The organism is Variovorax sp. 10N412 (assembly GCF_056394985.1).
The window spans coordinates 723,433-776,972 of sequence record NZ_JBFTIO010000002.1; the positions used below are offsets into that span (position 1 = coordinate 723,433).

The 53,540-nt window shown below is 67.4% G+C and carries 59 protein-coding genes (2 of these 59 only partly in view); 30 read left to right on the forward strand and 29 right to left on the reverse strand.

Features of this window, described 5'->3' with window-relative positions; genetic code table 11:
- Positions 1–269 carry the 5' end (the start) of an OmpA family protein gene (locus tag AC1DJH_RS08975; RefSeq protein ID WP_478185436.1) on the reverse strand. It extends 721 nt beyond the left edge of the window, so 269 of the gene's 990 nt are visible here — the first part of the coding sequence; the start codon lies at positions 267–269; the stop codon falls past the left edge of the window.
- 425 nt (positions 270–694) lie between these two features.
- Here AC1DJH_RS08975 and AC1DJH_RS08980 point away from each other — a divergent pair, with 425 nt between their 5' ends.
- Both AC1DJH_RS08980 and AC1DJH_RS08985 read left to right on the forward strand, forming a co-directional pair.
- The gene (locus tag AC1DJH_RS08980; RefSeq protein WP_478185437.1) at positions 695–973 is read left to right on the forward strand and encodes a hypothetical protein; all 279 of its coding nucleotides are present in this window, start codon (positions 695–697) and stop codon (positions 971–973) included.
- 266 nt (positions 974–1,239) lie between these two features.
- Positions 1,240–1,629 carry a DUF5071 domain-containing protein gene (locus AC1DJH_RS08985; protein WP_478185438.1) on the forward strand — a complete coding sequence of 130 codons (390 nt, stop codon included), beginning with the start codon at positions 1,240–1,242 and terminating at the stop codon, positions 1,627–1,629.
- A gap of 213 nt (positions 1,630–1,842) precedes the next feature.
- Here the strand turns inward: AC1DJH_RS08985 and AC1DJH_RS08990 are convergent, their stop codons facing one another.
- Positions 1,843–2,736 carry a LysR family transcriptional regulator gene (locus tag AC1DJH_RS08990; RefSeq protein WP_478185439.1) on the reverse strand — a complete coding sequence of 298 codons (894 nt, stop codon included), beginning with the start codon at positions 2,734–2,736 and terminating at the stop codon, positions 1,843–1,845.
- An 89-nt stretch (positions 2,737–2,825) separates the two neighbouring features.
- Between AC1DJH_RS08990 and AC1DJH_RS08995 the strand changes: the two genes are divergently transcribed.
- Positions 2,826–3,614 carry an NAD(P)H-dependent oxidoreductase gene (locus tag AC1DJH_RS08995; protein WP_478185440.1) on the forward strand — a complete coding sequence of 263 codons (789 nt, stop codon included), beginning with the start codon at positions 2,826–2,828 and terminating at the stop codon, positions 3,612–3,614.
- Here the strand turns inward: AC1DJH_RS08995 and AC1DJH_RS09000 are convergent, their stop codons facing one another.
- From AC1DJH_RS09000 to AC1DJH_RS09015, 4 genes are all read right to left on the reverse strand, one after another.
- On the reverse strand, positions 3,615–5,708 hold the full coding sequence (locus AC1DJH_RS09000) for an alpha/beta hydrolase domain-containing protein (RefSeq protein WP_478185441.1): 2,094 nt from the start codon (positions 5,706–5,708) through the stop codon (positions 3,615–3,617).
- 62 nt (positions 5,709–5,770) lie between these two features.
- Complete coding sequence (locus AC1DJH_RS09005; RefSeq protein ID WP_478185442.1) at positions 5,771–6,736, reverse strand: Bug family tripartite tricarboxylate transporter substrate binding protein; 966 nt, start codon at positions 6,734–6,736, stop codon at positions 5,771–5,773.
- Between the two features lie 53 nt (positions 6,737–6,789).
- Positions 6,790–7,158 (reverse strand): AtuA-related protein, encoded by a 369-nt coding sequence (locus AC1DJH_RS09010; RefSeq protein ID WP_478185443.1) that lies wholly within the window; start codon positions 7,156–7,158, stop codon positions 6,790–6,792.
- Positions 7,155–8,546: an acyclic terpene utilization AtuA family protein gene (locus AC1DJH_RS09015; protein WP_478185444.1), complete on the reverse strand. Its 1,392-nt coding sequence runs from the start codon at positions 8,544–8,546 to the stop codon at positions 7,155–7,157. Before AC1DJH_RS09015 ends, AC1DJH_RS09010 begins: the two co-directional genes overlap by 4 nt.
- 88 nt (positions 8,547–8,634) lie before the next feature.
- Between AC1DJH_RS09015 and AC1DJH_RS09020 the strand changes: the two genes are divergently transcribed.
- A complete protein-coding gene (locus tag AC1DJH_RS09020; RefSeq protein ID WP_478185491.1) occupies positions 8,635–9,552 on the forward strand; it encodes a LysR family transcriptional regulator in 918 nt (305 codons plus the stop codon).
- Here AC1DJH_RS09020 and AC1DJH_RS09025 read toward each other — a convergent pair.
- From AC1DJH_RS09025 to AC1DJH_RS09035, 3 genes are all read right to left on the reverse strand, one after another.
- Positions 9,535–10,113 (reverse strand): GNAT family N-acetyltransferase, encoded by a 579-nt coding sequence (locus AC1DJH_RS09025; RefSeq protein ID WP_478185445.1) that lies wholly within the window; start codon positions 10,111–10,113, stop codon positions 9,535–9,537. The genes AC1DJH_RS09020 and AC1DJH_RS09025 overlap by 18 nt on opposite strands.
- Positions 10,114–10,296: 183 nt before the next feature.
- Positions 10,297–11,061, reverse strand: a complete 765-nt coding sequence (locus tag AC1DJH_RS09030) for an FABP family protein (protein WP_478185446.1) — start codon at positions 11,059–11,061, stop codon at positions 10,297–10,299.
- Between the two features lie 69 nt (positions 11,062–11,130).
- On the reverse strand, positions 11,131–12,099 hold the full coding sequence (locus AC1DJH_RS09035) for a Bug family tripartite tricarboxylate transporter substrate binding protein (RefSeq protein ID WP_478185492.1): 969 nt from the start codon (positions 12,097–12,099) through the stop codon (positions 11,131–11,133).
- A gap of 104 nt (positions 12,100–12,203) precedes the next feature.
- Between AC1DJH_RS09035 and AC1DJH_RS09040 the strand changes: the two genes are divergently transcribed.
- Positions 12,204–13,085 carry a class I SAM-dependent methyltransferase gene (locus AC1DJH_RS09040; RefSeq protein WP_478185447.1) on the forward strand — a complete coding sequence of 294 codons (882 nt, stop codon included), beginning with the start codon at positions 12,204–12,206 and terminating at the stop codon, positions 13,083–13,085.
- Between the two features lie 124 nt (positions 13,086–13,209).
- Entirely contained in the window at positions 13,210–13,599 is a 390-nt protein-coding gene (locus AC1DJH_RS09045) for a DUF427 domain-containing protein (RefSeq protein ID WP_478185448.1), read from the forward strand.
- Between the two features lie 133 nt (positions 13,600–13,732).
- Here AC1DJH_RS09045 and AC1DJH_RS09050 read toward each other — a convergent pair whose 3' ends face one another.
- Positions 13,733–14,113: a helicase SNF2 gene (locus tag AC1DJH_RS09050; protein ID WP_478185449.1), complete on the reverse strand. Its 381-nt coding sequence runs from the start codon at positions 14,111–14,113 to the stop codon at positions 13,733–13,735.
- 162 nt (positions 14,114–14,275) lie between these two features.
- Positions 14,276–14,929 carry a TetR family transcriptional regulator C-terminal domain-containing protein gene (locus AC1DJH_RS09055; RefSeq protein WP_478185450.1) on the reverse strand — a complete coding sequence of 218 codons (654 nt, stop codon included), beginning with the start codon at positions 14,927–14,929 and terminating at the stop codon, positions 14,276–14,278.
- Positions 14,930–15,083: 154 nt separating this feature from the next.
- Between AC1DJH_RS09055 and AC1DJH_RS09060 the strand changes: the two genes are divergently transcribed.
- From AC1DJH_RS09060 to AC1DJH_RS09100, 9 genes are all read left to right on the forward strand, one after another.
- Positions 15,084–15,935, forward strand: a complete 852-nt coding sequence (locus tag AC1DJH_RS09060; RefSeq protein WP_478185451.1) for a uracil-DNA glycosylase family protein — start codon at positions 15,084–15,086, stop codon at positions 15,933–15,935.
- Positions 15,936–15,949: 14 nt separating this feature from the next.
- On the forward strand, positions 15,950–17,575 hold the full coding sequence (locus AC1DJH_RS09065; RefSeq protein WP_478185452.1) for a GMC family oxidoreductase: 1,626 nt from the start codon (positions 15,950–15,952) through the stop codon (positions 17,573–17,575).
- 25 nt (positions 17,576–17,600) lie between these two features.
- Positions 17,601–17,921: an NIPSNAP family protein gene (locus AC1DJH_RS09070; protein WP_093131953.1), complete on the forward strand. Its 321-nt coding sequence runs from the start codon at positions 17,601–17,603 to the stop codon at positions 17,919–17,921.
- Positions 17,922–17,978: 57 nt separating this feature from the next.
- Entirely contained in the window at positions 17,979–19,031 is a 1,053-nt protein-coding gene (locus AC1DJH_RS09075) for a BMP family ABC transporter substrate-binding protein (protein ID WP_435438530.1), read from the forward strand.
- Between the two features lie 25 nt (positions 19,032–19,056).
- Positions 19,057–20,619 carry an ABC transporter ATP-binding protein gene (locus AC1DJH_RS09080; protein ID WP_478185453.1) on the forward strand — a complete coding sequence of 521 codons (1,563 nt, stop codon included), beginning with the start codon at positions 19,057–19,059 and terminating at the stop codon, positions 20,617–20,619.
- Positions 20,616–21,665 (forward strand): ABC transporter permease, encoded by a 1,050-nt coding sequence (locus AC1DJH_RS09085; RefSeq protein WP_435438528.1) that lies wholly within the window; start codon positions 20,616–20,618, stop codon positions 21,663–21,665. Before AC1DJH_RS09080 ends, AC1DJH_RS09085 begins: the two co-directional genes overlap by 4 nt.
- Entirely contained in the window at positions 21,662–22,564 is a 903-nt protein-coding gene (locus AC1DJH_RS09090) for an ABC transporter permease (RefSeq protein ID WP_478185454.1), read from the forward strand. Before AC1DJH_RS09085 ends, AC1DJH_RS09090 begins: the two co-directional genes overlap by 4 nt.
- An 8-nt stretch (positions 22,565–22,572) precedes the next feature.
- Complete coding sequence (locus AC1DJH_RS09095; RefSeq protein WP_478185455.1) at positions 22,573–24,072, forward strand: amidohydrolase family protein; 1,500 nt, start codon at positions 22,573–22,575, stop codon at positions 24,070–24,072.
- A 129-nt stretch (positions 24,073–24,201) separates the two neighbouring features.
- Positions 24,202–24,594 (forward strand): VOC family protein, encoded by a 393-nt coding sequence (locus AC1DJH_RS09100; protein WP_478185493.1) that lies wholly within the window; start codon positions 24,202–24,204, stop codon positions 24,592–24,594.
- 74 nt (positions 24,595–24,668) lie between these two features.
- Here AC1DJH_RS09100 and AC1DJH_RS09105 read toward each other — a convergent pair whose 3' ends face one another.
- The 4 genes from AC1DJH_RS09105 to AC1DJH_RS09120 all read right to left on the reverse strand — a co-directional run bounded on the left by AC1DJH_RS09105 (position 24,669) and on the right by AC1DJH_RS09120 (position 27,190).
- Positions 24,669–25,037, reverse strand: coding sequence for a hypothetical protein (locus AC1DJH_RS09105; protein ID WP_472114488.1), 369 nt, complete (start codon positions 25,035–25,037; stop codon positions 24,669–24,671).
- Between the two features lie 15 nt (positions 25,038–25,052).
- The gene (locus AC1DJH_RS09110; RefSeq protein ID WP_478185456.1) at positions 25,053–25,469 is read right to left on the reverse strand and encodes a hypothetical protein; all 417 of its coding nucleotides are present in this window, start codon (positions 25,467–25,469) and stop codon (positions 25,053–25,055) included.
- Positions 25,470–25,613: 144 nt separating this feature from the next.
- Positions 25,614–25,997, reverse strand: a complete 384-nt coding sequence (locus tag AC1DJH_RS09115) for a hypothetical protein (RefSeq protein WP_478185457.1) — start codon at positions 25,995–25,997, stop codon at positions 25,614–25,616.
- A gap of 68 nt (positions 25,998–26,065) precedes the next feature.
- The gene (locus AC1DJH_RS09120) at positions 26,066–27,190 is read right to left on the reverse strand and encodes a 3-deoxy-7-phosphoheptulonate synthase (protein ID WP_435438521.1); all 1,125 of its coding nucleotides are present in this window, start codon (positions 27,188–27,190) and stop codon (positions 26,066–26,068) included.
- Between the two features lie 120 nt (positions 27,191–27,310).
- On the opposite strand from AC1DJH_RS09120, the gene AC1DJH_RS09125 reads away from it, so the two are divergent.
- Entirely contained in the window at positions 27,311–27,943 is a 633-nt protein-coding gene (locus tag AC1DJH_RS09125; protein WP_478185458.1) for a hypothetical protein, read from the forward strand.
- Here AC1DJH_RS09125 and AC1DJH_RS09130 read toward each other — a convergent pair.
- Together AC1DJH_RS09130 and AC1DJH_RS09135 are read right to left on the reverse strand one after the other, a co-directional pair.
- A complete protein-coding gene (locus tag AC1DJH_RS09130; protein ID WP_478185459.1) occupies positions 27,940–28,227 on the reverse strand; it encodes a hypothetical protein in 288 nt (95 codons plus the stop codon). The two genes, AC1DJH_RS09125 and AC1DJH_RS09130, sit on opposite strands and share 4 nt — an antisense overlap.
- 67 nt (positions 28,228–28,294) lie before the next feature.
- Positions 28,295–28,579, reverse strand: coding sequence for a hypothetical protein (locus tag AC1DJH_RS09135; protein WP_472114471.1), 285 nt, complete (start codon positions 28,577–28,579; stop codon positions 28,295–28,297).
- A 648-nt stretch (positions 28,580–29,227) separates the two neighbouring features.
- Between AC1DJH_RS09135 and AC1DJH_RS09140 the strand changes: the two genes are divergently transcribed.
- The 3 genes from AC1DJH_RS09140 (at position 29,228) to AC1DJH_RS09150 (ending at position 30,812) form a co-directional block, all read left to right on the forward strand.
- A complete protein-coding gene (locus AC1DJH_RS09140) occupies positions 29,228–29,497 on the forward strand; it encodes a hypothetical protein (protein WP_435484114.1) in 270 nt (89 codons plus the stop codon).
- Positions 29,498–29,813: 316 nt separating this feature from the next.
- On the forward strand, positions 29,814–30,296 hold the full coding sequence (locus AC1DJH_RS09145) for a GreA/GreB family elongation factor (protein ID WP_478185494.1): 483 nt from the start codon (positions 29,814–29,816) through the stop codon (positions 30,294–30,296).
- A 195-nt stretch (positions 30,297–30,491) separates the two neighbouring features.
- The gene (locus tag AC1DJH_RS09150) at positions 30,492–30,812 is read left to right on the forward strand and encodes a hypothetical protein (protein WP_478185460.1); all 321 of its coding nucleotides are present in this window, start codon (positions 30,492–30,494) and stop codon (positions 30,810–30,812) included.
- 288 nt (positions 30,813–31,100) lie between these two features.
- Here AC1DJH_RS09150 and AC1DJH_RS09155 read toward each other — a convergent pair whose 3' ends face one another.
- Together AC1DJH_RS09155 and AC1DJH_RS09160 are read right to left on the reverse strand one after the other, a co-directional pair.
- On the reverse strand, positions 31,101–31,403 hold the full coding sequence (locus tag AC1DJH_RS09155) for a hypothetical protein (RefSeq protein ID WP_478185461.1): 303 nt from the start codon (positions 31,401–31,403) through the stop codon (positions 31,101–31,103).
- Between the two features lie 181 nt (positions 31,404–31,584).
- Entirely contained in the window at positions 31,585–32,055 is a 471-nt protein-coding gene (locus tag AC1DJH_RS09160; RefSeq protein WP_472114462.1) for a hypothetical protein, read from the reverse strand.
- Between the two features lie 315 nt (positions 32,056–32,370).
- Between AC1DJH_RS09160 and AC1DJH_RS09165 the strand changes: the two genes are divergently transcribed.
- The 4 genes from AC1DJH_RS09165 (at position 32,371) to AC1DJH_RS09180 (ending at position 35,388) form a co-directional block, all read left to right on the forward strand.
- Positions 32,371–32,925 carry a DUF427 domain-containing protein gene (locus AC1DJH_RS09165; RefSeq protein WP_478185495.1) on the forward strand — a complete coding sequence of 185 codons (555 nt, stop codon included), beginning with the start codon at positions 32,371–32,373 and terminating at the stop codon, positions 32,923–32,925.
- A 508-nt stretch (positions 32,926–33,433) separates the two neighbouring features.
- On the forward strand, positions 33,434–33,835 hold the full coding sequence (locus AC1DJH_RS09170) for a hypothetical protein (protein ID WP_478185462.1): 402 nt from the start codon (positions 33,434–33,436) through the stop codon (positions 33,833–33,835).
- A gap of 147 nt (positions 33,836–33,982) precedes the next feature.
- A complete protein-coding gene (locus tag AC1DJH_RS09175) occupies positions 33,983–34,339 on the forward strand; it encodes a DUF2845 domain-containing protein (protein WP_478185463.1) in 357 nt (118 codons plus the stop codon).
- Positions 34,340–34,503: 164 nt separating this feature from the next.
- Positions 34,504–35,388: a LysR family transcriptional regulator gene (locus AC1DJH_RS09180; protein ID WP_478185464.1), complete on the forward strand. Its 885-nt coding sequence runs from the start codon at positions 34,504–34,506 to the stop codon at positions 35,386–35,388.
- A gap of 7 nt (positions 35,389–35,395) precedes the next feature.
- On the opposite strand, the gene AC1DJH_RS09185 is transcribed toward AC1DJH_RS09180, so the two are convergent.
- Positions 35,396–35,698 (reverse strand): antibiotic biosynthesis monooxygenase, encoded by a 303-nt coding sequence (locus AC1DJH_RS09185; protein WP_435484123.1) that lies wholly within the window; start codon positions 35,696–35,698, stop codon positions 35,396–35,398.
- Between the two features lie 109 nt (positions 35,699–35,807).
- On the opposite strand from AC1DJH_RS09185, the gene AC1DJH_RS09190 reads away from it, so the two are divergent.
- On the forward strand, positions 35,808–36,770 hold the full coding sequence (locus AC1DJH_RS09190; RefSeq protein ID WP_478185465.1) for a GlxA family transcriptional regulator: 963 nt from the start codon (positions 35,808–35,810) through the stop codon (positions 36,768–36,770).
- Between the two features lie 129 nt (positions 36,771–36,899).
- A complete protein-coding gene (locus AC1DJH_RS09195; RefSeq protein WP_478185466.1) occupies positions 36,900–37,649 on the forward strand; it encodes an SDR family NAD(P)-dependent oxidoreductase in 750 nt (249 codons plus the stop codon).
- 244 nt (positions 37,650–37,893) lie between these two features.
- Here AC1DJH_RS09195 and AC1DJH_RS09200 read toward each other — a convergent pair whose 3' ends face one another.
- Positions 37,894–38,622 carry an NAD-dependent epimerase/dehydratase family protein gene (locus AC1DJH_RS09200; protein ID WP_478185467.1) on the reverse strand — a complete coding sequence of 243 codons (729 nt, stop codon included), beginning with the start codon at positions 38,620–38,622 and terminating at the stop codon, positions 37,894–37,896.
- A 108-nt stretch (positions 38,623–38,730) separates the two neighbouring features.
- Positions 38,731–39,822, reverse strand: a complete 1,092-nt coding sequence (locus AC1DJH_RS09205) for a hypothetical protein (protein ID WP_478185468.1) — start codon at positions 39,820–39,822, stop codon at positions 38,731–38,733.
- 353 nt (positions 39,823–40,175) lie between these two features.
- Here AC1DJH_RS09205 and AC1DJH_RS09210 point away from each other — a divergent pair, with 353 nt between their 5' ends.
- The 5 genes from AC1DJH_RS09210 to AC1DJH_RS09230 all read left to right on the forward strand — a co-directional run bounded on the left by AC1DJH_RS09210 (position 40,176) and on the right by AC1DJH_RS09230 (position 44,977).
- Positions 40,176–41,303, forward strand: coding sequence for a GNAT family N-acetyltransferase (locus tag AC1DJH_RS09210; RefSeq protein WP_478185469.1), 1,128 nt, complete (start codon positions 40,176–40,178; stop codon positions 41,301–41,303).
- Positions 41,300–42,151: a PA4780 family RIO1-like protein kinase gene (locus AC1DJH_RS09215; protein ID WP_435438510.1), complete on the forward strand. Its 852-nt coding sequence runs from the start codon at positions 41,300–41,302 to the stop codon at positions 42,149–42,151. The genes AC1DJH_RS09210 and AC1DJH_RS09215 overlap by 4 nt, the downstream gene beginning before the upstream one ends.
- A 37-nt stretch (positions 42,152–42,188) precedes the next feature.
- Entirely contained in the window at positions 42,189–43,133 is a 945-nt protein-coding gene (locus AC1DJH_RS09220) for an ABC transporter substrate-binding protein (protein ID WP_478185470.1), read from the forward strand.
- 133 nt (positions 43,134–43,266) lie between these two features.
- Complete coding sequence (locus AC1DJH_RS09225) at positions 43,267–44,460, forward strand: GAF domain-containing sensor histidine kinase (RefSeq protein ID WP_478185471.1); 1,194 nt, start codon at positions 43,267–43,269, stop codon at positions 44,458–44,460.
- A 28-nt stretch (positions 44,461–44,488) separates the two neighbouring features.
- The gene (locus AC1DJH_RS09230) at positions 44,489–44,977 is read left to right on the forward strand and encodes an SET domain-containing protein (protein ID WP_472114437.1); all 489 of its coding nucleotides are present in this window, start codon (positions 44,489–44,491) and stop codon (positions 44,975–44,977) included.
- A 52-nt stretch (positions 44,978–45,029) separates the two neighbouring features.
- Here the strand turns inward: AC1DJH_RS09230 and AC1DJH_RS09235 are convergent, their stop codons facing one another.
- The 7 genes from AC1DJH_RS09235 to AC1DJH_RS09265 all read right to left on the reverse strand — a co-directional run.
- Positions 45,030–45,362, reverse strand: coding sequence for a DUF1090 family protein (locus AC1DJH_RS09235; protein ID WP_478185472.1), 333 nt, complete (start codon positions 45,360–45,362; stop codon positions 45,030–45,032).
- A 42-nt stretch (positions 45,363–45,404) separates the two neighbouring features.
- Positions 45,405–45,902: a vWA domain-containing protein gene (locus AC1DJH_RS09240; protein ID WP_478185496.1), complete on the reverse strand. Its 498-nt coding sequence runs from the start codon at positions 45,900–45,902 to the stop codon at positions 45,405–45,407.
- 140 nt (positions 45,903–46,042) lie between these two features.
- Entirely contained in the window at positions 46,043–47,119 is a 1,077-nt protein-coding gene (locus AC1DJH_RS09245; protein WP_478185473.1) for a magnesium chelatase ATPase subunit I, read from the reverse strand.
- Positions 47,116–50,952 carry a cobaltochelatase subunit CobN gene (gene cobN / locus AC1DJH_RS09250; RefSeq protein WP_478185474.1) on the reverse strand — a complete coding sequence of 1,279 codons (3,837 nt, stop codon included), beginning with the start codon at positions 50,950–50,952 and terminating at the stop codon, positions 47,116–47,118. The genes AC1DJH_RS09245 and cobN overlap by 4 nt, the downstream gene beginning before the upstream one ends.
- 19 nt (positions 50,953–50,971) lie before the next feature.
- Positions 50,972–52,039, reverse strand: a complete 1,068-nt coding sequence (gene cobW, locus AC1DJH_RS09255) for a cobalamin biosynthesis protein CobW (protein ID WP_478185475.1) — start codon at positions 52,037–52,039, stop codon at positions 50,972–50,974.
- A gap of 124 nt (positions 52,040–52,163) precedes the next feature.
- Positions 52,164–52,841 carry an energy-coupling factor ABC transporter permease gene (locus AC1DJH_RS09260; protein WP_478185476.1) on the reverse strand — a complete coding sequence of 226 codons (678 nt, stop codon included), beginning with the start codon at positions 52,839–52,841 and terminating at the stop codon, positions 52,164–52,166.
- A gap of 47 nt (positions 52,842–52,888) precedes the next feature.
- Positions 52,889–53,540, reverse strand: the 3' portion of a protein-coding gene (locus AC1DJH_RS09265; protein ID WP_478185477.1) for a PepSY domain-containing protein. The gene runs 884 nt beyond the window's last position; only the last 652 of its 1,536 coding nucleotides appear in the window; the start codon falls outside the window, past its right edge; its stop codon occupies positions 52,889–52,891.

Here is a 53,540-nt window from a genome sequence, read left to right on the forward strand (position 1 = left end):
CGCTGCACCTCGAGCAGCGAGCGCTCCTTGGGCAGCTTGTAGAGGTAGAGCGTGACCTTGCCTTCGACCTGCAGCAGGTCGGGCTTGCCACCGGCCCAGTTCTGGAAAGGCTCCTTGATGAGGCCGACCTCGTCGTAGGCGGCGGCCTTGTAGCCGTCGAGCACCGCGCCCTCATACCGGCCGACCAGGGGGTGGTCCTTGGCAGGCTCGGCGGCGAGTGCGCCCCAGCAGAGCAAGGCTGTGGCGGCGAAGAAGGCGAGCTTTTTCATCGGAGACGTTGGGAAGAGCGGCAACGTGTCGGATGCTAGGGCGGCCATCGGCTGTTGGGCATTCGACGGATGGTCTATGCCGTGGCGGATGCCGGTGCCCTGAGCTGCGCGCGGGCGCGATGGCGACATTGGGAAACCATTGAATCGCGCGATCTGAGACTTACTAGCGCATTCAGTTGACCCGCCTGCGATTTGCCTCTTTAAAGTGGATGCCCCTGTCACTCAAAGCCCCACCTAGCGGGCAAGGAAGGCGTCACACACAAGACTTCGGATGAATGAGCCGCTGGCTTCGCGGCGGGCCTTCGGTGCTACACGCATCGGGGCGAATGCGAGGCAAACAAGAAAGAAGGCGACGGCCGGGGTGCTGAAACACCCCGACCGTCTGACCACCTGAAGTGCATCACCTTGGAAAGAACGCACAACAAATGGCTAAACGAATTATGGCCCGGCGTCGCACGCCGGCATCTCCCGCAGCAACCACCACCACCGCGGGCACCAGCGGCCCCAGCGCTGCGGACCTCCTCGAAAACAAACTGGAGCAGTTGAGATCGCTGCTGTGGTGCTGCCGCGGCGAGGGGATCGAATGGACTGCCGGCGACGGGCCGACGCATCTGGAGAACATGCTCTGGATCGCGACGGATCTTGTGCACGAGGCGAGGGAGTTGTTTCAGCAGTGCGCGGGCGAGTGGGAGCCGGAGGGCTGATGAGGGTTGGCTTAGGCTGACGGCGGCGTGAGCGGCGGGGTCGGTGCATGGGCCAAGTCGCCAAGAGCAGCGATGCGTGCGGTGCGGCATCGCTGACTCAAACGGCGCATCTGCCGCTCGGACACGTTGAGGTGAATGATGGCCTTGTGTTGGCTGTTCAACTCAGCGTTGATAGTCGGCTTTGCCAGCGGAAGTGGGCTGTCGTTGGCCGAGGCTAGACTTCCGGGTTCGGCCAGTAGTGGCCGTTGAACATGTGGGAGAACTCATTGCCTAAAACTGCTCAACTTTTGCCAGTCGACAAGCACGACTTGCCGAAGGCAGAAGCGATCGTCGCTCTAGGCTATCCGGCCGTCGACGCGCTTCTTCCTGAGTTGATCGCTTGGGTGCAAGACATCAACTGGCCTGTCGCAAAGGTATTGATCCCCTTTCTGGCTAGCGTCGGTGAACCACTGGCACCTCATCTGCGGGTGATCTTTGAGTCTGAAGATCACGTCTGGAAGTACTGGGTACTCGACAAACTTGTTGCTCCGTCACCCAGGCTCGCAGTTGCCGTCGAGCCGCACCTTTTGCGCATGGCCTTGGACCCGAGCCCAGGTGAAAGTGACGAAGAGGTCGATGAGATCGCTCGAAGGATCCTGGCTAAGAAAGCGGCCTGAGCAGGCCGTGACAACGTCTTTCGGGTGTCTGCTATCGAGGGTCGGGGACGTCTCTTTTGGGCCCGAATGAGACAGTCACCCGACGCGCCCTCAAGACTGCAACCAGTCTGAAGCCGACTCCAATTCCATGATCCTCACATCGCCTCCTTGCCCACGGTGGCGGCAAGCGCAGCGCTCAAGGACTTGTTCCACCTGAACACCCCTCCGCCGCCTTCACAGACTCCCCGCAATCCACTCCCGCAACCACCGATGCCCCGAGTCCCGATGCCGTCGCTCATGCCACAGCATCGCCATTTCGTACCCCGGCACCTCCAGGGGTGCCTCCACCACCCTGAGTCCCGGCGCGCCGCGCGCCAGCCGCTCCGGCAGCATCGCCACCATGTCTGTCTGCGCCAGCACCGACATCATGAAAAGAAAGTGCGGCACCGACAGCGCCACGCGCCGGCTCAGGCCTTGTTCGGCCAGCGCTTCATCGGTCGGCCCGGCAAAGCCGCCGCCGCCCGGCGACACCACCACATGCTCCAGCGCGCAGAACTGCGCGAGCGTCGGGCGCCGCTTCAGGCGCGGGTGCCCTGCCCGCCCTGCAAGCACATAGCGCTCGTGGAACAACACCCGCCGGTGCAGGCCGGGCGGTGCGCCCACGCTGGTGTGAAAGAACAGGTCGATCTCCCCTTGCTCCAGCTGCCGCGCCATGCGTGACGGCACGGCCTCCACCACGGCCAGCCGCGTGCGCGGCGCCGCGGCGCGCAACCCGGCCAGTGCCGGCAGCAGGATGGCCGACTCGGCATAGTCGGCGGCGGCCACGCGCCAGGTGGTGGTGGCTTCGGCGGGGTCGAAGGGCTTCGTGGGCGCCACCGCGCGGCCCAGCGATTCGAGCGCTTCGCGCAGCGGCTCCCGCAGCTCGTCAGCGCGCGCCGTGGGTCGCATGCCGCGTTGCGCGGGCACCAGCAGCGGGTCGTCGAACACCTCGCGCAGCCTGGCGAGCTGCACGCTCACCGAGGGTTGCGACAGGTTCAGGCGCTCGGCGGCGCGTGTCACGTTGCGCTCGGCCAGCAGGGTGTCGAGCGTGACGAGCAGGTTCAGGTCAAGGCGGCTGAAATTGTTCATGGCAATACCTGGAATTCAAACTATTCATTTCCAATATAGCGCCACGCTGCCTAACCTGAGGGCTCATTCATTCGAAAGCCTCAGACACCGTGAACATCCTGCTCGTTCTTGCCCACCCCGAAGCCGCCTCGCTCAACGGCTCGCTCCATCGCTTCACGGCCGAGCGCCTTGCCGCCGCGGGCCATTCCGTGCGCGTGTCCGACCTGTACGCCATGCGCTGGAAGCCCGCGCTCGACGCCGACGACTTTCCCGCGCGCGACAGCGCCGCGCGCTTCGACCCCTCGCTGGAGTCGCTGCGCGCCTTCGAAACCGGAACCCAGGCGGCCGACATCGCCGCCGAGCAGCAGAAGCTGCTGTGGGCCGACGCGGTGATCCTGCAGTTTCCGCTGTGGTGGTATTCGATGCCCGCCATCCTCAAGGGCTGGGTCGAGCGCATCTATGCCTATGGCTTCGCCTACGGCGTGGGCGAGCACTCCGACACGCACTGGGGCGACCGCTTCGGCGAAGGCACCCTGGCCGGCAAGCGCGCGATGCTGGTGGTGACGGCGGGCGGCTGGGAGTCGCACTACGCGCCGCGCGGCGTCAACGGGCCGATGGACGACCTGCTGTTTCCGATCCAGCACGGCATCCTCTACTACCCGGGCTTCGACGTGCTGCCGCCGTACCTGGTGTATCGCACGCACAAGATCGACGCGGCGGCCTACGCGCGCATCACCGAAGAACTGGGCCAGCGGCTCGACACGCTGTTCACGACCGAGCCGATTCCGTTCCGCCCGCAGAACGCCGGCGACTACGACATTCCCGCCCTCACCCTGCGGCCCGACATTGCGCCGGGCCAGGCAGGTTTCGCGGTGCACAGCGCACCGCGTGCGGACTAGTCAAGGCAGCACCGGGTTGGCGACTGCGTTCGCGATGGCCGCATCGGCATCGACGCGCAGCATGAAGCGCCTGGCCACCAGGTCATTGGCGGCGGCGGTGACGGCCGCAACGTAGCCCGCCTGGTCCACGTAGCGTTCCTGCAACGACAGGCGCGGATCGCCCGCACGCAGCGCCGGGGTCTTGGCGAACGCGAAGTATGAGCCGAACAACCCCGCCTGATCGATGCGCCCGGGCACGTTGGTGGTGTTCCACCCGGTGTTGGTGCCCAGCGGCACGGCCACGTCCACGCTTCGGATGCCTGCGACGTCGTTGCCGTCCGCGTCCACCTGCGGCACCAGGATCGCGTAGTCGCGCCCCAGCCTGGCCGGTGGCACCTGCGTGGCGATGCCGCTCTCGTCCTGCGGGCGGTAGTTGGGACCCCAGTCGAGCAGCGAGTAGGTGTTGACCAGCCCGGTGTAGCTCGCGCCCGGAATGGCCGGAAACCTGACCTGCTGCGGTCGCACCAGCGTCGCATCGGCCAGCCTGGGCACCTGGCTGTCGGGCGGCGTGGTGCCGTTGACGACCCAGTCGTCGAGGTTCTGGTACAGCGCACGCACCACCGGAATCACGCCCGTGTTCGCATTGGTGGCATACAGCGCACCGGCGCCCGCACCCGGCAGCGAGGCCAGGCCCAGCAGGTGATGCGAGCTCGCGTAGTAGTAGATGCGCGCGTTGCCGGGCTGCACCAGGTCGGCGCTGCCCCACGCATCGGTCAGCAGCGGCGAACCCTGCAGGGTCCAGAACTCGGTACCGCTGAAGCCAATGAAGAGCTTGGGGCAGGTGCCACTCGCCTCACAGCGCGACAGAATTCCGCCTCGGCGCTGCGCCACGTCGTCCACGTAGTCCTTCGACAGGCCGCGCGCACCGGCCTGGCCGAAGGCGGTGTGGTCGGCGCGCACGCCGCCGCCGCCGCCCGGCACCGAGAAGCGCATGTTGATGTTGGTCTGCCGCGCCGCAATCTGCGCGAACACGCCGTCGAACACCTTGCCGCCCGCGCTGTCCTCGTTGAAGCCGAGGTGCACGAAGGTCTTCATGAAGTTGCCGCACTGCGAAACGCCCGAGGCAATGGTGTTCCTGATGGCGGCGGCCACCGGGTTGGCGGTGCCCGCCGCGTCGCTCGCGCTGAGATGGAAGAAGCCGATCATGTCGCGCAGCGCGGCCAGGCCCAGGCCCATGACCTTCGGGTCCTTCGCGACGTAGACCAGCTCGTACAGGTACGCCGGATCCCACTTGTCCTTCAGGCACACGTTCGTCTCGTCTGGCGTGCCGGGGAACGGCGTGGCAGCACCGCACTTCGCGAACTTCCATTCGCTCGCGGGAATGAGCTGGCGCGCATCGCCTTCGTTGACGCGGCGCGTGAGCACGTAGCCGAGCTGCGTGTTGTCCAGGCTTGCCGTGGCATAGGCCTGCATGGCCGCGTTGAACGGGCCGCCGGGCAGCGGCAGCGAATCGTTGGTGGCCGTGGTCGGCAGCAGTTCGGCACGGTAGGTGCCGGTGATCGAACTGCCGTCGGCATTCTTCGCGACCGGCACCTTCAGCGTGAGCTTGCCCGGCGCGGCCGGCACGTCGCCCTGCCACGCGGCCGTGAGGAACACATGGCCGCGCGAGGCGAAGTACGGGTCGAGGTTGACGATGTTGCCGCGGTTCGGCGCGTCGTAGCGCAGCACGCCGCTGGCCTTGCGCATGTCCTTGGGCTTGAAGAGCACGAAGTCCGACGCGTACTCGACCTTGCCGTTGGCGTTGAGCGGCGCGAGTTGCAGGTCCTGGATGATGGCGTTGCGCGGGTCCTTCGGGTCGACCTCGCCGGTGAAGGTGCCGCTGATCTTCTCGTAGGCGCCCACGCTGCCGAAGGTGCCGGGCACGTCTTCGGTGGCGGTGATGGCGAGCTTGTACCTGGGGGCGGCCGCAGCCACGGGTGGCGTGGCCGCGGGCGATGTCGTGGTGGCGGCCGGGGGCGGCAACAAGCCGCCTCCTCCTCCACCGCTGCCGCCGCATGCACTCAGAAAAAGGGCGGCCGAAGCCACCGTGGCAGCCAAAGGGCTCCAGCGTTTCATGGTTTGTCTCCTGTTGTATGTCTTGTGTCGTCGCGGCGCCGATGCGCGTTGCGGCGTGCCTGCTACTCGGCTTCGATGCCCGCAGCCTTCACGATCCGGCCCCACTTCTGCGACTCGGCGGTCTGGAACTTGCCCAGCTCTTCCGGCGAGGTCGTGAACACCTCGGTGCCGGTCGGCTCGTAGAAGGCGGTCTTTGCGGCGTCGCTCTTCGCGGCCTTCACCAGCAGTTCGTTCAGGCGCTTGACCACGGCGGGCGGGGTCTTCGCGGGGGCGTAAGCCGCGAACCAATAGCCCATTTCATAGCCCTTCACGCCGGCCTCGGAAATGGTGGGCACGTCGGGTGCGAGCGGCGAGCGCGCGGCGCTGGAAATGCCCAGCGCGCGCAGCTTGCCCGCCTTCACCTGCGGCAGGCCGGTGGCCGTGTCGGTGATCATCATGTTGATCTGGCTGCCCAGCAGGTCGGTCACGGCCAGCGTGTTGCTCTTGTAGGGCACGTGCAGCAGCTTGATGCCCGCCATCTGCTGCAGCAACTCGCCCGCCATGCGGCTGGACGAACTGCCGCTGCCGAAGCTGTACTTGCCCGGGTCCTTCTTCGCGAGCGCGATGAACTCGGCCACGCTCTTCGCGGGGAACGCGGGGTTCACCACCATGATCTGCCCGCCCTTGCCCAGCGCGGCGACGGGAGAAAAGTCTTTCACCGGGTCGTAGGGCAGCTTCTTGAACAGGTGCTCGTTGGCCGCGTGCGTGGTGTTGGTGGTGATGAGCACGGTGTAGCCGTCGGCGGGCGCCTTGGCCACGGCCTGCGAGGCGATGAAGCCGCTGGCGCCGGCCTTGTTGTCGATGATGACGGCCTGCCTGGTCTCGGTGGCGATCTGGTTGCCGAGCGCGCGCGCGATCTGGTCGGTGGCGGTGCCGGCCGCAAAGGGCACGACGAAGGTGATGGCCTTTTCGGGGAAGTCCTGCGCATGGCCGAGCAAGGGCACGAGGGCAAGGGCGACGGTCAGTGCGGCAAGGGGAAATCGTTTCATTGTTTTGTCTCCGGATGGAATGGGTGAGTGAGGGAAAAAGGGAACGTGTGTCGCTACGACCCGGCCAGCAAAGGCACGAGCGCGCGCGGCACGCGAACGGGCATGTCGAGCAGCAGGAAGGACAGCGCCTTGCCGTGCGCATCGAGGTTCAGCGCATCGTTCACGCCGCCGTCGAGCACGGCGTCGAGCACGAAGTTCATCGCGTGCAGTTTCGGCAGCACGAAGCGCTGCACCTGCGAAGGCGCGCGGTGGCGAAACTGCGCGGCCACGCGCTCGGGCGTGAGCTGCGCAACCAGCAGGTCGAACAGGTCCGCGTGCCAGGCGATGACGCTGATGTTCGAGCGGTCGCCCTTGTCGCCCGTGCGGCCATGGGCGGCGCGGTACAGGGGCACTTCGACCGTGTCTTGCTCAGGGGTGTTCATGCGAGCGCCTCCGCGTCCAGCAGTTCGAAGCGAACCGGAATGGCGTCGCGCGGCAGCAGGCACGACAGCGTGTTGAGCCGCGGCGTGAGCGCGGTGCGCACGCCGCCGCCACCCGCGGGGCCGCAGGTGTAGAGCGCCATGACTTCGCGCGCCAGGCGCTCGGCCTGCGCGCGATCGGTGTGCGTGGCGGCCACGCGCAGGCGCACGTCGCGCAGGCCGGCGTCGGGCGTGTCGGCCAGCGCGCGGCCGGCGTCGTCGCCCAGGATGCTCAGCGCGCCGATCAGGTCCACGCGCAACGCGAGCCCTGGCAGGCGCTTCTTCAGCACGTCGGCCGCGAGCCGCGCACGCGCTTCGGCGCGCGGACCCGCATAAGAGATTTCTCCCTCGGCCAGCCAGCCGCCTTCGTGGCAGACGTTGACCTTGTAGCGGCCGGGCCGTTCATGGCCGCGCACGCCGGAAAGTTCGACGCGGTCGGCGCCCGGCAGCGCGCGCACTTCGGCATCGGCGATGTCGGCCACCACGTCGGGCGTCAGGTAGGCGGCGGGGTCGTGCACTTCGTAGAGCAGTTGCTCCTTCACGGTCGCTTCGCTCACGAGGCCGCCGGTGGCGTCGGCCTTGCCGATGGTGCAGCGGCCCTCGGCGTCGATCTCGGCGATGGGGAAGCCCACGTTTTCGAGCCTTGGCACGTCCTTGTAGCCGGGGTCGGCAAAGTAGCCGCCGCAAACCTGTGCGCCGCATTCGAGCAGGTGGCCGGCCATGGTGGCGCGGCCCAGGCGGTCCCAGTCGTCGGCGCGCCAGCCGAAGTGCGACATGGCCGGCCCGACGGTGAGCGAAGGGTCGGCCACGCGGCCGCACACCACGATCTGCGCGCCCGCGTCGAGCGCAGCGGCAATCGGCTCGGCGCCGATGTAGGCGTTGGCACTGACCACGCGCAGCCCCTGCATCTGCGCGCCGAGCGCTTCGTCCAGCAGCGCGCGGTGCTCGGGGCCCGACAGGTCGTCGCCCTCGACCACCGCGATGCGTGGCGCGCTCGCACCGAGCTCGCGCGCCATGCGGGCGATGTGCCGCGCAGCCGCGCGGGGGTTGGCGGCGCCGAAGTTGCTCACGATGCGGATGCCGTGCGCCAGGCAGCGCGCCAGCACGGGCCGCAGCATGTCGTCGAGCAGCGGCTCGTAGCCCGCGTCGGGGTTGGCGCGGCGGCGCAATTGGGCCAGCGCCAGCGTGCGCTCGGCCAGGGTTTCGAAGATCAGGAAGGCGCGTTGGCCTTCGGGCCCGCCGGCCAGCCGAGCGATCAGCGTATCGACCACGGGACCCGCGGCGTCGGTGCGGTCGCCCGAGAAGCCGGCGGCGCAGCCGATCAACAGCGTGGGCGTTTCTGTAGCGTTCATTGCCGTGCACTGTAGGCAGCACCCCGTCATCCGTAAAATCGAAACTTCGGATCAATTGATCTGCTTTTCAAATGACTGCTCCATGCCCCTGAGAAAGACGCCCGACCTCTCCACGCGGCAGCTGCGCGCCTTTCTCGCGCTGGCCGAGCACCGCAACTTCACACGCGCGGCGCAGACCAGCCACCTGTCGCAGCCGGCGTTCAGCGCGCTCATTCGCACGCTCGAAGACGCGGTGGGCACGCGCCTGTTCGACCGCGACACGCGCAGCGTGCAGCTCACGCCCGAAGGCCAGCTGTTCGAAGGCTCGGCGCGCCGGCTGCTCGACGACATGGGCAGCGCCATGAGCGACCTGGCCGACCATGTGGAGCGCCGCAAGGGCCGCGTGCGCGTGGCCGCCCTGCCCTCGCTCGCGGCGGGTTGGCTGCCGGCGGTGTTCGCGGAGTTCATGCAGGCGTGGCCCGGCATTCGCGTCGACCTGGACGATGCGCTGTCCGACGCCTGCATTGCGCTGGTGCGCAGCGGCCAGGCCGACTTTGCGCTCGCGGCCTCGGGCGCCGGTGGCACGGCCGGCAGCGACCTGCGCGCGCGCAAGCTGTGCAGCGACCGCTTTCACCTGGTGTGCCGCGCCGACCATCCGCTGGCGCGGGAGGCGCGCCTCACGGTGAAGAAGATCGCGCCCTACCCCTTCATCCAGATGGCGCGCAACAGCAGCGTGCGGCAGGCGCTCGACGTGGCGCTGCACCCGCAGCGGCTGAACGCGGTGTTCGAGGTGGAGCACCTGGCCACCGTCATGGGCCTGGTCGAGGCGGGGCTGGGTGTCAGCGTGGTGCCGGCCCTCACGCTGTTCCACTTCCAGCGCGAAACGCTGGTGACAAGGCCGCTGCCGGTGGCGGGCCTTACCCGCACGCTGTACCTGGTGCAGCGGCGCGAGGGCAGCCTGTCGGTGGCGGCGCAGACGCTGCACGACCTGATCGTGCAGCGCCTGGGGTCACTGAAGCTGGACTGAAGCGGGCAGCACCGGCGCCCTGCGTGCATCGAGCGAGTACACGTACTGGTCGTGAACGACGTCGCCGATCTTCTCGGCCTTGCTCAGCACCCCCTCGCGAACGAAGCCCAGGCGCTCGGCGAGCTTCTTGCTGCGTTCGTTGCCGGTGGCGCACTTGATGATGCAGTGGTGAACCAGGTCTGTATCGGAAAACGCACGAATCATCGCCGCCACCGCCGTACTTGCCACGCCCTTTCCTCGCGCGGCGCTGCCTAGCCAGTAGCCGATGTCGCCGCTCTGGCTGGCATGGTGAACGACGTTGAAAGACACCACCCCCTGCAGCGCCTCGCCGCGCCAGACGCCGTAAGTGGCGCTCTTGCGGTCCTGCCGCGCAACTTCGCTGGCCGCGCAGAACGCGTGCGTGTCCGCCTGCGTGCGCACAAAACGCGGCCAGTCGAGCGCGGCAAGCAGGCCCTCCCTGTCGAGCTCGATGAGCAGATGCAGCGTCGGCACGTCTTCCACGCCGATGTGCCGCAGCGCAAGGCCGCCAGGGGCGGCCACGTGCAATGGAAATTCGTTCATTGGTACTCCCTGTCTTTTTTGTGAAAGCCGGTTGCCCGGCCGCGCGATGCTAGCGCCGCACATTCGAGCGTGACCGCGGGCAGGCCGATTCAGGCGCTGCCGAAGACAAGGAAGTCACAGAGCTGCCGGCAACCAGAACGTGGTGTCGTTCTGGCTGGCTCAGGTCACTGAGCCCCTACCGGTTCAGGCCACGGCATCGGGCACGCCGGGCACGCCAGGCACGCCGGACGTGCTTGCCACGCCCGCGGCACTCGCCGCGACGGCCGAGACCACCTGTGCCGCCGCCGCGCCCGCGGATTGCGCGGCCGCCTCGGCCAGCGCAGCCTGGGCCGTCGGGTTGGGCGTGGCCTCGCCGATCTTGCGCAGCGTGTTGCGGTCGGTGTGCCTGAAGGGCTCGGCCTGGCCGCGCACGCTCAGCACCGTCTCCAGCACGTAAGACCAGCCGCCGTCGTCATGCACGGTCACCTCGATGCTGTAGCTCTGCGTCTTGAACGCATGCTCGAGGAACGGGTTGGCCAGGATGCCGTTGGTTTCGCCGCCGCGCACTGCCTCGAGGCGGAAGCTGCGCGCATCGGCCTGCGCGTGGCCGGTGGCCATGGCGGTCAGCCCGCGCGGAATCGACAGCGTCTGGATCAGCGCGCCGGTGGCGGGCTCCCAGAGCCAGTAGCCGACCTGGTCGTGAAAGCTCTCGACCTCGTTGGGCTTGACGATGCGCAGGTGGTAGCGCAACCCGTAGAAAATTTGCGGCCCGTTGGTCTGCGCGTCGATGGGCTGGAACTCCGCGTGCTCGATGTAGCCCTCGGCCTCGGGGCCGTCGGCCTTCGGGCTCACGTCGTGGCCGTGCCCGCCCACCCACAGCCCGGCCAGCGCCATCAGCGGGCCCAGGTTGGCGAGCGTGTGCGGATCGGGCTCGGGTTCGGTGTAGATGTCGTCGGGGTAGCTGGCCATGTTGTTCTTCCTCGTGGTTTTTTTGATGGATGTCTTGGCAGGTTCGTCGCTGTGCAGGCGGCCTGCCAGTCACTGGTCGAGCCGAATGCCCACCCTTGCAATGATCGCGCCCCACTTGCGCCCCTCGCTGTCGATGAAGGCCGCGAATTCCTCGGGCGAGCCACCGCCCGCCGCCAGCCCCTGGTTGGCCAGCAGCTCGCGCACGGCGGGCTCGCGCAGCACGGCGTTGACGTCGGCGTTGATGCGGCGCACCACCTCGGGTGGCGTGCCGCTGGCGGTGAAGAAACCGTTCCACGCAAGCGACTCGAAACCCGGGTAGCCAGACTCGGCCACCGTGGGCAGGTCCTTCATGAGTTCGGAGCGCCGCGCGCTTGTCACCGCGATGAGCTTCACGCGCTGCCCCTGGATCAGCGGCAGCAGCGCGGGCGCCACGGTGAACAGCGCCTGCGTATCGCCCGCGGCCAGCGACAGGCCCGCGGGCGGCGAACCCGCGTACGGCACATGCACGGCCTCGATGTGCGCCACGCTGCGAAACAGCTCCATCGTGAGGTGCGACGAACTGCCCGCGCCCACCGACGCATAGCTGAACCGGTTGCCCCGCTTCTTCGCCCACTCGACGAATTCCGCCAGCGTGTTCGCCGGGTTGTTCGCCTGCACCGCCAGCACGTTGGGCTGCGAGGTCGTGAGCACGATGGGCACCAGGTCGCGCGCCGGCGCATAGGGCATGCGCGCGTACATGTAGGGGCCGAAGGCGATCGGTCCGTTGAAGCCGATGCCCAGCGTGTAGCCGTCGTGCGGCGCCTTGGCCACCGTGTCCATGCCGATCAGGCCGCCCGCGCCGGCCTTGGTCTCGATGACCACGGGCTGCTTCCACATCACGCGCAGGCGGTCTGCCAGGGTGCGCGCAATGAGGTCGAGCGAACTGCCGGTGGGCGCGGGGACGACGATGCGCACGGGCTTGCCCGGCCAGTCCTGCGCCCAGGCACCGGCGGCCAGCAGGCCGGCAAGCAGGAAAGTGGCGAGCTTGTTTTTCTTCACTTCGGTCATTCGATGGCGGGGTGGGATCGCGCGAAGTTTTATCACCGAAAGTGCTTGCATCGCCCGTGCCAGCAGGCACAAGCCGATTCCCGCATGATCCGGCGATGACCTCTTCCAACGTGTTTTCCTCCCGGCGCCGCGGCCTCGTGGCCGCCGCCGCGCTGCTGCCGCTGGCGGGCGCCACCGGCCTCGTGAAAGCCCAGACGGGCAACGCCACCACCTTGCCGCCCAAAGCCGTCGAAGCCTTGCGGGCGGCGGTCGACGGCCCGCAGCGCAGCCCCGCGAACCGGGCCCGCGACGGCGCGCGGCACCCGCTCGACACGCTGGCCTTCTTCGGCATCCGCCCCGACGCGACGGTCATCGAGATTGCGCCCGGCGGCGGCTGGTACACGGAGATCCTCGCGCCCTACCTGCACGACCACGGACGCCTGTATGCAGCCCATGAACCGGCCGGCGGCACGCCCGGCCAGCAGCGCGCACGCGCCGCCTTTCGCGACAAGCTCGCGCGCGAGCCGAAGGTGTACGGCCGCGTCGTGCTCGGCACGCTGCCCACCGCGGCCTTCACGGACATCCGCCCGCCCGGCGGCGCCGACGCGGTGCTGACGTTCCGCAACATCCACAACTGGATCGAGGACGGGCACTTCGACGAGAGCCTGCGTGCCTTTTTCGACGTGCTCAAGCCCGGCGGCGTGCTGGGCGTGGAAGAGCACCGCGCGGCGCCGGGAACGAGCTTGGCGCGCGTGATCGCGAGCGGCTATGTGCCGCAGGACCTGGTGATCGAGCGCGCGAAGGCTGCGGGCTTCGAATTCGCGGGCAGCAGCGAGGTCAACGCCAACCCGCGCGACACCAGGGACCATGCGGACGGCGTGTGGTCGCTGCCGCCCACGCTGCGCGGCGGCGAGGTCGACCGGGCAAAGTACCTGGCGATCGGGGAGTCGGACCGAATGACGCTGAAATTCGTCAAGCCGCGCGCGTCCGGCAAATAGCCGGGAGCTTTGACCACGCTGGCATCAGGCCGATTTTCGGGGGGCTTCAAACCGGCGCGACATCGCGGCAAGATGCGCATCCGCCGATTCCTGCGTCACCCAGACCCGAGAGAAGGAGCAAGCCATGTTCGCCACGCCAGAGCGCACCGTCAAGACCCCCGGCCCCGACCACCCGATTGCCATTGCGAAGAACCCGCTTCGCGTGGTGGTGTCGGTCGATGGCCACGTCATTGCCGACACGCGCGACGCGCTGACGCTGCGCGAAGCGCACTTCGGCACCGTGCACTACATCCCGCGCAAGGACGTGCGCATGTCGCTGCTGGAGCGCACCTCGCACGCGACCTACTGCCCGTACAAGGGCGAAGCCGCTTACTACAGCATTCCGGCCGGCGGCGAGCGCTCGGTGAATGCGGTGTGGACCTACGAGGCACCGTACGAGCCCGTCGAACAGATCAAGGACCACGTGGCGTTCTACGCGGACCGCGTGGGGCCGATCGAAGAGCGCGTCGCGTAGGCGTCTCACAGGCGGCCGCAACCCCGCCTGCCCACCCCACCCCTCGAACGGCAAAAAGCCGGGCCCCGCTTTCGCAGGGTCCGGCTTTTGTGCGTGTGCCCTCGCCAGCGGCGGGGCAACGGCGTTCAATCGATTACAGCGGCAGTGCGTCGCCGCGTGCTGCTGCGCGGGCTGCGGCACGCACGGTGGAGCGGTCGATGCCGCTGGCCAGCACCGGTGCCACACGCGAGCTCACGCCTTCTGCATACGGGTTCTCGCTGTGCGCGGCGGCCACTGCTTCGGCGCGAACGGCGACGCGGCTGGTGGTCGAGGCGATCAGTTGCACGGGGCCTTGGTTGGCGCCGTCGGCATAGGGGTTGGCGCTGTGCGCGGCCACCACGGCCTGGCTGGCGACGTCGGCGCGGCTGACGGCCGAGGTCAGTTGATGCACGCCGTCATAGCTTTCGGCATGGGCGGCACCGGCGGCGGCCAGAAGAGCGATGGAGATGGCGGAGAGGAGCTTCGAGGCGGTCATTTGGATTTCCTTCAATTGGTTTCGGTTTTGGTTCCCTGGATCAGCTGAAGGGCTGGTCCATGGGAAGAATTGTGCGCCGATACCCTGGGGAAAACCCTGGTCAAAAAGAACCGCGGTGTTCATGTGATGGAAACAATCGCGGCGTGCCAGGGCCGCGATCAGTCAGTCGATCAGCACGCCGCCGAGCACCGTGCCCACGATGCTTTCCAGCGCCTGGTCGTAGTGCGCGGCGGTGAGCTTCTTCACCTGCAGCACGGCATTCACGATGGGCTCGTAGTCGGCATAGAACTGGGTCGCGGCCCACAGCATGAAGAGAAAGTGCCGCGGGTCGATCTGGCGGATCTTCTTGGCGGCCATCCAGGCCTCGAACACCTCGATGCTGGCGGCCGTGCTCTTGGCGATGTGCGCACGGTCGGCCGCCGACAGGAACGCACCGCCGCGCACCACCTCGTTGGCGAACAGGCGCGCCTCCAGCGGGTTCTTGCGGCCCAGCTTGAGCTTGGCCTGCACATAGGCACGCAGGGCCACGGCGGGCTCGGCGTCCGCCTGCAGGATCTGCAGCGCGCTGTCCCACTCTTCGAGCAGCGGCGCGAAGGTGGCGCTGTAGAGCTCTTCCTTGGTGGCGTAGTAGTAGTAGACGTTGGCCTTGGGCAGCCCCGCGACGGTGGCAATTTCTGCAATGCGCGCGCCGTCGAAGCCCTTGGCGGCAAACACCTCGCTGGCGGCCTTGAGGATCTTGCGTTTGTTGGACGCCCTGATCTCCCGATCCGCGGGGTTGTCCGGCAGGGGGGATCGGGAAGTTTTGGTGTCGCGCATGGGCAATGGTGTCGCTGGTGAGCGGGCTCAAATTCTAGAGGGCGCCCCGAAACGGAGCACGGGCAGGTACCAAAAAAATTCTGACCAACTCGTCAATTTATTCCTTAGAATTTCCTGACGAACTGGTCAGCTTTTTGAAGTTTGAATGTAGCCCATGCCCCAAGCCCTGCGCACCGCACTGCAAGAAACACTCGCGAACTGGCCCGACGACCTGCCCGATGCGTGGCGGGCCGCGCTGGGCGATGTGACACTCGATTTCGAGGGCGTCGACGCGGCGCTCGAACTGCAGGCCTGGGAGCCGATCTTTCCGGTGCGCAAGGGCCGGCAGCTGGCCGGCAGCCCCAAGGGCGCGCACATGCTCAAGGCCTTCGACAGCGTGCCGCCCACGCAGGTGCGCTGCGTGGTGCTGGGGCAAGACCCGTATCCGTCCATCGACATCGCCACGGGCCGCGCCTTCGAAGTGGGCAACGTGGCCGAGTGGCGCGAGCTCGACAAGATGTTCACCCGAAGCATCCGCGCCTGGGTGCAGATGCTGGCCGAGGCACGCACCGGTGACGCGGCCTACGGCGGCAGCTTTGCCAACTGGCCGCGCACGCTGCAGGCGATCGAATCGGGCGCGCTGCCCTTCGAGACGCCCGCCACGCTGAGCGACCGCTGGATCGACAGCGGCGTGCTGCTGCTCAACACCTCCTTCACGCTCAGCCGCTTCCAGGTGGGCATCGACCCGCACCAGTCGCGCGGCCACCTGGTGGTGTGGAAGCCGCTCATCCAGGCCGTGCTGTCGTACCTGCGCAAGCGCGGCGAGCCGGTGGTCTTCATGGCCTTCGGCGTCTCTGCCGTCGAGGCCTTCCAGGCGGCCGGCATCGCGCAGGACCGGCATGGCAACGTCGCCTGCATCCTGCGCGAACACCCCGCCTACGCAGAGGCGGTGCTGGGCCTGCCCAACCCCTTCGTCCTGTGCAACGCCCATCTCGCCGAGATGGCATGCGACCCCATTTCCTGGTGACGGCTGGTAACCCCATGAACGACAAGAACGACTACGACTACATCATCGTGGGCGCCGGCTCCGCGGGCTGCGCTCTCGCCGCCCGGCTCAGCGCCCGCCCCGCCACGCGCGTGCTGCTGCTGGAGGCCGGCGGGAAAGACTCGAACCCCCTCTTCCGCCTGCCGATGCTCATGGGCAAGCTGTTCCAGTCGGGCATCTACAACTGGCACTTCCACTCCGAACCCGAGGCCAACCTCAACGGCCGCAAGATCTACTGGCCGCGCGGCAAGGTGCTCGGCGGCACCTCGACCATCAACGGCATGATCTATGTGCGCGGCGGCAAGCAGGACTACGACGGCTGGGCCGCCATGGGCAACCTGGGCTGGTCCTACAAGGACGTGCTGCCCGCCTTCAAGCGCTCCGAAGGCCACATCCAGCGCGACGGCGTGTTCCACAACGCCAAGGGCGAACTCACCGTGTGCCGCGCGCGCGGCTGGAACGCATTGCTCGACGTGTTCTGCCTGGCGGGCCAGCAGGCCGGCTACCCGCTGAACGACGACTTCAACGGTGCCAGCCAGCTGGGCTTCGGGCGCTACGACTTCACCATCAGGAACGGCAAGCGCTGGTCCACGTCCTTCGCGTTCCTGCGCCCGGCATTGAAGCGCAGCAACCTCAAGGTCGTGACGCGCGCGCTCACGCACAAGGTGCTCGTCGAGAAAGGCCGTGCCGTGGGCGTGGCCTACGAAGTGCTCGGCCAGTTGCGCACCGTGCGCGCCCGCAAGGAAGTGATTCTTTGCGCGGGCGTGGTCGGCTCGCCGCACCTGCTGATGCTCTCGGGCATCGGCCCGCAGGAGGAACTGGCCAGGCACGACATTCCCGTGCTCAAGGCATTGCCCGGCGTGGGCGGCAACCTGCAAGACCACGTCGACTGCGTCATGTCGTATGAGTGCAAGCAGCCCGTCACGCTCTACAAGGACCTGCGCGCCGACAAGATCGCGTTCTCGGTGGTGCGCGGCATGCTGTTCGGCGAAGGCATCACCACCACCTTTCCGTACGAGGCCGGTGCCTTCATCAAGACCCGGCCCGAGCTCGAGCACCCCGACGTGCAACTGCACTTCATGCCCGCGCTGGAGAAAACGGCCAACCTGTATTTTCCCAACCCGTTCAAGAAATCGACGGTGGAGGCCAAGCACGGCTTCACCTTGCGCGTGGGCCCGGTCAACCCGAGCAGCAAGGGCCGCATCCGCCTGCGCTCGGGCCGCGCGACCGATGCGCCGCTGATCCAGCCCAACTACCTGGACACCGAGTTCGACCGCCAGACCATGGTCGACGCCATCCGCGCCACGCGCCAGGTCATCGACCAGCCCGCGTTCGACGCCTACCGCGGCAAGGAACTCGCGCCCGGCCCCGACAAGCAGAGCGACGAAGACCTCGTCGCCTGGCTGCGCGCCACCGCCATGACCACCTTCCACCCGGTGGGCACCTGCAAGATGGGCAACGACGCCATGGCCGTGGTGGACCACCGGCTCAAGGTGCATGGCATTGCCAACCTGCGCGTGGCCGACGCTTCCATCATGCCGGTCATCTCGAGCGGCAACACCAATGCCCCGGCCATCATGATCGGCGAGAAGTGCGCCGAATTCATCCTGGCCGGGCAGTGACACCCAGCACCCACAGGAGCACTTGATGATCGTCGAACACCGCCTCTACACCTTCCGCCCCGGCACCATCGACCAATGGCGCGAGAAGTACGAACGCGAAGGCCTGCCGGTGCAGCAGCGCCACCTGAACAGGTTCGTGGGCCTGTACATCTCCGAGATCGGCCGGCTGCACACCTCGGTGCTGATGTGGGCCTACGACAGCCTGGCCGACCGCGAGGCACGCCGCGCCGCGATGTACGCCGACCCCGAGTGGCAGTCGTTCATCAAGAGCGTGTGGGCGCTGGACGCCATCCAGAGCCAGGACGTGATGATCATGAACCCCGCGCCCAGCTCCCCCACGCCCTGAGTCCGCCTGCTCGCCCGTTCTTCCCTTCGCCCCTTCCTCAACCCCAGAGATATCCGCATGACACACCACGCATCCTCCAGCGCCAGGCCCGCTCGCCGGCAGATCCTCAAGGCCGTCGCCGGCATGGGCGGCGTCGCCATGGCCAGCGCCCTGTATCCGCTGATCGCCAATGCCAAGGGCGGCCTCATCGCGCTGGTGCACACGCAGGCCGCAGGCGACGCCAGCGCGGTCGACGCGATGATCGCGCGCCTCAAGCTGCTGGGCAAGGAAACGGGCATGCAGACCCGCGCCATCTACGCGAAGGACCCGTCGACCTACGAGACCATCTTTCGCACGCTGGCCGACGCGGGCGCGGCCATCATCGTGTCGACCTTCAACGAGGTGAGCGAGCCCTTCAAGGCGCTGGCGCCCAAGTACCCGAAGACGCAGTGGCTGCAGCTGTTCGGCGACGAGATGAAGCCCGCCATCGCCAACGTGACCACCGTGTCCTACGACTACTACCTGGGCACCTACCTGGCCGGCATCTTCGCGGGGCGCATGTCGACCACGGGCAAGATCGGCTTCATCGGCGGCATGTCGATTCCGCCGCTCAACGCCGACTACAACGCGTTCAAAGCCGGCGTGCTGTCGGTGCGCAAGAACGCGGCCGTCACGGTCGCCTTCGCGGGCTCGTTCCAGGACCCGGTCAAGGGCCGCGAGATTGCCACGCAGATGTTCAACGGCGGCATCGACTTCATCCAGACCGACGCGGCCGCCACCGACGCGGGCATCATCGCCGCGGCCAACGACAAGCCCGGGCGCCTGGTGAGCTGCCTCGACCCGGCGCAGTACCCGCAGGGCCCGAAGTCGCTCATTTCCATCGTCAGCCTGCACTTCGGCAAGTCGCTGTACGACGAGGCCTCGAAGATCCTGAAGACCGGCAAGGGCGGCGCGCACCTGAACACCGGGCTGGGCACCGGTGTGGTCGGCCTCGAACTCTCGCCCGTGTTCCAGAAGGAAGGCGACAAGGCCGTGGCCGCCAAGGCCGAGCAGGTGATGGCAGAGATTCGCACCACGCAGGCGGCCATCCTGAACGGCTCCGTCAAGGTCGCGTTCAACACCGTTCTCTGACCCTTCAGCCGTTCGCGACGTACCCATGAACCCCAGTTCCCCGAGCAGCGAGACCTCCCCGGCGCCCCCCGCGCTGGTGCTGGACGGTGTCACCGTGCAATACGACACCGTGAAGGCGCTGTCGGACGTGTCCATCGCCTTCGCGCAAGGGCAGATTCATGCGGTCGTCGGCCAGAACGGCGCGGGCAAGACCACGTTCGCCCGCGTGTGCTCCGGCCTGGTGAAGCCCACGCAGGGCCGCGTGCGCATCGGCGAGCACGACATTCGCACCGGCCACGTCAACGCCGCGCGCGCGGCCGGCGTGGAGCTGGTGCACCAGAGCTTTGCGCTGCCGGCGTCGTTCACCGTGGCGCAGGCGATGGAGTTCGGCTCCAACCGGCACCGCGGCGTTTTCACCTCGCGCCAGCTGGCGCAGCGCTGGCAGGCGCACCTCGACGGACTGGGGCTGTCGGTGAGCCCGCGCGAAGTCATTCGCAACCTGCCGATCGAGACGCAGCAAGGCATCGAGATTGCGCGCGCGCTGGTGACCGATGCCAAGGTGCTCATCCTCGACGAGCCCACCGCCGTGCTCGCGCCGGCCGGCGTGGAGACGCTGTTCGAACGCATCCGCATATTGAAGAAGCGCGGCGTGACCGTCGTGCTCATCCTGCACAAGATCCGCGAAATGATGGCCATCGCCGACACCGTGAGCGTGCTGCGCCGCGGCGAGCACGTGAACGGCCCCGTGCCGTGCAGCAGCATCGGCGCCGACGAGCTGAGCCAGTGGATCATGGGCGACGCCAAGGTGTCGCTGCAGGCCGAGGCCCAGGCCCAGGCAGCACCACCACCGCGGTGCGAGCTCACCGCGCCCGCCGTGCTGCGGCTGAAGAACCTGTCGACCAGGCCGGACGCCGAAGGCGCCGCGCTGGAAGACGTGAGCATGGAAATCCGCGCCGGAGAAATCATCGGCATCGCCGGCGTCGAGGGCAACGGCCAGCGCACGCTGGTGCGCGCCATTGCCGCACTCGCGCAGACCGCCAGCGGCAGCATCGAGCTGGCGGGCCGCGACGTGACGCACAGCGACCTGGCCACGCGGCGCGCGGCGGGCCTGCGCATCATCCCGTTCGAGCGCAACGTGGAAGGCCTTTCGCTGAACAGCAGCCTGTGGGAGAACTGGTCGATGGGCCAGCTGCTGCAGGGCGGCCTGCTCTCCTTCGTTCGCCCCCGCAAGCTGCAGGCCGAATGCGACGCCGCGCTCACCCGATGGGACGTGCGCTACGCCCACTGCGGCCAGCCGGCCGGCTCGCTCTCGGGCGGCAATGCGCAAAAGGTGATCTTCGCGCGCGAGGTGGACGCGAGCGCGCGGCTGATCATTGCGGCGCAGCCCACGCGCGGCCTGGACATCGGCGCCACCGCCTCCGTGTGGAAGGCGCTGCGCGAGGCGCGAGCCCGGGGCGCCGCGATCATCCTGATTTCTTCCGACCTCGACGAGCTCTTCGACATCAGCGACCGCGTGCTGGTCATGCTGCGCGGCAAGGTGGTGGGCGACTACGGCGGCCCCTTTGACCTGCGCGAAATCGGCCAGGCGATGGTGGGAGCGCACGCATGATGGCTCACCTGTTTTCCCCCGCACGCATGCTGCCGGTGCTGCGCGTCGTTCTGTTCGTGTGCTTTGCGCTGGTGTTGTGCGCGCTTGCGTTCTACAGCGCCGGGCTGGACGTGGGCGAACTCTTCACCGGCATCCTCGACGGCGCGTTCCTGCGCGACGGCGCCCTCCACCAGGGCCTGCGCTGGGCCATGCCGCTGTTCATCACCGCCACGGGCGTGGCCATCGCGTTTCGCGCGGGCTTCTTCAACATCGGCGCGCAGGGCCAGTTCTACGTCGGCTCCATCCTCGCCGCGTTCACCGCCGAATGGCTGGGCGGCGCGCCCGCGTGGGTGGTCGTGTCGGGCTGCCTGCTCGCGGGCATGGCGGGCGGCGCGCTGTGGGCCATGTGGCCCGGGCTGCTGCGGCTGCGCTCGGGCACCGACGAGGTCATCACCACGCTGATGGGCAACTTCCTTGCGGGCCTGCTGCTGGTGTACGTCACCTCCGGTCCGCTGAAAGACCCTTCGGGCTCGGGACAGCAGGCGTCGAGCCGGCCCATTGCGGACGCCTACCGCATCTCCGATTCGCTGGGCGTGTCGCCGCTCATCTGCGCGCTCACGCTGGCGGTGTTCGTGCTGTCGTGGCTGCTGGCCAACCGCACGGCGCTGGGCATCGTGGCCAACCTGGCGGGGCGCAACCCGACGATGGTGGCCTGGCAGGGCGCGCGGGTCGGGCGCATCGGGCTCTTCAGCTTTCTGGTGAGCGGCGCGCTCGCGGGGCTGGCCGGCAGCATCGAGCTGCTGGGGCCCAACGGCCGGCTGGCCAGCGGCTTCCTGCCGGCGCACGGTTTCACGGCCATCCTCATCGCGCTGGTGGCGCAGCTGTCCATCGTGGGCACGGCCGTGTCCGCCCTCTTCTTCGGCGCGCTGGCCTCGGCGGCGCTGTACCTGCCGGTGATGGTCGGCATGCCCGCGGCGGCCATCGAGGTCATCAACGCGACCATCGCGCTCTTCATCACGTCGCGCGCCAGGTGGCTCGACAAGCTCCTTACCCGAAAGCCCGCATGACCGACACGCTGGTATCCATCCTGATCTCGGGCACGCCGCTCGTCTACGTCACGCTGGCGGGGGTGCTCGCGCAGCGCGCGGGCATCTGGAACCTGGGCCTGGAGGGGCTGATGATCATCGGCAGCTGCGCGCTCATCGTGGGCATCGTGCAGACCGGCTCCTTCGTGCAGGCCCTGCTCATCGCCGCCGCGCTGTGCGTGGCGGCCTCGGCGCTGCTGTGGTACGTGGTCGAGAAGCTCAAGGCCAACCCGATCATCGCGGGCCTGGGCCTCACCGGGCTGGGCCTGGGCGGCACGTCGCTCGCCATCCAGGCGCTGTACGACAGCGAAGCCACGGTCACCGCGCCCTTCGGCGTTCCCAAGCTCAACAGCCTGTTCGATGCCGACCTGGGCCACCTGGGTGGCCTGTCGGTGTTCGTGCTGTTCATGCCCGTGGCCGTGTGGCTGGTGTGGCTGCTGCTGGAGCGCACGCGGCTGGGCCTGCGGATGTCGGCCTCCGGCGAGCACCCCTTCGCCGCGCGCAGCGTGGGCGTGAACCCCGCCCGCATGCGCCTGCTGGCGCTGGCGCTGGGCGGCGTGCTGTGCGCCATCGGCGGGGCGGAGCTGGCCGGCGGCAGCCTGCAGATCTTTTCGCAGAACATGACGGCGGGCCGCGGCTTCATGGCGTTCGCGGCCGTCATCTTCGGCGCCGGCAGCGCGCTGGGCGCCACGGCGGCGGCGCTGTTCTTCGCGGTGGTGTCGGCCCTGGGCATTCGCGCGCAGCTGGCGTACGGCGGCGCCATTTCCAACGACCTGCTGCAGGCCCTGCCCTACCTGGCGACCATCTTCGGCGTGTGGCTCAGCACCAAGCTGCGCGGCGGGCTGGGCTCGATCCGGGGCACGACGGAGATGCGGGATTGAAAGCGCACGTGAACGCCACCCTCATCCGCGGCGCCGAAGTACTGGCCGTCGGCGGCCCGCAGGGCGACCGGCCCGTGCAGGCCGACGTGCTGCTGCAGCACGGCAAGATCGCCGCCATCGGCACCGACCTGCCGCTGCCCGATGCGTTCGACGTCATCGACGGACGCGGCAAGCTGCTGATGCCCGGTCTCGTCAACGCGCACACCCATTCCAGCGAGACCTTCTTCAAGGGCCGCTACGAGCGCATGCCGCTCGAGCTGTGGCTGCTGTACGCGTACACCTACCTCTCGGGCAGCCCCATCGGCGACCGCCTGCTGTACCTGCGCACCCAAGTGCTCGCCATGCAGTCGCTGAAGAACGGCGTGACCACGCTGTGCGACGACTTCTTCGACCCCATGGCCCACAGCACCGAGCGGCTGGGCATCGTCTTCAAGGCCTACCGCGACGCGGGCATTCGCGTGAACGTGTCGAGCGCCGTGCTGAACACCCCCGTGCTCGACGCCATGCCCTTCGGACACGAGGTGTTTCCCGCGCACCTTCGCGCGCAGCTGAAATTCGGCGCGCCCACCACGGTGGCCGACTACACCGCCTATTGCCAGGAAGCCTTTCGCCAGTTCCACGGGCAGGCCGAAGGCCGCATGCGCTTCGCCATCACGCCGTCGGCGCCGCAGCGCTGCACCACCGACATGCTGCAGGCCTGCCACGCGCTGGCCGTGCAGCACGGCGTACCGCTGCACACCCACCTGCTCGAAACCAGGGTGCAGGCCGTGGCCGGCCAGATGTTCTACGGCAAGACGCTGCTCGCGCACATGCACGACATCGGCGTGCTCGACCGCCACGCCACACTGGCGCACGCCATCTGGATCACCGACGCCGACATCGCGCGCATGGGCGAGGCGACGTGCTCGGTGGTGCACAACCCGCTGAGCAACCTCAAGCTAGGCTCGGGCCTGGCGCCGGTGCGCAAGCTGCTGCGCGCGGGCGTGGCCATCGGCCTGGGCACCGACGGACTTTCGTCCAACGACAGCGCGCGCGTGTTCGACCTGATGCGCTTCGCGGCGCTGATGCACAACGTGAACGGCACGCCGCCCTCGCAATGGCTCACCGCCTTCGAGGTGCTGAAGATGGCCACGCTGGCCGGCGCGCGCACCGCGATGCTCGACGACACCACCGGCTCCATCGAAGTGGGCAAGGCCGCCGACCTGGTGCTGCTGGACCTGGCCAACGACAACTTCCGCCCGCGCAACGACGTCGTGAAACAGCTGGCCTACTGCGAGAACGGCAGCGCCATCGAGCTGGTGATGATCGGCGGGCATGTCGTGTGCCGCAACGGCCAGCTCACGACCGTGCGCGAGCAGGACGTGTGGGCCGAGCTCGGCGAACTGCTGCCCGCGTACCTGGAAGAACACGGCCGCTGGGAGGTGAAGAACCAGGTGTTCGAGCCGTACTTCGCCGAGGTCATTCGCCGGTGCAACGAGGTCGAAGTGGGCCTTCATCGCCACGCCTGAATCCGCCGGCGCGGGCGATGGGCTCTGCGTTCGCGGGGGCATCGTGCGGAACGGTCGCGCGGCTGGGTAGAGTGCGGTCCCCCGGGCATCGACCCGATGCCCTTCTTTCACCGCATCCCTCCATCGACCATGAAGTTCGGCTACACCATCGCCTACGTTCCCGACGTCGCACAGTCATTGCAATTCTTCGCGCAGGCCTTCGGCTTTGCCACCCGCTTCCTTCACGAGTCGGGCACCTACGGCGAGCTGGAAACGGGCGCAACCGCCCTCGCCTTTGCGTCGCACGAACTCGCCGCGTCGAACTTTGCGCAGGGTCATGTGGCTGCGTCCGAATCTGCCAAACCGCTGGGCATGGAGCTGGGCTTCGTGACCGACGACGTGGCGGCGGCGCATGCGCGGGCCGTGGCGGCCGGGGCAACGGAACTCTCTGCGCCTGTCACCAAGCCGTGGGGCCAAGTGGTGTCTTATGTGCGCTGCCCGGATGGACTGCTGGTCGAGTTGTGTTCGCCTGTGGGCGGTTGAGCGCGGGGCGGTACGCGTACCGTTTGTCAGTGCGCTTGGTTTTGGCTGCGCATACCTGAGGGCAGCAGCAGGGCTCAGTACGCGTACGGCGAGACCTGAACGAACGGGTCCACCTGCACCCTGAAGCCATAGGGTGCAGCCACAGTTTGATCGAAGCGGCCGGCAAACAGGCTTGCAGCCGCAAACTCGATGAACCTTCCGCGCTTGTCCTCGATCACTCTGGCGCCGGGACAGTCCAGCAGGTTCAAGTCGATCACTGGCTGGCGCTGCGTCGGACCATAGACGCGGACGGCAACGTCGCCGCTCATCGGCCACACCGTCAGCTCGAGGCGCAAGTCCTCGCGATGCACAACGTAGTGAAACGATGCGCCGTACTCCGCTTCGTCAGGCGCTACGCCCAGCAAGTCGAGAAAGTCGACGGGCTCCCAAACCAGTTCTGGCATACGTGATCTCGGGTTCTATGGCTTCGCCGCATTCGGCTGCCGGATGTCGGGCGTGGAGACTGTAGTGCCGGTGTCGTCTTCGATCCATCCACGCCACGTGCCACGACCCCACGAGGTCTTGACTTCGTACTGAATCACATACGTTCGACCGGCAAGCGCCACGAACCTAAGCCGCGTGTAGTCGGCCCGAATCTGCGGGATCGTCCTGAGGCCTACCACCACTGCGTGCTCACCGGGCGAGAGCTCCCAACGGTCTACCGGCCGCAGGACGTGCGGCACAGCTTCCCCGTCGATCGAGGCGAAATAGCTCGCTCCGCGCGGGCCTGACTTGACGATGGCAAGACTGGACAACGGCTGCGTCTCGGTGCCAGGAATGCGGTACGGCGCGGCAGAACAGCCGGCAAGGATCGCGGCGGTCAATGCAAAGGCCAAGCGGTAACTTCTCAGATTCATCCAAATTCCTCAGTTTTTTAACTCGCTTCGCGAGCGGTCGTTGGCCGATGCTTGTGCGGGAGTTGATGTCGCTTGGCGAGCGGGTAAGGCAAAGACTTTTCAGAAGATGCACCAAGGCCAAGGCTACGTGGTTAGCTCGGACAAGACTCGCAGAGCCAATGCGCCCTGGTCCACGCCGGTGCCGGCGTTGTGCTCGTTGAAGTTCTGCATGCTTGTGACATCGGTCCACCGGTGAACCTGCACAACGCCATCGGTATCGGTATCGATGTCGAATTCAATGAACCGAGCATCTTGACTGACCAGAACGCCGGACAGAGAACCTGGATAGTCGGTATCAAGGTCGATGACGATAGACATTTCCCACCGGATGCCTAGCTCTTTTGCGCATCGCAACAGTGTTTCGGGCACGCCATGCTCTCTCCAGTAGAGCGCCTCTGCGCGAAGCGATCGCTCGACACGCGCATTTTGCTGCTGCACGTTCAACTGGCGCGGTTCGCGTGGTCGCATGGATTTCTACAGATGAGCGAGATGACCAGGCAGCCAACGCGCTGCTCCGAAACAAGCAGCCCTGCCCCTCACCCCTTCAACACCCGCCGCCGCACCTTCACCGCCGAAGCCAGCCCCTCGAGCACCGGCACCGTCTGCGCAAAGCCGATGCACGCATCGGTGATCGACACGCCGTGCTTCAGCGCCACGCCGGGCTTCAGGTCCTGCCGGCCTTCTTCCAGATGGCTCTCGATCATCAGGCCCGTGATGCGCTGCTCGCCCGCCGCAATCTGCGCCGCCACGTCCGCGGCAACCACGATCTGCCGCTGATGCTGCTTGCTGCTGTTGCCGTGCGAGACGTCGACCATCACCTGGGGGCGCAGGCCGTTGGCCACCAATGCCTCGCAGCTGGCCGCCACGTCCGCGGCCGAATAGTTGGGCGCCTTGCCGCCGCGCAGGATCACGTGGCAGTCGTCGTTGCCGCGCGTCTCGAAAATCGCCGCCATGCCCATCTTGGTCATGCCCATGAAGGCATGCGGCGCACGGGCCGCGAGGATGGCGTCGGCGGCCACCTTCACGCTGCCGTCCGTGCCGTTCTTGAAACCCACCGGGCAGCTCAGGCCCGACGCCAGCTGCCGGTGGCTCTGGCTCTCGGTGGTGCGGGCGCCGATGGCGCCCCAGGCGATCAGGTCGGCAATGAACTGCGGGCTCAACAGGTCGAGAAACTCGGTGCCGGTCGGCAGGCCCAGGGTCGTCAGTTCGAGCAGCAGGCGCCGCGCGCGCTCCAGCCCCTCGTTGATGGCAAAGCTGCCGTCCAGGTGCGGGTCGTTGATGTAGCCCTTCCAGCCCACGGTGGTGCGCGGCTTCTCGAAGTAGGCGCGCATCACGATGAGCAGGTCGTCCTGCAGGGAATCGGCGACCGTCTTCAGGCGCTGTGCGTACTCGATGGCCTGGTCGTGGTCATGGATGGAGCACGGGCCGACCACCACGACCAGCCGGTCGTCGCGGCCGTGCAGCACGTCGGCAATGGCCGCGCGGCTGCTTTCGACGAGCGCCAGCGTGTTGTCGCGCACCGGCACGCGTTCCTGCAGCAGCGCAGGGGTCATGAGCGGGCGAACGGCGCCGATGCGCACGTCATCGATCCGCGTGGTGTCGAGCGTGCTGTCGCGGGAGCCGATTTCGGCGTCGTGGAGGGGGTCGTCTAGGCGGGGCATGGTCGTGGCTTTGATTCGGTGCTGAGCTGCGTCGATTGTCCTCGGAAGGCGCCCACGGCCCATCCCGCCCCTGAGATCCGCCCCTAAGATGCCCGGCTGGCCCACCACGGAGCGCAACCCATGTCACACCCCGTCTACCTGTCCAGCTCGGCCCTGCCCCGCATGCCCGACGGCAGCCGCAACGAATGGCAAGGCTTCTTCGGCGACGGTGCCGAGCTGGAGGCCAACGCCTTCTTCCCGCTGTTCTGGCTGGCCCTGTTCAGCGAGAGCGACATCCGGCATGCGCGCTTCATCGACCAATACGACATCGACGACAAAGACGCCGCGGTCGAGCGCGAGGAGTGCCTGGACGACTTCGGCGCAGACGCCACCTACCCCTACCTGGTCACGGACAACGCCACCGCCGTGGCACGCCTGGCCGCGAGGCGCGAAGGCATCGTCGGCGCCGTCGGCGAGCGCTACCGCCCGATCTATGAAGCCTTCGAGGCGCTGATCGCGCAGCGCTATCCGCAATACATCCTGTTGCGCACCAAGGGCCTGCCCGACGCGGCCGATGCAGAGCCGGGACTGCGCGGCGAGCTGGCCGAGACCGAGCGGCTGAAAGACGGCAAGGCGCTCGCGAGCCTGATGCGCGATCTTGAGCGGTACGACGCTGATGCGGTCTGGACATTGGCGGGGCTGGGCGCTTCGCCTGACGAGGCGTGGCCCACGGCTGCGCTGAGGGAGCGCTTTCCGGACCCGCGACGGCGCTAGCGCGTGGGTGCGCCCGTGCGCACTCCGGCGTCCTCTTTGGCGAACCACCGGAACACATGCGAGCGGTAGTCCTGCGTCGTGCGCATGTGAAGGAACCCTGCTTCGGCGAAACCCAGTTCATCGACCGGTATGCCAGCGGCGCGCATCGCAACGATCGCTTCGTCGGGGGCCGTGTCGCACGGGAGCTTCAGGGTGATGGTTGCGCTGTGCCATGTGGACCTGTTCATCGCATTCCCCTCAGGTTTTGACGCGCCAGTACAACGCAGCGCGTCGCGCTGCGCCATCCATCTTTTGTGGTATTCCAACGGGCGAAGAACGGCCACTCCCCCGGCGTTGTTCAGGTGGTCACAGCTAGGACGCCCAAATCCTGCCCGGCCACGCAGACGTGTCGGGCGTGGCGCTCCTGACCGGCAGCAGCGGAACATTCGCAGCCGATCGCACGACGTCATAGGTGATTTCGTGAGGATGAAACGGCACCCCCGCTTCCCTGCCCCGCAGCTTGACCCTGACGAAGTCACCGCTCATGCCGGTGATGATTCCCGGCTGGCCATCCACCTCGACCGCGACGCCGCGTCGCGCCGGTACACCGAATTTTTCGCGAATCGCGGTCAGGTTGTCTGGCTTCTTGATCTTCATGACAGGTTCCTTGCGCGTGGGATGGCCGGACCTCGTTGTCCGGCGCACCCACGCTTTTTTCTATATTTAGAACCAAAGGTATTCCTTTTTTACTCATGGAACGTCGGACGAGGCGCCATGACGACGTGCTTCAAGCTGCGGAGTTACCTCTCGCCCGCGTCTGGCAAGGCTGCGGGATAGCGCCTTCCGTGGGGGCCCTGAGGCTGGAAAGCCGCTCGCGCCCAGGCGACGCGCATTGACCGGCTCGAACCCGGGGCACCGGGCGCAGCGGATCGTCGGCTTGTGCGCCGAAAGATTGCGCGATTTGACGCTCGCCTATCGCTTGCTGCGCCTGCGTCCACGCCGAATGGCAGAAGTTGTATTTGTTGGCGTGAATCGAGATTTCGTGCTGCACGCCGCAGCCACATGCCCCGCGCTGTTCTCTACAGTGAATGCCCCTGTCACTCAACTCCCCACCAAGGGGACAAGGAAGGCGCAACACACAGCAAGCCGATTGAATGATGAATCGCTACGTCTCGCGGCGGGTTGTCGGTGCTGCCAAAGCAACGATGCAAATGCGAGGTATCAAAGGCGACGGCCGGGGTGTTCGAGCACCCCGGCCGTCTAACCAAAAGACGTGCAATTACTTTCGAAAAGGACGCACACCAAATGGCTACCAAGACTATAGCCCGGCCCCGCTCGCCGGTATCTCCCGACGGAACCGCCCAAGACCCGGCGGATCTGCTCGAAAACACCCTCACTCAACTCGAATCCCTGCTGTGGGTCTGCCACGGGGAAGACATCGACTGGCACACCGGTGAAGGGCCTCGGCATCTGGACAACGTGCTCTGGCTGGCGGCTGAACTGGCGCGCAAGGCGGGTGAGTTGTTTCAGATGAGTGAAAAGGCGCGCAGAGAAGCACCTGAGGCTGGTGGCTAGCGGTTGGCTTGACGGGCTGTGAATTTCACAGCCCGTCTATGCTTGCGGGCAGCTCGTCTTTGTCATGGACGGCCCATGCCTTAGTCCAGAGGTCTTCATCTGGAGGCATGAGACGAGTGAGCCACTCCGCGTCGCCGACGACTTCGGTGGCCTTCTAACCGTCGGCCTCATGACGGTCAAAAGCGGTCGTTCAGCGCTTGAAAACGGACGAGCCGATTCAGACTGTCTGCTGCCGTCGACACCAGGCGGCAAACCGCGCTGATGTACTCATAATCAAAACCCATCCCCCCGCTTGTTCGAGATGCCGACCTTCGTCATGGATAAATTGTTGCTGCAACAGCAGGTGCTGAAACGGCTCGCCGAAGACCTGCTGCAAGTCGAGCAGGCAGTGCGGGCGGCCCACGAAACGGCCACTCACGAAGAAAACATCGCCGAAAACAAATACGACACATTGGGACTCGAGGCCGCCTACCTGGCCACCGGCCAAGCTCGGCGCGCCGAAGCCATACGCCAGGCGATGGCCAATTGGCTCCGATTCCGCCCGCGTCCCTACGACCCCATCAAAGGCATACAGCTCGGCTCGCTGGTCTGCTTGGTCGATTCCAACGACAAGCAGCAACAGCTTTTTCTCGGCCCGGATGGGGGGAGCATGAAGTTGGGCAGCGGCGCTCAGCTTGTTCAGGTCATCAGCAGCGAAGCCCCTTTGGGTAGGGCAATGCTGGGTAAATGCGAGGGTGATGAGGTGTCGATACAGGTCGCTCCAATCCGACAGCAGTTTGAGGTGCTGCGGGTTCTTTAAGCCGTAGTTGACGCCGAATTGGCCGAGGTCAGCATTACTTAAAACCGGCAACCGGGTCGAGATAGCACTGGCGCGTGAATGACCGCTGCGTGGCCAAGACCGTGAACTCAGGAGGCCGACTTCACCGGAAGCAGCCGCTGCGAAGCGGCAATTCGCGCACCGCCGTCGAAGGACGGCACAGGGCCCTTTGCGCTGATGGCCCGTGCGGCTAAAGTCGGCCAGAGCCAGCCATTTGATATGACCCCTCGTTTCTCCGTCGACTTCAACGAACTCCTTGAGCGCGATCTCATCATGCTGTCCCAGACCGATCTTCGGAAGGACACCAACGGCTCGTCCGTGCTGCTCGTTGAAGGTCTACCAATTGAGGTCCAAGAAGACAACCTCTATGACGACGGAACGCGCGAAGTGCTATTTGCTCGGGGAGTAGTTGAGGCCAACTCAACGGGCACTTGGTCATACGTCAAGTGGTGCTGCCGATTTGACTCCGAGGGCGTCTACGACATCGCAGGTCAATGATGCTTACCAAAGGCCCTTGCGGCATGCCCTGCGTCGGCAGAATGCGGCCGCAACTGGCCCTTCAGAGCTCGACTTAAGGGCTCAGTCGCAGAGTTGCGGTACGCCGTGGTGTACCAACTGCGTGGGCTCCAGGACCGCCTCTAGGTGCAGGTGAACGTCTTGGTCATCCCCCAGAATTCCACTCTCGGGAGGCGACGTGTACGCGGTGATCCGGTAGAACCCATCGGTCAAGTGAATCACCTGCTCATCATCGCAGGCGGCGTCCCAGGACATCAGTTCATACAGGTCTCAAATCTGCAAGATGCCATCCCGCACTTCGACGCCCAGTCGAACCTTGAAGTCGGCCTGAACTAGCGCGGTTTCGTCAGGCGGATCCGCACGCAGATGCAAGCGCCATGTACCTGGAGAACCCGTGCAAAACGCGGCGATTCTCGATGAATTGACCAACTCGGCAACATCCGCCGGGTTGCTGAAACTGCTGCTGAGAAAGTCCTCGCCTTGCACGGTGTTCGACATCGCCCACGGAGAATGAAAAACGATACCCATGCCCGAGGTCTCGAGGCAGATGGTTTGGGGCAATGTCTTTGGCATGGCAGTTCGCTGATGCTGGCGGGCAAACGACTTTAGTCAAATGTCCGCTTTCGGATTTCGCGACCGGTTGAATCCGCCGCCCGAAGCTGCCATACAAGTTGCCTAAAAGCAGTCGTTCGATATGCGACTTCTACGTTTTTCCCGCACGGCCGCAATTTCGCCCAAGGAGAAGTCTTCGCGCCTACTCTTGCATGACGCTGATCCATTCCGCCGTCACGGCGCCATCGCCATACATCAGTACGTCTACAACATTGTCGAGACTCACAAACCGGAAGTGACGAACGACGTCTCTCGCCAAACCGATGGTCTGGCAGTCCGTGAAGGAAGCCAACCAATCAGAGTCCTTAACCTCCAGCAGAGGGAATGCGTAGCCGTCCCACCTCCCTTCAAGCCGAGGTAACTCGGCTTTCGACATGGCCTCCCACGGATGTGAGAACTCGGCATGAGACATGCAGGCCATGACGCTATCAAAGCGCACCAGTAGATCTTGCGCTGGAGCGCCGATAACGTTCGAGAAACTGAGTCGGACCGTGTAGTCGCCCGGCTCCGTGCAAAGCACCGCGTAAGCGCATGGAGCAACCACACCCGCAACTGGCGTGAAGGGAATGTACGTCTCTTGCATTGAGGGCTTGGGCTTGGTTTCGTGAATCATCTGACGCCGTTGCGCTTCGATTAGAGATCGATGCCGACCGTCTGCTGGTGGCCGACTGTAGCCTGTCGGCAATCAAACGCTTCACGCCCATTGCAGTCATATGGCTGGGAGAAGCACATGTCCGCTTTGCGGCGGCAGCGCCATTTCGCAGGTCTGAACACCAGACATCCGGCCCATCGCTGACAGCCGATGTTTTGGCTGCAGATGCACATCGTCGGCAATACAGTCCCTGCCAAAAGCTGGCCGTTCCGAACCGTGTTGGGTTCGCAGCATTCGACCGCCATTTCGGCCTCGTCATGTATCCTCCGCGCCATCATGAGCAGCGATTCCAGATGGCTTGAGAGTGCCCGCGCGCAATGGCTTTGGCGAGGCGACGCGCGGCCCCCGTTCGCCGATGTACCTGCGTCGGGGCAGGTATCTGTTTGGGATTTCCCGAGGCCTCCAGAGCTCGTGCGCGAAGCACGTGAGATCGTCGTGCTCTGGGGCCACCTGGAGGTAGCGCGCACATGCGCCGCCTGGGCAGTCCGGGAAACGGCCCACCCACCTACCTTCTACCTCCCGCTGGCCGACGTACACCCTGGACTGTTGCAGCCCGCTGGCGATGGCTCGTTCTGCGAGTGGAAGGGACCGGCGCGCTATTGGAATCTGGTAGACGGCGCACGCCGCTTGGACCACGTCGCCTGGAGCTACCCCCATCCCTTGTCCGGTGCCGAGCCACTCGCCGGCTGTGTGGCCTTCTATGCCCACGATCTTGACTGCCGCGTCGGCGGATCGAAGGCCCATCCACAGGCGGGCCCGTTCTATGGGGGCTGGATCACCCCCGACTTGGCTGGGCCCTTCAAAGGCGGGCCCGGCAGTGGAGGCTGGTAGCCCTCGGGTTGGGCGACCCGCTGCGCAAGCAGGGGCAAGACGCACAATCAAGTGCCATCGCGGGTGCGCGCCGCCGGCGTCGAGATCATGGCCAACCAGCTTCAGCTTCGAGAAGTGCCGCGGTCGCTCAACCAGCGTCGGGTCGGATGGTCGGTATCAGCCACCTCTATCAAGGAACCTCGTCGAACTCGATCTGAATGCCTGTCGCCTTCGATTCGCTTGTGAGGCGTTTGAGCTCGAAGTCTCTAGCGCACTGCGCGCACACGCTCCCAATGACATCGTTGTGAGCCCGCGAAGAAGGTCTGGCGGTGCCCGATTGTTGTCGAAGCCTGATCAGTGCGGCCGCGTTTCAGGAGCCTGATTCGCCCGCCCAATCTTGTCGCGCTCGCGCCGACAAGATTGGGAGGCGCTGGAGACGGTTTCCAGCCCCAGGGATTTTGTCGGTCGCGCCATTCGATCTGTACCATTCCGAGATGGCATCCGTCGGACGCGCCACCATTCACACACGGTGGACTTCGTTCACGTTCATCGTTCGGGTAGTTCGTATCCAGCCATCAGTGCGACAGTCGAAATCCAGGTCCACTTCGGCATTCGCGTGCTCAACGACACATTTGCCGCTGCAGCGCTGAGCGGCCCCTTCAGCGATCCGGACAAGCTGCGTGAAGGGCGCTATCACCTGCGCTTCAATGCCGAAACAGGCAGCACCTACGAGCGCTGCGTCGACGATCTGGAGCGCTTTTTAAGAGAACAGGGGGAGCCTTGGTTCCGACAATTCGCCAGCCCCGACAGCCTGCTGCTGCATGCGGACTCCCCACTGCGGGCTGAGGAAAAGGTCTCACTGACCGAGGCAGTGGCCGGCCACGCAAAGCCCGAGAGCGTCGCAGTCTCCTTGAAGTTGTTGGGTCTGTAGCCGGTTGATACGAACCCGGTCCCGCTGACCTCATCGCCTCGGGCCGCGACGACCAGGCTTACCAGTGCGAAACGAACATTCACCGGCCAGCAGATCGCGCCGGTAAAGTCGCAGGTCTCCAAAGCCGTTCAGCTGGCAACGCCCACCATGCACACCCTGTTCGCAAGCGCCTCTTTCCTGTGTGCCGCCTTGCTGTGCATCGGCAGCGCATCCGCCCAATCGCTCAACTGCAACGGCAGGCTCTCCGGCGCAGGCGACTCCAAGTTCTCGGTCGTGCAGAAATGCGGCGACCCGGTGTCACGCGAATTCGTCTGCGTGCCGCGCCCGCAGGTCGTGTGGATTCCGTCGCAGTACCCCGGCGGCCCGGCCCAGCAGGTCGTCACGCAGCAATGCGTGCCGATGGAAGACTGGACGTATTACCGCGGCGAAGGCAGCTTCCTCGGCATCGTGCGCTTCTTCAACGGCACGGTGGAATCGGTGCGCGATGGGGACCGGGTGCGGTAGGTGTGAGTTTCGCAGCCTGTCTATCGAAAGACAGCGCGCCCGAGAGCAAGCTGGGCGCGAAGCTGTCAAGGGCCAAACTCGCTCGGCGTTTCGGTCCGGGGATCGTCAGCATTTGCCATGTGAGATATTGGCAGCGCCCGATCGATCCTCGAACCATTCCTCGCATGAACGACAAACTGCTGGCGCTTCGCCTTTTCGTACGCGTGGCCCGCACGGGAAGCTTCTCTGCTGCGGCGCGCGAGCTCGACCTTTCACAGCCTTCGGTGTCGCGCATCATCGCGGCGCTCGAAAAGGACGTTGGCGGCGCATTGATCGCTCGCACCACGCGAGCTGTCACGCTGACCGATGTGGGCAACGAATATCTGACCCGCGTCGAAGAGATTCTGGCCTCGCTCGAGGAGGCCGATCACCAGGCTCGCGGATCGCGGGAGCTGCGTGGCTCACTTCGCATTGCAATGCCTGGAAGCTTCGGAGTGCGCGAGATCGTCCCTGTGATGCCGGGCTTTCTTGCGCGCCATCCTTCGCTGAACGTCAGCTTGTTGATGAGCGATCGAAGGCAAGACACCGTCAAGGACGGAGTCGATGTCGCGCTCCGCCTCGGCGAGTTGGCGGACTCGACGGCCACCGCACGCCTGATCGGCCGAACGCAGCGAGTGATCGTGGCGTCACCGACTTATCTGAAGGCGAGAGGAGTGCCTAGGACGCCTGACGACTTGGCCGCCCACGCAGCCATCGTGGGACCTGCCGGCACGAGCGCGGGCACATGGTCATTTCAGAAGGATGGGCAACGCGTGTCGGCCCGCATCAACAGCCGACTGACCGTCACCGGCAACGAGGCGTCCGTCGCCGCTGCCGTGGCGGGAATGGGTGTCGTGACCACAGCGCTCTGGGGCTGTCGCGCCGAACTCGCCAGCGGCTCGTTGATTCAACTGCTTCCCGATTGGACGATGGGCGAAGTCGAGGCCCACGGCATGTTCACGCCAGGTCGAACCCCGAAGCCCTCGGCACGCGCGCTGGTCGAGTACCTGATCGCGGAACTGCGTCGCTAGGCTTTGGTCAGCCAGGCAATTTCGCCGCGAGCAGATCGATCTTCTCGATGTTCGGCGGGGTGCTGAGCAACGCCGCTGCGTTGGCCATCAACGCCGCGGCGATCGGGCCATCCAGATGCGCTTGTCGGCCTTCCTCGTCGGCAAAGGTGTCGAAGACACCGAACGTCGATGGGCCGAACTTCAATGCGAACCAGGTGGTGGTGCCCGACTCGGCATTGGCGAGCGGCAACGCCCCGGCCAGGAAGGCGGCAAGCGCAGTCTCCTGGCCGGGCTTGGCTTCGAGACGGACGAACAGGGCAAATTTGGACATGGCGTACTTCTCTCGTTGAACAGGTGAATGAACCGGCGAGTCGCAAGTCTCTGCGCCGCCCGGGCAATCAGCCAGTGGCAAGAAGGCCAATATTGATACCATTGTTGCCATGCGCATCCACATTCTGGTTCTCGACGGCGTGTTCGACCTGGGCCTTGCGGCCCTTACCGACACGCTCGGCACCGCGAACCAACTGGCAGGGTCGCTCGCGCACGCGCCGTCGCCTGTTGAAGTGACGTTGGTCGGGGTGCGACGGCGGGTGCGAACCGCGCAGGGGCTGACCGTGCCGGTGGTACCTGTGCACGGTGCGGTGAAGCCCGACGTCGTGCTCGTGCCTGCGCTCGGCGCCAAGATGCCGGACACGCTCGCGGCGCGACTCGCGCACGCCGACGTGGCCGACGCGGCCGTCGCATTGCAGCAGTGGTCGAAGTCCGGTGCGGTCGCTGGCGCCGCATGCACCGGCACATTTGTGCTGGCCGAGAGCGCACTGCTTGACGGTCAGCGCGCCACGACGTCGTGGTGGCTGGCTCCGATGTTTCGGCTCCGCTACGCGAAGGTCTTGCTGGACGAGACCCACATGCTCGTGAACTCCGCGCGCTTCATCACGGCCGGCGCGGCCTTGGCTCATCTCGACCTTGCGCTGAGCATTGTCCGCAGCCGCAGCCCGGAGCTCGCGGCGCTGGCGGCGCGCTATCTGCTGGTCGAAGCGCGCGGCTCGCAAGCCGGGTTCGTCATCCCCGATCACCTCTCTCACGCCGACCCCGTGGTCGAGCGCTTCGAGGGCTGGGCCCGGCAACAACTCGCGCGAGGCTTCTCGCTCGAAGAAGCGGCCGTCGCAGTCGGCGCCAGCAAACGCACGCTGGCACGGCGCCTGCACAGCGTGTTGGGCAAGACCCCGTTGTCGTACTTCCAGGACCTGCGAGTCGAGCGTGCGGTGCATCTCTTGCGCACGGGCAGCGAAAGCATCGATCAGATCGCCACGCAGATCGGGTACTCCGACGGAGTGACTTTGCGCGTCCTGTTGCGACGCAAGCTTGGTCGCGGTGTGAGGGAGTTGCGCGCGCGGGTCTGATGACGGGTGGTCAGCGATCCATTTGACGGATAAGTCTTAGTTGCCGACGCACCTACCCGCGGGTGCATCGATCGACGACAGTCCTTTCAGACGCCAACAGTGGCGCCGTAAAACCAAAGGACAGAAATCATGACCACACTTAACGGCAAGGTCGCCATCGTCACCGGCGCCTCCAAAGGGATCGGCGCCGGAATCGCCAAGCTTTTCGCCCAGTCGGGCGCCTCGGTCGTCGTGAACTACTCGACCAGCAAGGAAGCGGCGCATGCCTTGGTCGCCGAGATCGAGAGTTCCGGCGGCAAGGCCGTCGCCATCCAGGCCGACTTCTCGAAGACCGCCGATATCAAGCGACTGTTCGAAGAGTCGAAGCGGGCCTTCGGCACGCTCGACATCCTGGTGAACAACGCGGGCGTCTACGCCTTCGGACCTCTCGAATCCGCGACGGAGCAGGAATTTCATCGCCAGTTCACCACGAACGTGCTGGGCGTGATCACCGCGACGCAAGAGGCGGCGAAATACTTCGGCCCGAACGGCGGCAGCATCGTCAACATCAGCTCCATCGCCAGCGTCGGCTTCATGCCCAACTCGGTGATCTACGCAGCGAGCAAGAGCGCCGTCGACGCCATCACGCGCGTGACCTCGGTAGAACTCGCGCCGAAGAAGATCCGCGTCAACACCCTCGCACCTGGGGCCACCATCACCGAAGGCATCGCGGCGCTGGGTTGGCCGGAAGAGTCCGTCAAGGCCATCGTCGCAACGATTCCGTTCGGTCGTCCGGGCCAGCCTGAAGACATCGCTCGCGCAGCTCTTTTGCTGGCCTCCGATGATTCGGCCTGGGTGACCGGCGAGCGGATCACCGCCTCCGGCGGCCAGCGCGCCTGATCGGCCTGGCCTTGCCGGAGGCCGTCAAGCGAAAGACGCCGAGTCTCGACCGCCGGTCGGACTCGGCGCCTTTTTTACGTGGGGTGCGCCATGTTGGCCGAGCCCGATCAACAAGGTCTTGAGCGTTGCGGGCAGCCTGTCAACGATGGCGGCTACATCCCGCTGACCAACACAAGGACGCGTCTGTGAAGACCGTCTTGCCGATGTGGAGTCGGTGCGCGACGGGGACCGGGTGCGCTAGGCCCTACCACCGCCCCGGCACAGAGCGCCAGCCCAGCGCGCGCTTCGCCTTCTCGCTGCTGACCTCGGCCCCGTCTTCCGCGATGTTGAAGACGCCGCCCGTCGCGTGCCGCAGCGCCAGCAATGCAGCGCGCGCCGCCGCCTCGACATGCACCGGGCTCGCGCCCTTGGGCTCGGCCGTCGACGTGCCCGGGCCGTAGAGCTGGCCGTAGCGCAGCACCGTGCCCGTGATCCCTTGCGCGCCCAGCACGGCCTGCTCCAGCGCCACCACGCCGTCGACGCTCACACGGCGAGCGCATTGCGCGTCGACATCGAGCGGCCGGTCTTCGGTGAATGGCTTGGGGCCCGGCGCATAGGCCCAGGCGATGCTCTGCGCCACCAGCCGCTTCGAACCCGCGGCCTGTGCGGCGGCCACGAGGTTGCGCGTGCCTTCGGTGCGCACGCGGGCATTGAGGGCGGCGGCTTCGGTCATGCGTGCGGGGTCCAGGTCCTTGGGCAGGTCGGTCAGCTGATGGACCACGGCCCAGGGCGCGATGCGCACCAGCGCCGCCTTCAGCGCCGGGGCATCGAACACGTCGACGACCACCGGGTGCACGCCCTGCGCCTGCAGCGCGGCCGTGCGCTCGGCGCGACGCGTGCTGCCGTACACGGTGTAGCCCGCATCGAGCAACAAGGGGATCAACGCTGCGCCCACCGCGCCGGTGGCGCCCGCCAAAAACACTTTCTCGCTCATCGCTTTCCTTCGAGGCTGTTCATTGCCGCAAAGCTTAGGTCTGCGATGAACGCGCGGGAAGAACCAAGAATCGGCCGCGCGGCTGGACCATCGCCATGCGGCGGCGCGTCAGGCGGCCTCGTCGTCCGGCACCGCGCTGCGGTCCTTGATGCGGGTGACCTGCGAGAGCAGCGCGTCGGCCGGCGTCATGTCCGGCCGCTGGCCCTTGTAGACGGGCTGCTCGAACTTGCCACCGGCATAGCGGTACAGGTAGCGCACCTCGACCAGCGTGCCCACCGCGGGCAGCGCCTCGTTGGGCGGCACGGTCACGTTGCCCAGGTCGACCATGGCCCCGGCTTCGTCGCGCAGCCCCACGGCCACCGAGCGCTGCGCGTTGACGCGAATCACCTCGCAGGTCGCGCTGTGGTTGAACTTGAACTTCAGGCTGGTGCTGCTGCGCCCGGCGCTGAACGGCGCGGCCAGCGCCTTCAGCACATAGCCCTCGCCATGCGCGGCCAGCAACTGCGCGGCGCGGTTGCGCTTGCCTTCGGGGGTGAGTTCCAGCGCAAGCACCACCATCCACGGCGCGAGGCCGGCGAGCTTGTGCAGATGGCCGAAGCGATCGATGAACGGCGCGGCGCGCAGGTCTTGGCCGCTCAGCTCCAGCAGGTCGAAGGCCATGAACACGTCACCCACATGCTCGCCCGCAATCACCGTACGGCCGGTGGGCAGCTGCGCACCGCCGACCCAGGCCTGCGGAATGTCGACGAACAAGCCGCGCCGGTTGGTGCCGCGCACAACGTCGCCTTCGATGAGCAGGATGCGGTTCTCGCCGTCGGCCTTTTCCTGCAGGCCCCAGCCCGGGTCGTCGAAGTAGCGCGCCGCCTGCGCCTCGAGGATCAGCGTGGGCAGTTGCGGCAGCTCGCCGCTCATGCGGCCGGCCAGATCCGTGGACGTGTACAGCGCGCCGGACTGGTCGGGCGTGTAGCCCTTGCCCGTTTTCTCCTTCACCACCTTGTCGTAGATCTTCAGCGCGGCCTCGTAGGCAAGCGGGGTGCTGGTCTTGGTGCCGGTGGCCAGGGTTCCGCCGCGCCGGCCGTTGCCGTAGTCGACCACCCAGCCGTCGTCCTTGGGGCGCAGGTGCACCTGGTAGACCTTGTCCGAGCCCTGGCCCGTGAAGTAGAGAAAGCTCGACTGGGAGACCGGTTCCGTGTTCGCCATGGGTGATGAATGCGTGGTGGATTTCGCTGGCGATGCTACACACGCGCGCATGCGCACATGCGCCAAAACCACATGGCACTTCACAGCGCCGAGCCGGCCCGCTACATTCGTCGCTTCGACAACCACACAGAAAGCGGAGGTGCGCCATGGAAGACACTGCAATTCAAGCCCCTACCAACGTGCGGTTTGTCGGGCCTCATCTGAACTGATCGCTCACACGTTCGCCGTGTAGCCCAGTCCGCCCGCGCGGCCATCCCAGGCCGCGTCTCGCAAGCCGCCCTCCGATTCAAACGCCCGCCGCCGGCACGCATGTGCCGTCGGCGCTCCGTTCATTTTTCGAATCAAGGCTCACCATGCTTGAAACCCGCGCCGCAACGGCCTGCGCACTCGCAGCCGCGCGGCATACAGAGACCATCGTTTTCGATCCCCAGCGCGCGAGCGAAGACTGCTGGACCCGCGCCCTTGCCTACTGGCGCCTGCGCCATGCGGAAGACCACCCCGGCGAGCCGGTGCCGGACGATGCGGACACGCGGCACGGCGTGCTTCGGGCAGACCCGCTGGTCGTGGTCCACCGCGTGCTGGCCGTTGGCCCGCACGGCGAATTCATCGGCAGCTTGAACGCGAGCTTCCGCCGCGAAGGCACGCCCGAGCACGAGGCGTTCGCGCCCTTCATCGACGTTTGGGGCGGCGTGCTGCGTGCGCACCAGCGGCGCGGCGTGGCCACCGCCCTGCTGCGCGCCTTGCTGACGCTGATGCAGGCGCACGGCAAGTCCGTTGCCACGCTCAGAACGCACCTGAGCGAAGGCCACGCCTTCCTGCGGGCCGTCGGCGCCGAAGAAAGACACCGCGCCATCGAGAACCGCATGGCTTTCGCCGGCCTCGACTGGCAGGCCCTGGACCGCTGGCGCGCCGAAGGCTTCGCACCCGCCCACGGCCTGCGCGCCGAGGTGCATGCGGGCCGCGTGCCCTTCGAGCGGCTCGCCACGCTGATGGCGCCGATGTCCGCATTGCTGGACGACGCGCCCACCACGAACCTGGACCGCCCGCCGCTGCGCTACGACCTGGAGGGCTATCACACCTGGTATGCCGAGCTGGACCGCCGCGGCGGCGACCACTTCCTGGTGCTGCTGCTGGCCGGCGACGAACTGGCCGCGGTGTGCGACGCCAACTGGAGCCAGCGCGTGCCCGACCGCATGTACCAGAACCTCACCGCCGTGGCCCGCCGCTGGCGCGGCAAGGGCCTGGCCAAGGGCGTGAAGGCGGCAATGCTGCAGCTCGTGCGCGAGCGCCACCCCGAGGTGACGCTGGCCGTCACCAGCAACGCCGAGGTCAATGCGCCCATGCTCGCCATCAACCGCCAACTAGGCTTTGCGCCGCACAGGCATGATGGGCTCTACCAGATCGGCACGGAAAGCCTGAGGAACTTCCTCGCGGCACGGCCACTGGCTCTACAACAGGATTTCCAGGAGGCACGGCCATGAAAGCACCCCCCAGACTGCAGGCATTGATCGACGAGGGCCTCATCGACACCGTGGTGCGCCAGCTCATGAGCGGCAAGGAGGCCATGGTGTACGTGGTGCGCTGCGGCGACGAAACGCGCTGCGCCAAGGTCTACAAGGAGGCCGACAAGCGCAGCTTTCGCCAAGCCGTCGACTACACCGAGAACCGCCGCGTGAAAAACACCCGCGAGGCGCGCGCCATGGCCAAGGGCACCAAGTTCGGCCGCCAGGTGACCGAGGCCATCTGGCAGAGCGCCGAGGTCGATGCGCTCTACCGCCTGGCCGCCGCCGGCGTGCGCGTGCCCACGCCGCACAATTTTTTGGAAGGCGTGCTGCTGATGGACCTGGTGACCGACGCCAACGGCGACGCGGCGCCGCGCCTGAACGACGTGGCCTTTTCGCCCGAAGACGCGCTGCGCCACCACGCCAGCCTGCTGCGGGAGGTGATGCGCATGCTGTGCGCGGGCGTGGTGCACGGCGACCTCTCGGAGTTCAACGTGCTGCTGGCCGAAGACGGCCCGGTCATCATCGACTTGCCGCAGGCGGTCGACGCCGCGGGCAACAACCACGCCAAGCGCATGCTGCTGCGCGACGTGGAAAACCTGCGCAACTTCTTCGGCCAGTACGAGCCCGGCCTGCTGCGCACGCACTACGGCGACGAGATCTGGGCGCTGTACGAGCGCGGCCTGCTGCGGCCCGAGACCGAGCTCACCGGCAGCTTCGTGCGCGAAACCGGTCCGGTCGACCTGGGCAACGTGCTGCGCGAGGTGGAAGACGCGCGCATGGAAGAGGCGGCGCGGCTGCTGCGGATGCAGACGCCGCGACAATAGGCGGGCTGCGCCTTCGCCGCCTTCCCGCCCCGCCTCGATGAACTATCCCGCCCTGCCGAACCCCGCCCTGCACTGGCACACGCCGCTTTCCAGCACCGTGCGCCAGATCGCGAAGGCGACGGCCTTCGTGGCCCTGGGCCTGGGCGCCGCGGCGCATGCCGCGGGGGCCATTCGGCTGGAAGACGACCGCGGCACCACGCTCGAACTGCAGGCGCCGGCGCGGCGCATCGTGTCGCTGATGCCCTCGCTCACCGAAACGGTGTGCGCGCTCGACGCCTGCGACCGGCTGGTGGGCATCGACCGCCATGCCAACTGGCCGGCCTCGGTGAAGGGCCTGCCGCAGGTGGGCGGCATCGACGACGCGAACATCGAGCGCATCGTGGCCCTCAAGCCCGACCTGGTGCTGCTGCGCCCCCGCAGCCGCGCCGCCGAGCCGCTGGAGCGCCTTGGCATCAAGGTGCTGGCGCTCGACGCCAAGACCCATGCCGACCTGCGCCGCGTGATGGAAACCGTGGCCCGCGCCACCGGCCGCCCGGGTGCGGGCGAGGCCTACTGGCGCAAGCTCGACGCAGGGCTGGACGCCGCCCGGGCCCGCGTGCCGGCCGCCTGGCAGGGCCGCCGGGTGTATTTCGAGGTGCACGGCGGCATGGCGGCGGCCAGCGAAAGCTCCTTCATCGGCGAAACCCTGGCCCGCCTGGGGCTGGGCAACGCGGTGTCGGGCACGCTGGGACCGTTCCCGAAGATGAGCCCCGAGTTCGTGGTGCGCGCCAACCCCGACGTGCTGATGGTCTCGGCGCTGGGCGAAATCTCTGCCATGGCCGCGCGGCCCGGCTGGTCGGCCATGTCGGCCATCCAGCGCGGGCGGGTCTGCAGCTTCGCCTCGGCGCGCTTCGACCTGATGATGCGGCCAGGCCCCCGGCTGGACGAGGCGGCCGACGCCATCGTGGCCTGCCTGGCCTCGCTGGGCGAGCCCCGACCCTGATCCGCAGCAGGGGCCCTGCGGCCGCGGCGCATCGGACCCTATGTCCTTTGCTGTTTCGCGCCATGGTCCTCTGAAGTACCATTTCCGGACTTTGACCTCCGCCGCCGACTCCCTTCCTTTCGCAACGCTTCCAGTGGCCGACGTCGATACCGAAGAAGCCATTGCGCGGGACGTGGCGGCCATCGGCCGCATCAGCGCGGTGCCCTCGCTGCTGAAGGTCATCTGCCAGAACACCGGCATGGGCTTTGCCGCCGTGGCCCGCGTGACCGACGGCACCTGGACCGCCTGTGCGGTGGAAGACACCATCCAGTTCGGGCTGAAGCCCGGCGGGCAGCTGCAGGTGGGCACCACGCTGTGCAGCGAATCGCGCATGGCCCGGCTGCCGGTGGTGATCGACCACGCCAGCACCGACCCGGTGTACTTCAACCACCACACGCCGCGCCTGTACAACATCGAGAGCTACATCTCGGTGCCCATCATCCACAGCAACGGCGAGTACTTCGGCAACCTGTGCGCCATCGACCCGCGCCCGGCGGCGGTGTCCGACGCGCGGGTGGTGGCGATGTTCACCGCCTTTGCCGAACTGATCGCGCTGCAGCTGGAAAACGAAGACCGCCAGGAGCGCATAGCAACCGCCCTGCAGTCCGAGCGCACGACGGCGCAGTTGCGCGAAGAATTCATCGCGGTGCTGGGGCACGACCTGCGCAACCCGCTGTCGGCCGTGGGCGCAACGGCCGAACTGCTGGTGCGCCGCAGCGCGGAGCCCGACCTCGTCAAGCTCGGCACCCGGCTGAAGGCCAGCACGCGGCGCATGTCGGGGCTGATCGACGACGTGCTCGACTTCGCGCGCGCGCGGCTCGGCTCGGGCGTGGGCCTGACCATCCGCGAGGCCGACTTCCTGGCCTCCGGCCTGAAGGACGTCATCGACGAAGTGCGCGCGGCCAACCCGAAGCTCGACATTCGCGACGACATCGCCATCAACCGCGCGGTGCGCTGCGACCAAGGCCGCATCCAGCAGGTGCTGTCCAACCTGCTCGGCAACGCGGTGACGCACGGCGCGCAAGACCAGCCCATCACCGTGCGAGCCGCCATCGAGGACGACAAGCTGGTGCTCTCGGTGATCAACGGCGGCCCGCCCATTCCCGCGGAAGACCTGGCGAAGATCTTCCAGCCCTACTGGCGGCCCGCGCACAGCAAGCCCGGTGGCGGGCTGGGGCTGGGCCTGTACATCGCCTCGGAAATCGTCGCCGGGCATGGCGGCACGCTGCAGGTCACGTCCAGCGCTGCCGACGGCACCCGGTTCCTGGCGACGCTGCCCACCGCATGAGCGAATCCCCCGTTTTTTCTTTTTCCCCATGAAGCATCGCAAGCAGACCTCGTCCACTCCTTTCATCCGGGTGGGCCCCAGCGGCGTGCACGGCCTGGGCGCCTTCGCCACGCGCGACCTGCCGGGCGAAGCCTTCCTGGGCCTGTACGAAGGCCGCCGCTACACCAAGGCCGAGATCGCGACCAAGGCCTGGGACGACCAGCTGACCTACCTGTTCACGCTGACCAACCAGGAAACCATCGACGGCGCCAAGGGCGGCAACGCCACGCGGCACCTGAATCACTCGTGCGAGCCCAACTGCGAGGCGGTCGAGGAATACGACGAAGGCGGCGAGCTGGTGCTCAAGTTCCAGACGCTGGTGGCGGTGGATGCGGGCGACGAGCTGTTCATCGACTATTCGCTGACGGCGGACGACGGCTCGCCGCCGTCGAAGTACCCGTGCCATTGCGGCTCGGCGAACTGCCGAGGGACGATGCTGGCCGCGCCCGAGGAAGCGGCCGCTCCCCCAATGCCGTGAACCGCGGCGAGCGGCCGCCCGCCCGAGGGCACGCGGCACGCTGGCGTCGTGTTCAGGGCGACTCGCTTTTCAGCTGACGCAGCTGCTCCTCGGCGCGGTCGAGCTGTGCGCGCAGCGACCTGATGTCCTGCTCCAGCTTGTCGATGCGCGCCGCGCGGCTGCCGGCCGGTGCCGGCGCCTTGCACCGTGCCTGCATCGCACCCAGCGCCTCGGCCAACTGCTGCCGACGCAGCATCTGGCCCCGCGAACGGGCGAGATCGATGTCACGCTCGAGCGATGCCTCCTCGGCCTGGCAGGCCGCAGCGTCCGGCACCGCCGCGGGTTGGGCGAAAGCGGGCATCGCCACGGTCAATACAAGGAACAGGAAACAGGTTTTGAAGCGCATGCCGCACGGTAACGCAACGGCGATGCAAAACGCCGGTCAGCCCTACACGGTGAGGTAGCGCGCGTCCCACTGCGCCGCGAGTTGCCGCGCGCGGTGCAGCGGCAGGCGCGCCGCCTCGAAGTCGACCACGCACGCGACGTCGGCGGCCTCCGGGCGCTGCGGGCTTTCGCTGGAGCGGCCGTCGGTCAGCAGCCACAGCCAGCGCTGGCGCGACTCGCTCTTCGCCAGCAACTGCCCCGCGTGTTGCACGCCCAGCGCCAGCGGCGTGCCGCCCCCGGCCGCGATCGGCGCGACCCAGTCGTCGTTCCAGGCGCTGGCGCGGCGCGGCGGCAGGCGCAGCTCGACCACCTCGCCGGCAAAGCACAGCAGCGCGACATGGTCGCGGCGCTGGTAGGCCTCCTGCATCAGCGCGAGCAGCAGGCCCTTGGCGCGCGCAAGGTTGCCGTCGTTGCGCATCGAGGCCGAGCAGTCGAGCAGCAGGCAATGCAGCGCGCCGCTGCGTGCCTGCTGCGGACGACGGCGCAGGTGCTCGGGGCGCAGTTGCGCTGCGCCACGGGCCGCGAAGGTGCGCGGCCAGTCGAAGGACGTGCCCTGCGTGGCGGGGCCATGCCATGCGTCCCTTTGCGAACCCTGCCTCCGGTCACCCTGGCGTGCGCCAGCGGGTGGGGTGTTCCGGAGGCTCAGGCTTTTTTTGCGGCGGCCTGCTGCGCGGAGATCAGCGGGCGCAGCGGCTTCACGCGCTCGATGCCTACAGGCTCGGGGGGCATGGCGCCCCACTCGCTGTCGTTGTCGTTGTTGCCGCTGGCGTTGTTCGTGGCCGCCTCTGTGTTCTCTTTGGCGGACGGACTGGCGGGAGCCGGGGTCGGCGGCGCGCTCTCCGTGCCGCCGGGCTTGCGCCGATGCAGCAGCACCGCCTCCGCCACACGCTGCACATGCGCGCCGGTGATCGACGCCGCACCGTCCCACGCCGCCAGTGCGCGGGCGCAGCGCAGCATCACCAGGTCGGCACGCAGGCCGTCGACGCCGGCCTCGATGCACAGCGTGCTCACGGCTTCATGCACCGCATCGCCATAGGGCAGCGCCGACGCATCGGACACCAGCGCCCGTGCGCGCACCAGCGCCGCAGCCAGCTCGGCCTCTTCCTGCGCGTGCTTCGCGCGAAAGCCCTGCGGGTCGGCATCGAAGGCCAGCCGCGCGCGCACGATGGCCTGGCGTTCGGCCGCGTCCTCGATGTTGCGCAGCTGCACGCACAGGCCGAAGCGGTCGAGCAGCTGCGGGCGCAGCGTGCCCTCTTCCGGGTTCATGGTGCCCACCAGCACGAAGCGCGCGGCATGCCGGTGCGAGATGCCGTCGCGCTCCACCACGTTCACGCCGCTGGCGGCCGCATCGAGCAGCGAGTCGATCAGCGCGTCGGGCAGCAGGTTGATTTCGTCCACGTACAGCACGCCCCCGTGTGCACGCGCCAGCAGGCCCGGCGCGAACTTGAGTTCATGGCCGGCCAGCGCCTGGCCCAGGTCGAGCGTGCCGACCAGGCTTTCCAGGCTCGCGCCCAGCGGCAGCGTGACGAAGGGCGCGCCCGGCAGCAGCTCGGCCAGTGCGCGCGCCGCCGTGGTCTTGGCGGTGCCGCGCGGGCCCTCGATGAGCACGCCGCCCAGGCCGGGGTCGACGGCGGCCAGCAGCAGCGCCTGGCGCAGCAGGGGCTGCCCGGCAATGGCGGCAAAGGGAAAAGGCACCGGCATCGGGGCGGCTGAGGTCATCGGGGGAGTCCTTCCATCTGCTGCTCGTGGTCGAGCAGCAGGTTTTCCAACTGGTTCTTGTAGTCGCCGGGTTGCTGCCACAGGCCGCGCTGCATGGCCTCCAGCAGCCGGCTCAGCATGTCGTGCAGCGCGCGCGGGTTGTGTTCGCTCACGAAGTCGCGCGTGGCCGCGTCGAGCACGTAGGCGTCGGCCACCATCGCGTACTGGTGGTCGCCGACCACGCGCGCGGTGGCGTCGAAACCGAACAGATAGTCCACCGTGGCGGCCATCTCGAAGGCGCCCTTGTAGCCGTGGCGCTTCACGCCGTCGACCCACTTGGGGTTGACCACGCGCGAGCGGATCACGCGGCTGATTTCTTCCTTCAGCGTGCGCACGCGCGGCGCCTGCGGGTTGCCGTGGTCGCCGTGGTACATGGCCGGCTGCTGCCCGCTCAGGTGGCGCACGGCGGCGGCCATGCCGCCCTGGAACTGGTAGTAGTCGTTGGAGTCGAGCAGGTCGTGCTCGCGGCTGTCCTGGTTCTGCATCACGACGTTCATGGCGCGCAGGCGCCGCACCAGCGCGTCGGCCGCCGGCACGCCGTCGCTGCCCTGGCCGTAGGCGTGGGCGCTGCCGCCCACGTAGGCCCTGGACAGGTCGTCGTCGGTCTGCCAGTCGCCCTGGTCGAACAGCGGCTGCAGGCCCGAGCCGTAGCTGCCGGGCGCCGAGCCGAACACGCGCCAGCCGGCCTGCAGGCGCGCGGCCTCGGGCGAGGCGCCCTGCGCTTCCAGCCCTGCGGCCTCGCGCAGGATGCGCGCGCGAATCGGGTTGCGCTCGGCGTCCTCGTCGTCCTGCGCGGCCACGGCCTGCACGGCGGCATCGAACATCTGCACGGCGTTGGGAAAGGCGTCGCGGAAGAAGCCCGAGATGCGCAGCGTGACGTCAATGCGCGGACGGCCGATGCCCACCGTGGGCAGCACCTCGAAGTCGACCACGCGCTGGCTGCCTGGCGCCCACTTGGGCCGCACGCCGATGAGCGCGAACGCCTGCGCCAGGTCATCGCCGCCGGTGCGCATGGTGGCCGTGCCCCACACCGACAGGCCCATGGCCACCGGGTAGTCGCCGTGCTCCTGCAAGTGGCGCTCGACCAGCTGCGCGGCGGACTTCAGGCCCAGCATCCAGGCGGTGGGCGTGGGAATGGCGCGGGTGTCGACCGCGTAGAAGTTGCGCCCGGTGGGCAGCACGTCGGGCCGGCCGCGCGAAGGCGAGCCGCTCGGGCCCGGGGGCACGAAGCGGCCTTGCAGCGCGCGCAGCAGTTGGCGCAGCTCTTGCGGTCCGCAGGCGTCGAGCGCGGGTGCGAGGCTGCGTTCGATGCGGCGCATGACGGCGGCGGTCTGCGTGAGTTCCTGGGGGCAAGCGCCCTCTTCCAGCAACTGCTGCGCGAGCAGCTCCAGCCGCTCGCGCGTGTCGCCCTGGTGCCGCCATGCTTCCGTGCTGACCGATTGCAGCAGCGCGGGGCGCGCGCCCTGCCAGGGCCTGGCCGCGTCGATGTCGAGCGGGTCGAAGGCCTCGCCGGGCAGCAGGTCCTTGGCCAGCGCGCCCAGCAGCCCGGCGTTGTCGCCCACACCGTCCAGCGCGGGGTAGCGGGCCAGCGCCAGCAGCGTGTCGCGCCGAAGGCGCTCCTGCGGCGACGCGCCGAACACATGCAGACCGTCGCGGATCTGCGTTTCCTTCAGCTCGCACAGGTAGGCATCGACGCGCGCGAGCACGGCGTCGTCTTCCGCGCCCGGCATGCCGAGTTCTTCGACCAGGTGCTGCGCGCGCACCGCCGCGAGGATCTGCGCGCGCAGCACCTTGGCGCGGCGCGCGTCGACCAGCAGCGCGTCGTAGTACTCGTCGACCTGGCGCTCCAGGTCTTGCAGCGGGCCGTGGTTCTCTGCCCGCGTGAGCGGCGGCATCAGGTGGTCGACGATGACCGCCTGCGTGCGCCGCTTGGCCTGCGCGCCTTCGCCCGGGTCGTTGACGATGAAGGGGTACACGTTGGGCAGCGGCCCCAGGATGGCGTCGGGCCAGCAGGCCTGCGACAGCGCCAGGCTCTTGCCGGGCAGCCATTCGAGGTTGCCGTGCTTGCCCACGTGCACCACCGCATCGATGGCGAACACGTCGCGCAGCCAGAAATAGAAGGCGAGGTAGCTGTGCGGCGGCACCAGTTCGGCGTCGTGGTAGCTCGCGTAGTCGGCCGTGCCGAGCGCGGCCAGCGAGCGCGCCGGCTGGATGCCGACGAACACGCGGCCCAGCCGCAGGCCGGCGATCATGAAGCGGCCCTGGCGCACCATCGGGTCTTGTTCCGGCGTGCCCCAGCGCGCGTCGATGGCGGCAGCCATGCCGTCGGGCAAGGCCGCCAGGCGTGCGTTGTAGTCGGCCAGCGCGTAGCTCTGCCATGCGGGGCGCGAGGCCCATTGTTCGGGGTCGTTGGCAATGCCTTGCTGCAGCTTGCGCATGAGCGCATCGCCGTCTTCGGGCACGGCATCGGACCCGCCCAGGACGTAGCCTTCGGCCTGCATCGCGCGCAGGATGCCGATGACCGAGGCCGGCGTGTCAAGCCCCACGCCGCTGCCGATGCGGCCTTCGCTGCCCGGGTAGTTGGCCAGGATCAGCGCGACGCGCTTGTCTTCGGCGCGCAGGCTGCGCAGCCTGCACCAGCGCCGCGCCAGTTCGGCCACGAAGGTGACGCGGTCGGGCTCGGGCTGGTAGTTGACCACCTCGGTCTGCGTGAGCTCGCAGCGGTGCGACAGGCCCTTGAAGCTGATGGCGCGCGTGATGATGCGCCCGTCCATCTCGGGCAGCGCGATCTGCATCGCGATGTCTCGCGGGCGCAGGCCCTGGCTGTCGGCCAGCCAGTCTTCGCGGTTGCCGCCGCTCACGATCACCTGCAGCACCGGCGCGTCACCGGCCAACACGATGCCTTCGCCTTCTTCGTCCTGCGCGCCCTGCCCCAGCGCCGCGAACGCTGTGGTGTTGAGCACCAGCTGCACCTCGTGCGCCGCGCACAGCTCGCGGAACGTCGACAGGCACAGCGGGTCTTTCAGCGAATCGAGTGCGACCGGCAACGGGTTGAGCCCCTCGGCGCTCAGCGCGGCGGCCATGGCGTCGAAGGCCACGGTGTTGCCCGACAGCAGGTGCGAGCGATAGAACACCAGCGCCACCACCGGTGCATTGGCGTGCCAGCCGGCGCGCAGGTCGTCGATGCCGGCCACGGTGTGCGCCGCGTTCATGCCGCCCATGCCACCCATGCCGCGCGGCACATGCAGCGCCACCTGCGGCAGGCTGCGCGGCGGCAGCGGCGCCTGGCCATGGCCCAGGCCGTGGAAGGCCACCGCGCGCAGAAACTGCATTGCGTTGCCCGCGCCGCCGTTGCGGGTGTACTGCCACAGCTGGCGGCTCACGTCACGCGGCACGGTGCCGCGCGCGAGCAGGTCTTCGTCCTCCTGCAGGTCGCCGGAGAACATGGCGAGCTGCTGGCCTTTGCGCCTCGCGAGCTTTTCCAGCTGCTGCAGCCCGTAGGCCCAGGCCGACTCGGCCCCCAGGTGGTCGACCACCACCACGCGCGCGTGCTGCAGCACCTCGTCGATGTACAGGTCGAGCGAGGCCGGCTGCTTCAGGTACATGAGGTTGGCCAGCCGCAGCGACGGATAGCCGGGGTCGGTGGCCGCCAGCGCCGTGCGCGCCGCCGCGAGCAACGCGAGCGTGGTGTCGGCCGAGCTGAGCACCACGATGTCGCCCGGCGTCTGGTCGAGCCGGGTGACGACGCTGTCGTCCTCGACGAAGCGTCCGGGCTGGGTGCTCAGCAGGTGCATGCGATCAGCCTGTCGCGCGTCAGGCCGGGACCGCGCTCACCTCGTCGAGCGCCTTGCGCAGCAACGCCTCGTTCAGGTCTTCGCCGATGAACACGAGCCGGGTGCGCTGCGCCTCGCCATCGCGCCAGCGGCGGTCGAAGTGGTGGTCGAAGCGGCGGCCCACGCCCTGCACCAGCAGGCGCATCGGCTTGCCGGGAATGGCGACGAAGCCCTTCACGCGGTAGATGGTGTGCTGCTCGACCAGCTGATTCAGCACGGCCAGCAGGCGGTCGCGGTCCACGGGCGGCAGCTCGATGACGAGCGAGTCGAACTCGTCGTGATCGTGCTCCTCTTCATGGTCGTGGTGGCTTTCGCGCAGGTGGATGGTGGCCTCGGCCGCGCGGCCCTGGCCCAGCAGCAGCGCGAGCGGCAGCCGGCCCTCGGTGGCGGCGACGATCTTCACTTCGGGCGGCAGCTCTTCGCGCACCAGCGCCTCGACCTGCGCGCGCGTGGCCTCGTCCATCAGGTCGGTCTTGTTCAGCACCACCAGGTCGGCGGCCGAGAGCTGGTCTTCGAACAGCTCGTGCAGCGGCGACTCGTGGTCGAGGTTGGGGTCGGCGCGGCGGGCCTGGTCGACGGCTGCGGGGTTTTCGGCAAACTGGCCCGAGGCGGCGGCCGGGCCGTCCACCACCGTGACCACCGAGTCGACGGTGAAGATGTTGGCGATGTCCGGCCACTGGAAGGCCTGCACCAGCGGCTTGGGCAGCGCCAGGCCCGAGGTTTCGATGATCACCGCGTCGATGTCGCCGCGCCGCTCGGCCAGCTGCAGCATCACGGGCAGGAATTCTTCCTGCACGGTGCAGCAGACGCAGCCGTTGGCCAGCTCGTACAGCGCGCCTTCGCGCTCGTTGCCTTCATCGTCACAGCCGATGCCGCAACCGCGAAGAATTTCGCCGTCGATGCCCAGCTCGCCGAACTCGTTGACGATCACCGCGATGCGGCGGCCCTCGGCATTGCCCAGGATGTGGCGCAGCAGCGTGGTCTTGCCGCTGCCGAGGAAGCCCGTGACGATGGTGACGGGGATCTTGGCGTTGCTTGCTTGTGTCATGGGAGATGTTCTTTCAGCGGCCGGGGCAGCCAGGTGGCGGCCGTGGCCACCGCGATGAATGGCAGGAGCGCCCGCGGCACTTGCCGGGGGCGCTCCCGAAAAAAGAAGCGAGAGGCCTGGCGATTCAGGCGGCGCTGTACAGCCGGCGCTCGACGAAGGCAGTTCCCTGCAGGCGGCGCCAGCCCTTGGCCGCCGCCAGCACGCCCAGGTCGACCAGCGGCTCGACCAGCACGACGGTCATGTAGGCCGCGCCGAAGCTGGCGATCTGGCCGAGATTCTCGAGTCCCGTGCCGCGCCCGAAGAGCGCCCAGAAGCCGACCCACACCACGATGCCGCCCTGGTAGGCCACCGACAGCTTGAAGGCCTGCTGGTAGCTGAGGTCCACATAGGCCACGTTTTTGGGAACGATTCGCTGCGCCAATGCGGCCGTTGCGAACAGGGGCACCAGCAAGGTGGTGACGTTCATGCCGAACTGGGGAATGTCCTGCGGCTCGAAGAACAGGCCCTGGATGAGCAGGCCGCCCGCCAGGCCGATGGCCGCAGGCGCCAGGCCGAAGACCAGCAGCAGCGTCGTGCCGAGGATCAGGTGCACCTCCGACACACCCACCGGGTGGTGCGGCAGCACCTCGAAGAAGCAGAACACCAGCGCCACGGCAATGGCCGAGCGCAGCACCAGGGCGGCGGGCCCGTCCTTCATGAGGGTGTCGAAGGCCACCTTGCCTGTGTAGGCCAGCGCGGCGGCGGCCGTCGCGTAGCTGAGAAAAATCTTGGATCCGTCAACGAGACCTGGTTCGATGTGCATCGAGCACCTCCTGAAAATGCACCGCAGTGCGAAAGTTGATTGTTGGTTCAGGGGCTGGCTTGCGCAAGCCCCTTCGAGGCAGTCGTCCGCCCCGGCTTGCGCCGCAGCCGGCGCCAGCCGATCACCACGCCGCTGGCCGAGGCCACCGCGCCGATGATGGACAGCAGCCACATAACGAAGTCCCAGGCCGGCCGGTACTGGATGAGCCAGGGAAAGTCGAGACTGTGCGCGGCGTTGAACAGCCAGCGCCGCAGGCGCGAACTGCTGTCGTTGCTGCCCGCGACCTGGCCGCTGGCGGCGTCCACGTAGACCCAGGTGCGCGCCGGGTCGTCGAATTGCAGGCGCCACACGGGCAGCACGCGCTCACGGTGGTGGCCGTACCAGTGGAAGTCTTCGCGGGTCTGCAGCACGGCCTGCGTCACGGCGGCGCCGGGCCGCAGGCGGGCGGCGGCATGCAGGATGTCTGGCTTGCCGATGGCGGCCGGCGCGCCGCTGGCGGCGTCGACCACGCGCACGCGCGCCTTGGCGTCGCGCAACTGCAGCAGCGGCTTGCCGTAGAACCACAGCAACACGGCCTCGCGCGGGGCGCTCTCGTCCTCGCCTGAGGGCAACGAGGCCGGCGGCCAAGGAAACGGCGCCGCACCGGCCCCGGTATAGCGCGCCATGGCGGCCGCGTCGAGCGGCCCGCGCTGGAACCAG

Excerpts from the sequence above, each read along its gene's own strand:
- AC1DJH_RS09105 (WP_472114488.1), bottom strand. The coding sequence starts at position 25,037 with ATGCCAGAACTGGTTTGGGAGCCCGTCGACTTTCTCGACTTGCTGGGC.
- AC1DJH_RS09155 (WP_478185461.1), bottom strand. The coding sequence starts at position 31,403 with ATGCCAAAGACATTGCCCCAAACCATCTGCCTCGAGACCTCGGGCATG.
- AC1DJH_RS09140 (WP_435484114.1), top strand. The coding sequence starts at position 29,228 with ATGGCTACCAAGACTATAGCCCGGCCCCGCTCGCCGGTATCTCCCGAC.
- AC1DJH_RS09235 (WP_478185472.1), bottom strand. The coding sequence starts at position 45,362 with ATGCGCTTCAAAACCTGTTTCCTGTTCCTTGTATTGACCGTGGCGATG.
- AC1DJH_RS09200 (WP_478185467.1), bottom strand. The coding sequence starts at position 38,622 with ATGAGCGAGAAAGTGTTTTTGGCGGGCGCCACCGGCGCGGTGGGCGCA.
- AC1DJH_RS09100 (WP_478185493.1), top strand. The coding sequence starts at position 24,202 with ATGAAGTTCGGCTACACCATCGCCTACGTTCCCGACGTCGCACAGTCA.
- AC1DJH_RS09065 (WP_478185452.1), top strand. The coding sequence starts at position 15,950 with ATGAACGACAAGAACGACTACGACTACATCATCGTGGGCGCCGGCTCC.
- AC1DJH_RS09145 (WP_478185494.1), top strand. The coding sequence starts at position 29,814 with ATGGATAAATTGTTGCTGCAACAGCAGGTGCTGAAACGGCTCGCCGAA.
- AC1DJH_RS09210 (WP_478185469.1), top strand. The coding sequence starts at position 40,176 with ATGCTTGAAACCCGCGCCGCAACGGCCTGCGCACTCGCAGCCGCGCGG.
- AC1DJH_RS09080 (WP_478185453.1), top strand. The coding sequence starts at position 19,057 with ATGAACCCCAGTTCCCCGAGCAGCGAGACCTCCCCGGCGCCCCCCGCG.
- AC1DJH_RS09195 (WP_478185466.1), top strand. The coding sequence starts at position 36,900 with ATGACCACACTTAACGGCAAGGTCGCCATCGTCACCGGCGCCTCCAAA.
- AC1DJH_RS09015 (WP_478185444.1), bottom strand. The coding sequence starts at position 8,546 with ATGAACGCTACAGAAACGCCCACGCTGTTGATCGGCTGCGCCGCCGGC.
- AC1DJH_RS09205 (WP_478185468.1), bottom strand. The coding sequence starts at position 39,822 with ATGGCGAACACGGAACCGGTCTCCCAGTCGAGCTTTCTCTACTTCACG.
- AC1DJH_RS09115 (WP_478185457.1), bottom strand. The coding sequence starts at position 25,997 with ATGCGACCACGCGAACCGCGCCAGTTGAACGTGCAGCAGCAAAATGCG.
- AC1DJH_RS08990 (WP_478185439.1), bottom strand. The coding sequence starts at position 2,736 with ATGAACAATTTCAGCCGCCTTGACCTGAACCTGCTCGTCACGCTCGAC.
- AC1DJH_RS09125 (WP_478185458.1), top strand. The coding sequence starts at position 27,311 with ATGTCACACCCCGTCTACCTGTCCAGCTCGGCCCTGCCCCGCATGCCC.
- cobW (WP_478185475.1), bottom strand. The coding sequence starts at position 52,039 with ATGACACAAGCAAGCAACGCCAAGATCCCCGTCACCATCGTCACGGGC.
- AC1DJH_RS09090 (WP_478185454.1), top strand. The coding sequence starts at position 21,662 with ATGACCGACACGCTGGTATCCATCCTGATCTCGGGCACGCCGCTCGTC.
- AC1DJH_RS08980 (WP_478185437.1), top strand. The coding sequence starts at position 695 with ATGGCTAAACGAATTATGGCCCGGCGTCGCACGCCGGCATCTCCCGCA.
- AC1DJH_RS09130 (WP_478185459.1), bottom strand. The coding sequence starts at position 28,227 with ATGGCGCAGCGCGACGCGCTGCGTTGTACTGGCGCGTCAAAACCTGAG.
- AC1DJH_RS09190 (WP_478185465.1), top strand. The coding sequence starts at position 35,808 with ATGCGCATCCACATTCTGGTTCTCGACGGCGTGTTCGACCTGGGCCTT.
- AC1DJH_RS09030 (WP_478185446.1), bottom strand. The coding sequence starts at position 11,061 with ATGGCCAGCTACCCCGACGACATCTACACCGAACCCGAGCCCGATCCG.
- AC1DJH_RS09005 (WP_478185442.1), bottom strand. The coding sequence starts at position 6,736 with ATGAAACGATTTCCCCTTGCCGCACTGACCGTCGCCCTTGCCCTCGTG.
- AC1DJH_RS09150 (WP_478185460.1), top strand. The coding sequence starts at position 30,492 with ATGGCCCGTGCGGCTAAAGTCGGCCAGAGCCAGCCATTTGATATGACC.
- cobN (WP_478185474.1), bottom strand. The coding sequence starts at position 50,952 with ATGCACCTGCTGAGCACCCAGCCCGGACGCTTCGTCGAGGACGACAGC.
- AC1DJH_RS09180 (WP_478185464.1), top strand. The coding sequence starts at position 34,504 with ATGAACGACAAACTGCTGGCGCTTCGCCTTTTCGTACGCGTGGCCCGC.
- AC1DJH_RS09165 (WP_478185495.1), top strand. The coding sequence starts at position 32,371 with ATGAGCAGCGATTCCAGATGGCTTGAGAGTGCCCGCGCGCAATGGCTT.
- AC1DJH_RS09120 (WP_435438521.1), bottom strand. The coding sequence starts at position 27,190 with ATGCCCCGCCTAGACGACCCCCTCCACGACGCCGAAATCGGCTCCCGC.
- AC1DJH_RS09245 (WP_478185473.1), bottom strand. The coding sequence starts at position 47,119 with ATGACCTCAGCCGCCCCGATGCCGGTGCCTTTTCCCTTTGCCGCCATT.
- AC1DJH_RS09220 (WP_478185470.1), top strand. The coding sequence starts at position 42,189 with ATGAACTATCCCGCCCTGCCGAACCCCGCCCTGCACTGGCACACGCCG.
- AC1DJH_RS09085 (WP_435438528.1), top strand. The coding sequence starts at position 20,616 with ATGATGGCTCACCTGTTTTCCCCCGCACGCATGCTGCCGGTGCTGCGC.
- AC1DJH_RS09175 (WP_478185463.1), top strand. The coding sequence starts at position 33,983 with ATGCACACCCTGTTCGCAAGCGCCTCTTTCCTGTGTGCCGCCTTGCTG.
- AC1DJH_RS09060 (WP_478185451.1), top strand. The coding sequence starts at position 15,084 with ATGCCCCAAGCCCTGCGCACCGCACTGCAAGAAACACTCGCGAACTGG.
- AC1DJH_RS09230 (WP_472114437.1), top strand. The coding sequence starts at position 44,489 with ATGAAGCATCGCAAGCAGACCTCGTCCACTCCTTTCATCCGGGTGGGC.
- AC1DJH_RS09070 (WP_093131953.1), top strand. The coding sequence starts at position 17,601 with ATGATCGTCGAACACCGCCTCTACACCTTCCGCCCCGGCACCATCGAC.
- AC1DJH_RS09185 (WP_435484123.1), bottom strand. The coding sequence starts at position 35,698 with ATGTCCAAATTTGCCCTGTTCGTCCGTCTCGAAGCCAAGCCCGGCCAG.
- AC1DJH_RS09055 (WP_478185450.1), bottom strand. The coding sequence starts at position 14,929 with ATGCGCGACACCAAAACTTCCCGATCCCCCCTGCCGGACAACCCCGCG.
- AC1DJH_RS09215 (WP_435438510.1), top strand. The coding sequence starts at position 41,300 with ATGAAAGCACCCCCCAGACTGCAGGCATTGATCGACGAGGGCCTCATC.
- AC1DJH_RS09040 (WP_478185447.1), top strand. The coding sequence starts at position 12,204 with ATGACCTCTTCCAACGTGTTTTCCTCCCGGCGCCGCGGCCTCGTGGCC.
- AC1DJH_RS09045 (WP_478185448.1), top strand. The coding sequence starts at position 13,210 with ATGTTCGCCACGCCAGAGCGCACCGTCAAGACCCCCGGCCCCGACCAC.
- AC1DJH_RS09025 (WP_478185445.1), bottom strand. The coding sequence starts at position 10,113 with ATGAACGAATTTCCATTGCACGTGGCCGCCCCTGGCGGCCTTGCGCTG.
- AC1DJH_RS09000 (WP_478185441.1), bottom strand. The coding sequence starts at position 5,708 with ATGAAACGCTGGAGCCCTTTGGCTGCCACGGTGGCTTCGGCCGCCCTT.
- AC1DJH_RS09050 (WP_478185449.1), bottom strand. The coding sequence starts at position 14,113 with ATGACCGCCTCGAAGCTCCTCTCCGCCATCTCCATCGCTCTTCTGGCC.
- AC1DJH_RS09135 (WP_472114471.1), bottom strand. The coding sequence starts at position 28,579 with ATGAAGATCAAGAAGCCAGACAACCTGACCGCGATTCGCGAAAAATTC.
- AC1DJH_RS09010 (WP_478185443.1), bottom strand. The coding sequence starts at position 7,158 with ATGAACACCCCTGAGCAAGACACGGTCGAAGTGCCCCTGTACCGCGCC.
- AC1DJH_RS09260 (WP_478185476.1), bottom strand. The coding sequence starts at position 52,841 with ATGCACATCGAACCAGGTCTCGTTGACGGATCCAAGATTTTTCTCAGC.
- AC1DJH_RS09075 (WP_435438530.1), top strand. The coding sequence starts at position 17,979 with ATGACACACCACGCATCCTCCAGCGCCAGGCCCGCTCGCCGGCAGATC.
- AC1DJH_RS09160 (WP_472114462.1), bottom strand. The coding sequence starts at position 32,055 with ATGATTCACGAAACCAAGCCCAAGCCCTCAATGCAAGAGACGTACATT.